The sequence below is a fragment of the Bradyrhizobium lablabi genome, from assembly GCF_001440475.1.
In the GTDB taxonomy this organism is placed as follows: domain Bacteria; phylum Pseudomonadota; class Alphaproteobacteria; order Rhizobiales; family Xanthobacteraceae; genus Bradyrhizobium; species Bradyrhizobium lablabi.
Genome location: NZ_LLYB01000101.1, coordinates 64,832 through 121,267, shown reverse-complemented (window position 1 = coordinate 121,267; position 56,436 = coordinate 64,832). Strand labels below are relative to the sequence as shown.

General features: G+C 63.0%; 53 protein-coding genes and 1 pseudogene (1 of these 54 running past the window's edge). 29 read left to right on the top strand and 25 right to left on the bottom strand.

What is annotated here, in order from left to right; translation table 11 throughout:
* The 4 genes in view from CQ14_RS29575 to CQ14_RS29560 are tightly spaced (at most 22 nt apart) and all read right to left on the bottom strand, a layout consistent with a single transcriptional unit that may run on beyond the window.
* Positions 1-7, bottom strand: the beginning of a protein-coding gene (locus CQ14_RS29575) for a DUF3305 domain-containing protein (RefSeq protein ID WP_057861334.1). It extends 506 nt beyond the left edge of the window; only the first 7 of its 513 coding nucleotides appear in the window; it begins with the start codon at positions 5-7; its stop codon lies beyond the left edge, outside the window.
* Positions 8-29: 22 nt separating this feature from the next.
* Positions 30-1,052: a DUF6352 family protein gene (locus CQ14_RS29570; protein WP_057861333.1), complete on the bottom strand. Its 1,023-nt coding sequence runs from the start codon at positions 1,050-1,052 to the stop codon at positions 30-32.
* Positions 1,049-1,624 carry a DUF6505 family protein gene (locus CQ14_RS29565; RefSeq protein ID WP_057861332.1) on the bottom strand — a complete coding sequence of 192 codons (576 nt, stop codon included), beginning with the start codon at positions 1,622-1,624 and terminating at the stop codon, positions 1,049-1,051. Before CQ14_RS29565 ends, CQ14_RS29570 begins: the two co-directional genes overlap by 4 nt.
* 7 nt (positions 1,625-1,631) lie before the next feature.
* Complete coding sequence (locus CQ14_RS29560) at positions 1,632-2,387, bottom strand: biotin/lipoate--protein ligase family protein (protein ID WP_057861331.1); 756 nt, start codon at positions 2,385-2,387, stop codon at positions 1,632-1,634.
* A 168-nt stretch (positions 2,388-2,555) separates the two neighbouring features.
* Between CQ14_RS29560 and CQ14_RS29555 the strand changes: the two genes are divergently transcribed.
* Positions 2,556-4,595 carry a 4Fe-4S binding protein gene (locus tag CQ14_RS29555; RefSeq protein WP_057861330.1) on the top strand — a complete coding sequence of 680 codons (2,040 nt, stop codon included), beginning with the start codon at positions 2,556-2,558 and terminating at the stop codon, positions 4,593-4,595.
* A gap of 7 nt (positions 4,596-4,602) precedes the next feature.
* Complete coding sequence (locus CQ14_RS29550) at positions 4,603-5,454, top strand: Mrp/NBP35 family ATP-binding protein (protein WP_057861329.1); 852 nt, start codon at positions 4,603-4,605, stop codon at positions 5,452-5,454.
* A 16-nt stretch (positions 5,455-5,470) separates the two neighbouring features.
* Here CQ14_RS29550 and CQ14_RS29545 read toward each other — a convergent pair whose 3' ends face one another.
* From CQ14_RS29545 to CQ14_RS29535, 3 genes are all read right to left on the bottom strand, one after another.
* Positions 5,471-5,695, bottom strand: a complete 225-nt coding sequence (locus CQ14_RS29545; protein WP_057861328.1) for a hypothetical protein — start codon at positions 5,693-5,695, stop codon at positions 5,471-5,473.
* A gap of 123 nt (positions 5,696-5,818) precedes the next feature.
* A complete protein-coding gene (locus CQ14_RS29540) occupies positions 5,819-6,844 on the bottom strand; it encodes a histone deacetylase family protein (RefSeq protein WP_057861327.1) in 1,026 nt (341 codons plus the stop codon).
* Positions 6,841-7,581 (bottom strand): GntR family transcriptional regulator, encoded by a 741-nt coding sequence (locus CQ14_RS29535; RefSeq protein WP_245320599.1) that lies wholly within the window; start codon positions 7,579-7,581, stop codon positions 6,841-6,843. The genes CQ14_RS29540 and CQ14_RS29535 overlap by 4 nt, the downstream gene beginning before the upstream one ends.
* Positions 7,582-7,709: 128 nt before the next feature.
* On the opposite strand from CQ14_RS29535, the gene CQ14_RS29530 reads away from it, so the two are divergent.
* From CQ14_RS29530 to CQ14_RS29495, 8 genes are all read left to right on the top strand, one after another.
* On the top strand, positions 7,710-8,498 hold the full coding sequence (locus tag CQ14_RS29530) for a class II aldolase/adducin family protein (protein ID WP_057861326.1): 789 nt from the start codon (positions 7,710-7,712) through the stop codon (positions 8,496-8,498).
* 78 nt (positions 8,499-8,576) lie between these two features.
* On the top strand, positions 8,577-10,109 hold the full coding sequence (locus CQ14_RS29525) for an ABC transporter substrate-binding protein (protein WP_430650224.1): 1,533 nt from the start codon (positions 8,577-8,579) through the stop codon (positions 10,107-10,109).
* 74 nt (positions 10,110-10,183) lie between these two features.
* Positions 10,184-11,155: an ABC transporter permease gene (locus tag CQ14_RS29520; RefSeq protein WP_057861324.1), complete on the top strand. Its 972-nt coding sequence runs from the start codon at positions 10,184-10,186 to the stop codon at positions 11,153-11,155.
* Positions 11,152-11,991, top strand: coding sequence for an ABC transporter permease (locus CQ14_RS29515; protein WP_057861323.1), 840 nt, complete (start codon positions 11,152-11,154; stop codon positions 11,989-11,991). The genes CQ14_RS29520 and CQ14_RS29515 overlap by 4 nt, the downstream gene beginning before the upstream one ends.
* A gap of 2 nt (positions 11,992-11,993) precedes the next feature.
* The gene (locus CQ14_RS29510) at positions 11,994-13,601 is read left to right on the top strand and encodes an ABC transporter ATP-binding protein (protein WP_057861322.1); all 1,608 of its coding nucleotides are present in this window, start codon (positions 11,994-11,996) and stop codon (positions 13,599-13,601) included.
* 17 nt (positions 13,602-13,618) lie between these two features.
* Positions 13,619-14,554 carry a 2-hydroxyacid dehydrogenase gene (locus CQ14_RS29505; RefSeq protein WP_057861321.1) on the top strand — a complete coding sequence of 312 codons (936 nt, stop codon included), beginning with the start codon at positions 13,619-13,621 and terminating at the stop codon, positions 14,552-14,554.
* 9 nt (positions 14,555-14,563) lie between these two features.
* Complete coding sequence (locus CQ14_RS29500; RefSeq protein WP_082650087.1) at positions 14,564-15,640, top strand: phosphotransferase; 1,077 nt, start codon at positions 14,564-14,566, stop codon at positions 15,638-15,640.
* Positions 15,641-15,644: 4 nt separating this feature from the next.
* Positions 15,645-16,934, top strand: coding sequence for an aspartate aminotransferase family protein (locus CQ14_RS29495; protein ID WP_057861320.1), 1,290 nt, complete (start codon positions 15,645-15,647; stop codon positions 16,932-16,934).
* A gap of 295 nt (positions 16,935-17,229) precedes the next feature.
* On the opposite strand, the gene CQ14_RS29490 is transcribed toward CQ14_RS29495, so the two are convergent.
* The 3 genes from CQ14_RS29490 to CQ14_RS29480 are packed head-to-tail and all read right to left on the bottom strand — an operon-like array spanning position 17,230 to position 20,019.
* Positions 17,230-18,066, bottom strand: a complete 837-nt coding sequence (locus tag CQ14_RS29490) for an SDR family NAD(P)-dependent oxidoreductase (RefSeq protein WP_057861319.1) — start codon at positions 18,064-18,066, stop codon at positions 17,230-17,232.
* A 6-nt stretch (positions 18,067-18,072) separates the two neighbouring features.
* Positions 18,073-18,945 carry an alpha/beta fold hydrolase gene (locus CQ14_RS29485; RefSeq protein ID WP_057861318.1) on the bottom strand — a complete coding sequence of 291 codons (873 nt, stop codon included), beginning with the start codon at positions 18,943-18,945 and terminating at the stop codon, positions 18,073-18,075.
* Positions 18,946-18,969: 24 nt separating this feature from the next.
* Positions 18,970-20,019 carry a hydroxyacid dehydrogenase gene (locus tag CQ14_RS29480; protein WP_057861317.1) on the bottom strand — a complete coding sequence of 350 codons (1,050 nt, stop codon included), beginning with the start codon at positions 20,017-20,019 and terminating at the stop codon, positions 18,970-18,972.
* 336 nt (positions 20,020-20,355) lie between these two features.
* Here CQ14_RS29480 and CQ14_RS29475 point away from each other — a divergent pair, with 336 nt between their 5' ends.
* The 3 genes from CQ14_RS29475 (at position 20,356) to CQ14_RS29465 (ending at position 21,957) form a co-directional block, all read left to right on the top strand.
* Entirely contained in the window at positions 20,356-20,910 is a 555-nt protein-coding gene (locus tag CQ14_RS29475) for a thiamine pyrophosphate-binding protein (RefSeq protein WP_057861316.1), read from the top strand.
* Between the two features lie 8 nt (positions 20,911-20,918).
* Positions 20,919-21,533 carry a thiamine pyrophosphate-dependent enzyme gene (locus tag CQ14_RS29470; protein ID WP_057861396.1) on the top strand — a complete coding sequence of 205 codons (615 nt, stop codon included), beginning with the start codon at positions 20,919-20,921 and terminating at the stop codon, positions 21,531-21,533.
* 70 nt (positions 21,534-21,603) lie between these two features.
* Complete coding sequence (locus CQ14_RS29465) at positions 21,604-21,957, top strand: VanZ family protein (RefSeq protein ID WP_057861315.1); 354 nt, start codon at positions 21,604-21,606, stop codon at positions 21,955-21,957.
* Between the two features lie 60 nt (positions 21,958-22,017).
* Here CQ14_RS29465 and CQ14_RS29460 read toward each other — a convergent pair whose 3' ends face one another.
* The 4 genes from CQ14_RS29460 to gcl form a co-directional block, all read right to left on the bottom strand.
* Positions 22,018-22,401 (bottom strand): DUF1236 domain-containing protein, encoded by a 384-nt coding sequence (locus CQ14_RS29460; RefSeq protein ID WP_057861395.1) that lies wholly within the window; start codon positions 22,399-22,401, stop codon positions 22,018-22,020.
* Between the two features lie 130 nt (positions 22,402-22,531).
* Complete coding sequence (locus CQ14_RS29455; RefSeq protein WP_283807284.1) at positions 22,532-23,449, bottom strand: 2-hydroxy-3-oxopropionate reductase; 918 nt, start codon at positions 23,447-23,449, stop codon at positions 22,532-22,534.
* Complete coding sequence (gene hyi / locus CQ14_RS29450; protein ID WP_057861313.1) at positions 23,446-24,231, bottom strand: hydroxypyruvate isomerase; 786 nt, start codon at positions 24,229-24,231, stop codon at positions 23,446-23,448. Before hyi ends, CQ14_RS29455 begins: the two co-directional genes overlap by 4 nt.
* Positions 24,232-24,246: 15 nt before the next feature.
* Complete coding sequence (gene gcl, locus CQ14_RS29445) at positions 24,247-26,046, bottom strand: glyoxylate carboligase (protein WP_057861312.1); 1,800 nt, start codon at positions 26,044-26,046, stop codon at positions 24,247-24,249.
* Between the two features lie 531 nt (positions 26,047-26,577).
* Here gcl and CQ14_RS29440 point away from each other — a divergent pair.
* The gene (locus tag CQ14_RS29440) at positions 26,578-27,810 is read left to right on the top strand and encodes a hypothetical protein (protein ID WP_057861311.1); all 1,233 of its coding nucleotides are present in this window, start codon (positions 26,578-26,580) and stop codon (positions 27,808-27,810) included.
* Between the two features lie 44 nt (positions 27,811-27,854).
* Positions 27,855-28,337 (top strand): hypothetical protein, encoded by a 483-nt coding sequence (locus tag CQ14_RS29435; RefSeq protein ID WP_057861310.1) that lies wholly within the window; start codon positions 27,855-27,857, stop codon positions 28,335-28,337.
* 152 nt (positions 28,338-28,489) lie between these two features.
* On the opposite strand, the gene CQ14_RS29430 is transcribed toward CQ14_RS29435, so the two are convergent.
* Positions 28,490-28,744: a PepSY domain-containing protein gene (locus CQ14_RS29430; protein WP_057861309.1), complete on the bottom strand. Its 255-nt coding sequence runs from the start codon at positions 28,742-28,744 to the stop codon at positions 28,490-28,492.
* A gap of 264 nt (positions 28,745-29,008) precedes the next feature.
* On the opposite strand from CQ14_RS29430, the gene tenA reads away from it, so the two are divergent.
* Positions 29,009-29,677, top strand: a complete 669-nt coding sequence (gene tenA / locus CQ14_RS29425; protein WP_057861308.1) for a thiaminase II — start codon at positions 29,009-29,011, stop codon at positions 29,675-29,677.
* A gap of 48 nt (positions 29,678-29,725) precedes the next feature.
* On the opposite strand, the gene CQ14_RS29420 is transcribed toward tenA, so the two are convergent.
* Both CQ14_RS29420 and CQ14_RS29415 read right to left on the bottom strand, forming a co-directional pair.
* A complete protein-coding gene (locus CQ14_RS29420; RefSeq protein WP_057861307.1) occupies positions 29,726-30,787 on the bottom strand; it encodes a ketopantoate reductase family protein in 1,062 nt (353 codons plus the stop codon).
* Positions 30,788-30,904: 117 nt separating this feature from the next.
* Positions 30,905-31,882 (bottom strand): Bug family tripartite tricarboxylate transporter substrate binding protein, encoded by a 978-nt coding sequence (locus CQ14_RS29415; RefSeq protein ID WP_057861306.1) that lies wholly within the window; start codon positions 31,880-31,882, stop codon positions 30,905-30,907.
* Positions 31,883-32,168: 286 nt separating this feature from the next.
* On the opposite strand from CQ14_RS29415, the gene CQ14_RS29410 reads away from it, so the two are divergent.
* On the top strand, positions 32,169-33,329 hold the full coding sequence (locus CQ14_RS29410) for an acyl-CoA dehydrogenase family protein (RefSeq protein ID WP_057861305.1): 1,161 nt from the start codon (positions 32,169-32,171) through the stop codon (positions 33,327-33,329).
* A gap of 58 nt (positions 33,330-33,387) precedes the next feature.
* On the opposite strand, the gene CQ14_RS29405 is transcribed toward CQ14_RS29410, so the two are convergent.
* The 8 genes and pseudogenes from CQ14_RS29405 to CQ14_RS29370 all read right to left on the bottom strand — a co-directional run bounded on the left by CQ14_RS29405 (position 33,388) and on the right by CQ14_RS29370 (position 42,134).
* Positions 33,388-34,155 carry an NYN domain-containing protein gene (locus tag CQ14_RS29405; RefSeq protein ID WP_057861304.1) on the bottom strand — a complete coding sequence of 256 codons (768 nt, stop codon included), beginning with the start codon at positions 34,153-34,155 and terminating at the stop codon, positions 33,388-33,390.
* A 154-nt stretch (positions 34,156-34,309) separates the two neighbouring features.
* Complete coding sequence (locus tag CQ14_RS29400) at positions 34,310-35,185, bottom strand: LysR family transcriptional regulator (RefSeq protein WP_057861303.1); 876 nt, start codon at positions 35,183-35,185, stop codon at positions 34,310-34,312.
* A gap of 153 nt (positions 35,186-35,338) precedes the next feature.
* Positions 35,339-36,313 carry a Bug family tripartite tricarboxylate transporter substrate binding protein gene (locus CQ14_RS29395; protein WP_082650085.1) on the bottom strand — a complete coding sequence of 325 codons (975 nt, stop codon included), beginning with the start codon at positions 36,311-36,313 and terminating at the stop codon, positions 35,339-35,341.
* An 83-nt stretch (positions 36,314-36,396) separates the two neighbouring features.
* Complete coding sequence (locus CQ14_RS29390; protein ID WP_057861301.1) at positions 36,397-37,839, bottom strand: sulfatase-like hydrolase/transferase; 1,443 nt, start codon at positions 37,837-37,839, stop codon at positions 36,397-36,399.
* A gap of 163 nt (positions 37,840-38,002) precedes the next feature.
* A pseudogene (locus tag CQ14_RS29385) lies at positions 38,003-38,203 on the bottom strand (IclR family transcriptional regulator domain-containing protein); the annotation flags it as partial.
* 130 nt (positions 38,204-38,333) lie between these two features.
* Positions 38,334-38,693, bottom strand: a complete 360-nt coding sequence (locus CQ14_RS29380; protein ID WP_057861299.1) for a hypothetical protein — start codon at positions 38,691-38,693, stop codon at positions 38,334-38,336.
* Between the two features lie 167 nt (positions 38,694-38,860).
* Positions 38,861-39,709 carry an IclR family transcriptional regulator gene (locus tag CQ14_RS29375; RefSeq protein ID WP_057861394.1) on the bottom strand — a complete coding sequence of 283 codons (849 nt, stop codon included), beginning with the start codon at positions 39,707-39,709 and terminating at the stop codon, positions 38,861-38,863.
* A gap of 259 nt (positions 39,710-39,968) precedes the next feature.
* A complete protein-coding gene (locus tag CQ14_RS29370) occupies positions 39,969-42,134 on the bottom strand; it encodes an acetate--CoA ligase family protein (protein WP_057861298.1) in 2,166 nt (721 codons plus the stop codon).
* Between the two features lie 219 nt (positions 42,135-42,353).
* On the opposite strand from CQ14_RS29370, the gene CQ14_RS29365 reads away from it, so the two are divergent.
* The 12 genes from CQ14_RS29365 to CQ14_RS29315 all read left to right on the top strand — a co-directional run bounded on the left by CQ14_RS29365 (position 42,354) and on the right by CQ14_RS29315 (position 56,306).
* A complete protein-coding gene (locus CQ14_RS29365; RefSeq protein WP_057837076.1) occupies positions 42,354-43,049 on the top strand; it encodes a GntR family transcriptional regulator in 696 nt (231 codons plus the stop codon).
* A gap of 67 nt (positions 43,050-43,116) precedes the next feature.
* Positions 43,117-44,847 carry an oxalyl-CoA decarboxylase gene (gene oxc / locus CQ14_RS29360; protein WP_057861393.1) on the top strand — a complete coding sequence of 577 codons (1,731 nt, stop codon included), beginning with the start codon at positions 43,117-43,119 and terminating at the stop codon, positions 44,845-44,847.
* A gap of 64 nt (positions 44,848-44,911) precedes the next feature.
* The gene (gene frc / locus CQ14_RS29355) at positions 44,912-46,189 is read left to right on the top strand and encodes a formyl-CoA transferase (RefSeq protein WP_057861297.1); all 1,278 of its coding nucleotides are present in this window, start codon (positions 44,912-44,914) and stop codon (positions 46,187-46,189) included.
* 202 nt (positions 46,190-46,391) lie between these two features.
* The gene (locus tag CQ14_RS44855; RefSeq protein WP_199805640.1) at positions 46,392-46,529 is read left to right on the top strand and encodes a hypothetical protein; all 138 of its coding nucleotides are present in this window, start codon (positions 46,392-46,394) and stop codon (positions 46,527-46,529) included.
* A 486-nt stretch (positions 46,530-47,015) separates the two neighbouring features.
* The gene (locus CQ14_RS29350; RefSeq protein WP_057861296.1) at positions 47,016-48,029 is read left to right on the top strand and encodes a Bug family tripartite tricarboxylate transporter substrate binding protein; all 1,014 of its coding nucleotides are present in this window, start codon (positions 47,016-47,018) and stop codon (positions 48,027-48,029) included.
* A gap of 199 nt (positions 48,030-48,228) precedes the next feature.
* Entirely contained in the window at positions 48,229-48,726 is a 498-nt protein-coding gene (locus tag CQ14_RS29345) for a tripartite tricarboxylate transporter TctB family protein (RefSeq protein ID WP_057861295.1), read from the top strand.
* Positions 48,727-48,753: 27 nt separating this feature from the next.
* Positions 48,754-50,253: a tripartite tricarboxylate transporter permease gene (locus CQ14_RS29340; RefSeq protein ID WP_057861294.1), complete on the top strand. Its 1,500-nt coding sequence runs from the start codon at positions 48,754-48,756 to the stop codon at positions 50,251-50,253.
* Between the two features lie 222 nt (positions 50,254-50,475).
* Positions 50,476-51,771 (top strand): oxalate/formate MFS antiporter, encoded by a 1,296-nt coding sequence (oxlT, locus tag CQ14_RS29335; protein WP_057861293.1) that lies wholly within the window; start codon positions 50,476-50,478, stop codon positions 51,769-51,771.
* 262 nt (positions 51,772-52,033) lie between these two features.
* Positions 52,034-52,465, top strand: a complete 432-nt coding sequence (locus tag CQ14_RS29330) for a CBS domain-containing protein (protein WP_057861292.1) — start codon at positions 52,034-52,036, stop codon at positions 52,463-52,465.
* Positions 52,466-52,620: 155 nt separating this feature from the next.
* Complete coding sequence (locus CQ14_RS29325; RefSeq protein ID WP_057861291.1) at positions 52,621-53,709, top strand: ketopantoate reductase family protein; 1,089 nt, start codon at positions 52,621-52,623, stop codon at positions 53,707-53,709.
* Positions 53,710-53,951: 242 nt separating this feature from the next.
* A complete protein-coding gene (locus CQ14_RS29320; protein WP_057861290.1) occupies positions 53,952-55,097 on the top strand; it encodes a fructose-1,6-bisphosphatase in 1,146 nt (381 codons plus the stop codon).
* 21 nt (positions 55,098-55,118) lie between these two features.
* Entirely contained in the window at positions 55,119-56,306 is a 1,188-nt protein-coding gene (locus CQ14_RS29315) for a 6-phosphofructokinase (protein WP_057861289.1), read from the top strand.
* Positions 56,307-56,436: the final 130 nt, after the last annotated feature.

Here is a 56,436-nt window from a genome sequence, read left to right as displayed (position 1 = left end):
CGGTCATGTCAGATCCTTCCTTCGGCGGATCATGTAGCGTTCGCGGTCGCCGCAAGCGGCAACCCCGCGATCAGATTTTGCGGCTTCAGCCGCACCACCTTGTCCGCACCCATGGCGAGGATAAGATAGACCGGCTTGTCGCCGACCCGCTCATCCACCAGCCGCGCATCGTCGAACGTCAGGCGCATCAAGGCCACGATGCGTTCGGCGACGCTGCCTTCCAGCCGCTCGCCGTGCCACAGCGCATTGCCGATCCGCGTCGCCTCGCTGTCGAGGCCGATGAACCACCGCCAGTCGCGATCCTCGATCGAGGCAATGGTTTCGACCTTGACGGTAATCCCAAGCAAATGAGCGATCCAGCGCTCGATGACCCGGCACAGGGCGGCGCGCGCTTTCTTGTTACCGCCGAGATTCATGACCATCGCATGCGCGTCCGACCGCGACCAATAGGTCCAGGCGTTTTCGTCGTCCATGACGTCCATCTCGCCAAAGGACTTCGGCTGCTGCAGCATGGCCGTCAGCGGCGATGAATGCAGGTCGTGCTGGGCATGCTGCTCGGCCTCGATCACTTCGGCATCGGCCAGCAGCAACGTGCCTTCGTGAATGGCCGCGAGCTGGCTGCGATAGAACAATTCGGCCGCCCGCAAGATATAGGGGTCGTCGCAGCCTTCGAGCGCGTTGCGCAGAATCAGGTGACACAATTGCGACAGGAAGATCGGCGGCAGATCGCCGGCCCCCTTGCGGGCCAGTGCGACGTAAACCGCCTCCAGCGACGGCGCCTCCATCAGCCGGTCGCGGAAATTCATCATGAAGGACCAGTTTTCGCGCGCATCCGCATCGGCGAGCGCGGCGATGTCCGCGCCCGACACCGGTCGCAGCGGATCGGCCATCAGGCTCTCATGCAGGCGGCGCTCGGCCTCGCAGGCATCGGCCGGCGGCAGCAATTCGGGCCGCGCCAGATAGGCCATGATGAGTTCGGGCGTCGCCACCAACCCGCCGTGATCGGCGCGGCGCGTAAGGTGATGGCCCGAAGCGACCCAGAATTCTCTCATGTACGATCCGTCGTCTTGCCGTCGGTTCTGATCAACCCGCAAAGATCGACCTCATCAGCGGGTTCATCATCGCCTTCGACTTCATGGAAGGTAAAGGCGCTGGCATGGGCGTGCAACCGGTCGGCATCTGCGGCACCTAAGCGCGGCTTCAGCGTCCGAAAGCGTTCGCGGATTTCGCCGTTCTCGACGTTGCGCTGAACGGCCAGCAGCGTCTGCGGCGGATGATCGCAGAGCGAGCCGGCGAACGCGACCTCCTCCTCGGCCGCAAGACGCGCGGCATTCGCATCCGGTGCACCGAATTTATCCATCAAATGCCCGGCAAGCCGCTCGATCATCGCCTGCCGTTCCGCTTCGGTTGCTTCGGTGACGACGGCAAGGGTCGACCATCCAAAACTGTCGATCCCGAGAAAGCCCGAACGCAGCGCCACGCGCTGCTTCTGACCAAGCGTCGCCGGATCCCGGTTCCAGAACACGAACGCGCCGGAAACCGCCCATTCGCCGGGTTCCGCCGCCCGTTCGAAAACAAAGGTATCGGACGGGTCCAGCCTGATGGTACGCGGAAACTTCAACATGTCCGCCTCATTCGAACTTCGGACCCCGCGCCTGCGGATCATACCAACTGGCCCTCGCCAGCGCATCCACGAGGCTGCTCCGCTCCGGTGCTACGTTGCCGGCAGGCAGCCGCACCAGAAGATCGCCGTTGACGTCGATGCCCCGCCGTTCACCGGCCTTGTTCTTGGGGAGCCGCTCCAGGTAGTCCCGCGCGATCGCCTCAAATCCGCGCTCCTTCCAGCGGTCGAACGCGGTCATCAAATGGCGGCTGAAGCTTTCGATGATCGCATCGGTCTCGACCATCTCGAAACCTTCGCTCAGCAGGGACACGCCCGAGGCCGCCTGCACCTCCGGGATATGCGCCATCGCCGCCGCGCGCAGGATCACGCCGAACACGAGCCACCCCGGCACTTCGTCTTCAGCACAATCTGCGGGCCAGGCCAGTCGTCCGCCGCCGAGCAGTCCGGCGTCGAACCTGATGGCGTCCGGCCAGTCGAACGCGACCTCCCGCTCCGGCGGACAATGGGCGGCAATCGCGTCCGCCAGCGCATTCATGCCGGCAAAGAACGCCCGGCGCGCCGAGGCGAGCGGCTCGTCCGGTTCAAGCACCACCGCGAATTCGACCAGGTCGTAGCGGCGTACCCATACCAGCGTCCCGGCGCCCGCCTCCGCCGCGATCTCGCGCGCATGGGCAAACGCGTCGCCGAGTTCGCGCAACGCGACCAAAGTATAACCGGGCGGCAGATCGAGCGTCTGTTCCGTATCTCCGACACGACCGATCACGAAGAACTATTCCCTCATGGCTTCAAAGGCCGCCTGTGTATGCTACCCCGCACTGGCTGGCAGCGCGAGCGGCCTTATATCTTGCAGATATCCGCCCGAGCGGTTACCGCAGAACGACGGGGTGAAGCAACCGCCCGGTACGGTGCATCGGGTTCAAGGTAGTTCAACATGAATGCGGCGAAGTCTCGCCTCCTGATTTGCAGTTGCGAGAAGACCATGCCGCTCGATGCGGAAGCGATCGGCCGTGGCTGCACGGGCAAGATCACGCAGGCCAACCAGCTTTGCGGGCTCGACCTCGACCGCTTCAAGGAGGCGCTCGCCGCAGGCGCGCCGATCACGGTTGCCTGCACCCAGGAAGCGCCATTGTTTCGGGAAGTCGCGGAAAATTCTCCGCAAGCGGAGCTCACCTTCGTCAACATCCGCGAGACCGGCGGCTGGTCGAAGGATGCCACCGCCGCCGGTCCGAAAGCCGCCGCACTGATTGCCGCTGCCGGCGAAGAGATGCCGCCGCTACAGCTGGTGACGCTGGAGAGCAGCGGCGTTGCGCTGATCTATGGCCGGGATGAAATCGCAATCGAGGCGGCGCAGCGTCTCGCCGACCGGCTCGACATCACCGTGCTTCTGACCAAGCCCGGCGACGTGACCCCGCGGCGCACCAACGAATTTCCCGTGCTCAAGGGTACGATCCGCAATGCCCGCGGACATCTCGGACAGTTCGAGCTTGCGATCGACGACTATGCGCTGCCATCCCCGTCCTCGCGCGCAAAGCTCGTGTTCGGGTCGTCGCGCGATGGCGCGACGTCGACCTGCGACCTGATCCTCGATCTCTCCGGCGGCACGCCGCTGTTTCCCGCGCATGACTTGCGCCCCGGCTATTTGCGCGCCGATCCGCGCGACAAGGCCGCCGTCGAGCGCGCGATTGCGGATGCCGGCGCGCTCGTCGGCACTTTCGACAAGCCGCGCTTTGTCAATTTCGAGCCGTCGCTCTGCGCGCATTCGCGCTCGTCCATCACCGGATGCACGCGCTGTCTCGATTTGTGTCCGACCGGCGCAATCACGCCGAACGGCAACGCGGTTGCGATCGACGCCAATGTCTGCGCCGGCTGCGGCTCCTGCGCATCCGTTTGTCCGACGGGTGCTGCGTCATATGCGTTGCCGAGCGCGGACGCCCTGATGCGGCGGCTGCGGACGCTGCTGCAGACCTACCGCAAGGCCGGCGGCGGCGATGCCGTGGTGTTGTTTCACGATGGCGAGCACGGCGAGGACATCATCGATGCGCTGGCGCGGTTCGGCGACGGCTTGCCGGCCAACGTATTGCCGCTGCGCGTCAACGAAGTGACCCAGATCGGACCTGAGATCATCGCGTCCGTCTTCGCCTATGGCGGCAGCGGCGCCGCGCTGCTGACGCGCGGAAAACCGCGCCACGACATCACGGCCCTTCGCCGCGCGGTCGAAACATCAGACACCATCATCTCGGCGCTCGGCTTCGGCACTGGTTTGGTCCGGATCATCGAGACCGACGATCCTGACCAACTGCGCGCCGCGCTGGATGCGGCCCCTCGCGGGATCGCAACGCAAAAGCCGGCCAGCTTCATGCCGCGCGGCGCGAAGCGCGGTGTGCTGGAGACGACGTTTCGCGAGCTTCATCTCGCCGCTCCCACACCGGTCGACGTCGTGCCGCTCGCCCCAGGCGCGCCGTTCGGCACCGTGAACCTGAATGTCGATGGCTGCACGCTGTGCCACGCCTGCGTCACCGCCTGCCCGACCGGCGCGCTATCTGACAATCCCGACCGCGCGATGCTGCGCTTCACCGAAAGCCTCTGCGTGCAGTGCGGACTGTGCCAGTCCACCTGCCCCGAGAAGGTCATCAGCATCGAGCCGCGTCTCGACTTCCAGGCCTGGAACACGCCGCAGCGCGTGCTGAAGGAGGAAGAGCCGTTCAACTGCATCGCCTGCGGCAAACCGTTCGGCACCAAGAGTTCGATCGATCGCGTGCTGGCCAAGCTCGGCAGCGAGAGGCACTGGATGTTCCAGGGCCCCAATGCGAAACGTCTCGACGTCATCAAGATGTGCGCGGATTGTCGCGTCGAAGCGGTGGTGAACGAAAGTTTCGACCCGCATGCGGTGCCGCAGCGCCCGCCTGTGATGTCGACCGAAGATTACTTGCGCGCGCGCGAAGCAAAGAAGGACGATCCGCTTGGATCGTGAGCCGCCAGTGTCCGCCACCCCGCCAGATCTCAAGGCCCGCGCGACGTCGAAAGCAGCAGGCATTCCCGGCGTCAAGCACGTCATCGCGGTTGCCTCCGGCAAGGGCGGCGTCGGCAAGTCCACCACCTCCTGCAACCTCGCGCTCGGCTTTGCCGCGCTCGGACTGAAGACCGGCATTCTCGATGCCGACATCTACGGTCCGTCGCAACAAAAACTGTTCGGACTGCGCGGCAAGCCACGCCAACTCGGGCCCCGCATGCTGGAGCCATTGGAGCGGTTCGGCGTCAAGGTGATGTCGATCGGCTTTCTGGTCGAGGAAGACAACGCCATGATCTGGCGCGGGCCGATGGTGATCTCCGCCATTACGCAGTTGCTGCGCGAGGTCGCATGGGATGATCTCGATATTCTCGTGGTCGACCTGCCGCCCGGCACCGGCGATGCGCAGCTCACCATGGCGCAACAGGCGCCACTCGCCGGCGCCGTCATCGTCTCGACGCCGCAGGACCTCGCGCTGATCGACGCGCGGCGCGGCATCGCGATGTTTCAGAAGGTGAGCATCCCGATCCTGGGTGTGATCGAAAACATGTCGAGCTTCTGCTGCCCGACCTGCAACCACGTCACGCCGATCTTCGGCCATGGCGGCGCGCGGACGGAAGCCGAAAGCCGCGGCATTCCCTATCTCGGCGAGATCCCGCTCGATATGCAGATCCGCCAGACCTCTGACGACGGCCGTCCCATCGTCGCGGTCGAGCCCGACGGCGTCCATGCGAAGCATTACGTCGCCATCGCACGTGAAATCTGGACCGCGATCGTAACGGGCGCGGCACACCGACCGCCGCCGCGCATCGTCATCGAGTAGATGCGCGCCAGCAATTCTAGGGACTCATAAGGGCCGGATTGATCCGCTCTGCTCCACCGAGTGCCTGCAATTCGTCGCGATGCAGATCGATCATGAGAATCGACAGCAGCAGGAAAAGCGCGGCGGCGACGTAGATCAGAAGTGGCGATGCCGAGCTATTGGCCGCATCGCGCTGCGCAGCTGCGCGCTCCCGGGAATGGCTCCAGAACGGAGCCAGCAGAGCCCGCAAAGCACTGAGCATTCGGAGCGTTCTTCGCTGCATCGCGCCCCGAGCCTAGATCGGGCCCTGGCCAATGTCGAGATTTGGACATCAGGACATCGTGCCACATCTGCTTAGCAGGCGTGGCAGGAGTCGATGGGGCAGCTAACGGGCTTCCTCGAAACCGCCGAGCACAGCCGTGAGATTGGCGCCGAGAATATCGGAGAGATAACCGCCCTCCTGAACGAAAACCGTCGGCAGGCCGAGCCGCGCGATCGCCGCGCCGATGCGGCGGAAGCCCGCCGTCGTCACTGCGAGCCCGGCAAGCGGATCGTGCTCGGAGGCATCGAGGCCGAGCGCCACCACCAGCGCGCCGGGCGCAAACGCGCGGATGGTTTTTTCCGCCTCCCCAATCGCCTTTATATAATCGTCATCCCCGGTGCCCTTCGGCAACGGGATGTTGAGATTCGCGCCGAGGCCCGGGCCGGCGCCGCGCTCATGCGCATATCCCCAGACGTAGGGATAAAAGAAGACGGGATCAGCGTGGATCGACACAGTGAGAACGTCCGGCCGTTCATAGAAGATACCCTGCGTACCGTTGCCATGATGCACGTCGACATCGAGAATCGCGACACGCTCATGCGTGAGCCGCAGGTGGGCGGCTGCCACCGCGCTATTGTTTAGGAAACAGAAACCGCCAGCCATGTCGGCATAGGCATGATGACCCGGCGGCCGGCACAGCGCATAAACCGCGTCTTCGCCGTCCATGACGAGTTGCGCCGCCGTCGTGGCGACATCGGTGGCGGCACAGGCGGCGGCGTAGGTGCCCTTGCCGATCGGAGCGCCCGTATCCGCCGCGTGCCAGCCGAGGCGGCCGACGATATGCGTTGGATACGTCGCGCCGTAGCGAACGGGGTGGACGTTGGGAATCATTTCCGCTCCGGAATCGCCGAGCGCGACCCAGGCATCCCAGGCTTCTTCCATGAAACGCAGGTAGTCCGCGCTGTGCACCCGCGCCCGCGGGCCCTGGCCGAACACCGCCGGCTCGACCAGGGTGTGCTTGCCGGCCTTCAGCCCGGCCAGCAGCCGGTCGGCGCGCTCGGGCTGCTCGGTGGTGCGCTTGATCACGCCGCGCACCAGGAAGAATTGTGGATCGTGGCTGCGATGCAGTTCGGTGTAGACGGCCTTCACACGGTTACTCCGTTGGTTGGAATGAGAATCCCGCCCGGCGCTTCAGCGGCATCGCCGGCCGGCAGCGCAAGCTCGCGCGCCAGTTTTCCGACTTCGCGCCAAGCGTGACCGATATGGTAGTCGACATGCGCAGTGATGCGCTCGGGATGACCGGCTTCAATAGCCGCGAGCAGCGGCTCATGCGTCCGCGCGATCTCATGCGGGTCGTCGTAGAGACGGCCGATCAGGCCGATGACCATGCGCAGTTCTGCCGCGAGATCATCGAACAGCCGCAGCAGGCGGCGGTTATCGGCGATTTCGAAGATCAGCCGGTGAAAACGATAGTCCTCTTCCACCTGCCGCGCCGGATCGTCGAGATCGGCGGTCTTGTGCAGAACGTCGATTTGCCGCCGCAACGCGTCGCGCGATTCCGTCGTCAGGTTGCGCGCCGCCAGCACGCTGGCGTGCCGTTCAATGCAAAGCCGTAGATCGTAGATCTCGTCGATGTTCCTGATTTCGAGCTTGCGCACGAAAAAGCCGCGGCGCGGCTTCGCGACCAGCAGGCCCTGTTTTTCCAGAAGCCGGGCCGCCTCACGTACCGGCGCGCGGCTAACGCCTAATTCCCGGGCAATCCCCGCTTCCACCACCTTGGAACCCGGCGGCAAGCGGCCCTGAACGATCGCTTGGGTCAGGATGCGCGCGACCTGGCCGACCAGATCGCTGTCCGCAACGGCCGGTAATCCAACAGGAAGAGACATAGGTCGCATTGGCTAAACCCGCGTCAGTCTGTGTATATTTTTTAATCGTCGATTGTCGACAGTTTAGTCTTGCCCTAATGTCATGCCCCACGCAAGCTGAAAACGTTGGAACGTGGACAAAGGCGGAAATGACAAGCGCAGCGCAAAACACCGCAAAGGCATGGCCTGCGGCTGATGACCAGACCCTCCAAATCCGGATCGACCTTGCGGCGGCCTACCGGCTCATTCATCGACTCGGTCTCGACGACAGCATCTACACCCACATCTCGGTGCGGCTGCCGGGCCGGAACGACCGCTTCCTGATCAATCCCTACGGCCTGCGTTTCGAGGAAGTCACGGCGTCCAACCTGGTGACGGTCGACCTCGACGGAAACGTCATCGACGATCCCATGGGGCTCGGCATCAACCCGGCCGGCTTCACCATTCACAGCGCCATCCATGCCGCGCGGCATGACGCGATCTGCGTCCTGCACACGCACACGGTGGCCGGCATCGCCGTTGCCTGCCAGAAGCAGGGGCTATTGCCGCTCAATCAATGGTCGCTGCAATTCACCGGCTGCCTCGCCTATCACGACTACGAGGGCATCGCGCTCGATCTGGATGAGCGCGAGCGCCTCGTTGCCGATCTCGGCGACAAGTTCGTCATGGTCTTGCGCAATCACGGCATGCTGACCTGCGGGCGGTCCGTCGCCGAGGCCTTCAAGCTGATGCACAATCTGGAGCGCTCCTGCCGCGCCCAGCTCGCCGTGCAGTCATCGGGCGCCGAGTTCATCCCGCTTTCCGATGCGGTCGCCCGCAAGACGGCCGGCCAATACGCAACCTTCTACGACGCGATCGAACTCAACGGCGTGCCCGACAGCGAGTGGGCCGCCTTCAAGCGAATGCTCGAGCGCACCGATCCCGATTTTGCGAACTGACGACGCGCTCGGCGATGTGAGAGCGCGAAGCCCCTTTTTCTTTAAACGAGGTATGCGATGTCCAAGCGTAAGATTTTGATGAGCCTCGCCACGATGTGCGTGCTGAGTTCGGCCGCAATGGCCGATGGGCCGAAAGCAGGCGGCGTCGTCAACGCCGTGATCCAGCCCGAGCCGCCGAGCCTGATGATCGGTCTGGTGCAGAACGGTCCGACGCAGATGGTGGCCGGCAATATCTATGAAGGCCTGCTGCGCTACAGCCCCAAGCTCGACCCCCTGCCCGGCCTCGCCGAAAGCTGGTCGGTCAGCGAGGACGGCAAGGTCTACACGTTCAAGCTCGTGAAGGGCGTGACCTGGCATGACGGCAAGCCGTTCACCTCAGCCGACGTGCTGTTCACGATCGAGTTCCTCAAGCAGACGCACGCGCGCGCCCGCGGCAATCTGGTTCAGCTCGACAAGGTGGAAGCGCCGGATGAATCGACCGTCGCCTTCACGCTGAAGCAGCCGTTCGGCCCCTTCATCGGCATCTTCGAAGTCGGCTCGCTGCCGATGATCCCGAAGCACATCTATGAAGGCACCGATTTCAAGACCAACCCTGCCAACAACACGCCGGTCGGCACCGGCCCCTTCATGTTCAAGGAATGGCAGAAGGGCTCGTTCATCCATCTCGTCAAGAATCCGAACTACCACGTCAAGGGCAAGCCGAATATCGACGAGATCTATTGGCACGTGATTCCGGACGCCGCCGCGCGCTCGGTCGCCTACGAGACCGGCAAGGTCGACGTGCTGCCGGGCGGCTCGGTGGAGAACTTCGACGTGCCGCGGCTGAGCAAGCTGAAAAACACCTGCGTCACCGGCGCGGGCTGGGAATTCTTCAGCCCGCATTCCTGGCTCTGGCTCAACAACCGCTCGGGTCCCACCGCCAACAAGAAATTCCGCCAGGCGCTGATGTTTGCGATCGATCGCAACATGGCCAAGGACGTGGTCTGGAACGGCCTCGGCAAGGTCGCGACCGGCCCGTCCGGCTCGGCGATCAAGTACTACACCGGCGCGGTCCCGAAATACGATTACGATCCCGCCAAGGCAAAGGCGTTGCTCAAGGAAGCCGGCTATAACGGCGAGAAGGTTCGCATGCTGCCGCTGCCCTATGGCGAGACGTGGCAGCGCTGGGCCGAGATGGTTCGCCAGAACCTGCAGGACGTCGGCGTCAACGTCGAGATGATCGCGACCGACGTGCCCGGCTGGAACCAGAAGGTCAGCGAGTGGGACTACGACATCGCGTTCACCTATCTCTATCAGTACGGCGATCCCGCGCTCGGCGTCGGCCGCAACTATGTCTCCAGCCAGATCGCCAAGGGCTCTCCTTTCAACAACGTCGAAGGCTACTCGAACCCCGAGATCGACAAGCTGTTCGCCGACGGCGCGGTCGCCTTCCCCGATGCGGCGCGTGAGGAGATCTACGCCAAGGCGCAGAAGATCCTGGTCGAAGACGTGCCTGTCGCGTGGATGCTCGAACTGCAATTCCCGACGATTACCCGCTGCAGCGTCAAGAACCTGATCACGACTGGCATCGGCGTGAACGACGGTTTCCGCGACGCCTGGATCGAGAAGTAATCCCCCGCTCATCGGGCGTCAGGCCTCAAGTCTGACGCCCCGGAACATCGCGCCTCCAACGCCATCGACAGCTCATGATTTCCTTCATCGCCCAGCGGATCGCGAAGGCCGTCATCGTCCTTCTCGCCCTTGTCGTGCTCAACTTCTTCCTGATCCGGATGGCGCCCGGCGATCCCGCGGTGGTGATGGCGGGCGAAGCCGGCGCGGGCGACCAGCTCTTCATCGCGCAACTGCGCGAGAAGTTCGGGCTAGACCAGCCGTTGCCGGTGCAACTGTTTCTGTACGTCAAAGGCATTCTCAGCCTCGATCTCGGATTCTCGTTTCGCCAGCAGATGCCGGTCTCGAAGCTGATCCTCGATCGACTTCCGGCCACGCTGTTGCTGACGGGGACCGCGTTTGCGATCTCGCTTTTGTTCGGCATCCTGTTCGGCGCATTGGCGGCGCGGTTTGCCGGCACCTGGGCCGACACCGCGATTACGATCGCCGCCCTGATCTTCTATGCCACGCCGCTGTTCTGGGTCGCGCTGATGGCGATCCTGCTGTTTTCGGTCACGATGGATTGGCTGCCGAGTTTTGGTTACGAGACGGTCGGCGCGGGCTACACCGGGCTCGCCCATGTGCTCGATGTCGCCGCGCATCTGATTCTGCCGGCCACCACCATCGGGCTGTTCTTCATGGCCACCTATGCCCGCATGACCCGCGCCTCGATGCTCGAAGTCAACCGGCTCGACTTCGTCAAGACCGCGCGCGCCAAGGGCCTGTCGGATGCCGTGATCCAGCGCCGCCACGTGCTGCGCAACGCGCTATTGCCGGTGGTCACCCTCGCTGGCCTGCAGGCCGGCACGCTGGTCGGCGGCGCGGTGCTGACCGAGACCGTGTTCGCATGGCCCGGCATCGGCCGGCTGATGTACGAGGCGCTGCTGCAGCGCGACTACAATCTCCTGCTCGGCGTCTTCGTCGTCTGCTCGGCGATGGTGCTGGCCTTCAACCTGATCACGGACCTGGTCTATCGCTCCGTCGATCCCCGCATCGAGTTCGCGTCATGAAACAGGCCTCGCGCATGCTGTTGCGCAACCCCGGCGGCATGATCGGCATCGCGATCCTCGTCATCGCGGTCGCCGTCGCCATGTTCGGTCCCTTGCTGTTTCCAACCTCCCCCTGGCGCATGGTGCAGCGGCCGTTCCTGCCGCCGTTCACGCTATCAGGCTTTCCGCTCGGCACCGACGCGCTCGGCCGCGACGTGATGGCCGGCATCATCTACGGCGCCCGCGTCTCGCTGCTGGTCGGCCTGATTTCGACACTGGCTTCGCTCGCCGTCGGCATTCCGCTCGGCGCGACAGCCGGCTATTTCGGCGGCAAGGTCGACGATGCCCTGATGCGCTTCACCGAGTTCTTCCAGACAGTGCCGAGCTTTGCGCTCGCCATCGTCCTCGTCGCCATCATGCAGCCGTCCATCGTCTCGATCGTCGCCGCCATTGCCATCGTGAGCTGGCCTCCGGTGGCGCGGCTGGTACGTGGCGAGGTGCTGTCGCTGCGCACGCGCGAATATGTCCAGGCGGCAGTCGTGACCGGCCAGACCAACTGGTGGATCATCTGGCGCGAGATCCTGCCGAACGCGCTGTCGCCCGTCATCGTGCTCGCCTCGCTGATGGTCGCGACCGCGATCCTCCTGGAATCCTCCCTCTCCTTCCTCGGCCTCGGCGATCCCAATTTGATGTCGTGGGGCTACATGGTCGGCGCCGGCCGCACCGTGATCCGCCAGGCCTGGTGGATCACCGTTTTTCCCGGCATCGCCATTCTCGTTTCGGTGCTGGCGCTGAACCTGATCGGCGAAGGCCTCAACGATGCGCTCAACCCTCGCCTCGCCAAGGGAGGCCGCTGAGCATGACCGTCATCGTCAAGAACCTGAAGCTCGCGCTGCCGCCCGGCGGCGACCGCACCTACGCCGTGGACGATGTTTCGTTCGAGCTGTCAGCCGGAAAAATCCTCTGCGTGGTCGGCGAATCCGGGTCCGGCAAGTCGATGTGCGCTCACGCGCTGATGGGGCTGCTGCCTGATGCGGTGACGGCCGAATCCGGAGAGATTCTGTTCGAAGGAAAGAACCTCCTGTCGCTGAGTCCCGCGGAATGGCTGGCACTGCGCGGCCGCGGCATTGCGATGGTGTTCCAGGAGCCGATGACCGCGCTCAATCCGTTGATGCGAATCGGCGAGCAGATCGCCGAGATGTTCGAGGCTCACGGCCTGCTGACGCCGAAGGAGCGGCAGCAGAAGGCCCTCGCTTTGATCCGCGAGGTCGGCCTGCCCGATCCCGAACGCGCGGTGCGCGCCTATCCCCATCAACTATCCGGCGGCCAGCGCCAGCGCGCCATGATCGCGATGGCGCTAGCGCTCGAACCCGCCGTGCTGGTGGCGGACGAACCGACCACGGCGCTCGATGTCACGACGCAGGCGCAAATCCTGAAACTGATCCGCGACCTGCAGCGTCGCCGCAACATGGCGGTGATGTTCATCACCCATGATTTCGGCGTCGTCGCCGAGATCGCCGATCGCGTGGTCGTGCTTCAGCATGGCAAGGTGGTCGAGCAAGGCACAGCCGACGAAGTGCTGCTGCGCGCGCAGCATCCCTATACCCGCGCCTTGCTGGCCGCCGTGCCCACCTTGCAGCCGCCGCAGCGCGCGTCCCTGCTCGACCGCAGCAAGGCGGTGGAAGTGGTCGGCCTCGGCAAGACCTATGTCAGCGGCGGCGGCTGGTTTCGCAGCGAGCGCCGCGTGCAGGCGGCAAAGGACGTCAGCTTCGACATTTTTCGCGGCGAGACACTCGGTCTCGTCGGCGAATCCGGTTCCGGAAAATCTTCCGTCGCACGGCTAGTCATGCGTTTGATCGAACCCGACGCCGGCACCGTCCGCATCGGCGATATCGATCTCACCCGGATCGGCGGCAAGGCTTTGCGCGAGCAGCGCCGCCGCATCCAGATGGTGTTTCAGGATCCGTTTGCTTCCCTCAACCCGCGCCGGAAGGTCGGCAACATCATCACCGACGGGCCGATTGCGCATGGCGTCGATCCGGCGGCGGCGCGAAAGCGCGCCGGCGAATTGCTCAGCCTCGTCGGCCTCAGCGCGAGTGCGATGGAACGGTTTCCGCATGAGTTTTCCGGCGGACAGCGGCAGCGCATCGGCATTGCGCGGGCGCTGGCGCTCGATCCGGAAATCCTGGTGGCCGACGAGGCCGTCTCCGCGCTCGACGTATCCGTTCAGGCGCAGGTGCTGGAACTACTGGAAGATTTGAAGGCGCGACTGGGCCTGTCGATGCTGTTCATCACCCACGATTTGCGCGTGGCCGCGCAGATCTGCGACCGGATCGCGGTGATGCAGCACGGCGCGATCGTCGAGCTCAAGTCCGCCGCCCTGCTGTTTGCGGCTCCCGAGCACGCCTACACGCGCGAGCTGCTGTCCGCCGTGCCCGGACAAACGTCGTCATCCAAGGCCGCATGAACGGGGCCGCCTGAACGATGCGCTGTGTTCTCGTCAGTAAGAGCCTCGATCTCCGCGGATATCTCGGCGCGCAATTCCTCCGTGCCGCCGGTCGCATCGAAATCGTCAATCATCCGCACCATGGGCCCGCCACGGACATCCGCCTTGCCGTGGCCTGGCACCCGCCGGACGATGCATTCGATCACTACCCCAATCTGCAGGCGGTCTGTTCGATCGGCGCCGGCGTCGACAACATCCTGACCTGCCCCAGCCTGCGTCCCGATGTCGAAGTGATCCGCGTCGTCGATCCCGCGCAGGCGCAGATGATGTCGGGTTTTGTGGCCTGGCACGTCATCGGCCATCAACGAAGATTTGCGGCCTATCAGGCACAGCAGCGCGAGGAACGCTGGCAGCGTCTGGCCCTTCGCCGAGCGCAGGATGTGCCGGTCGGCATTTTGGGATTTGGCGAGATTGGCCGCACGGTAGCCACCGATCTCGCGCAACTCGGTTTCCCGGTCATGGCGTGGAGCCGGACTGCAAAGGAGACGCCGCCGGGCATAAGCGGCTTCGCCGGCGCCGCCGGTCTCGATGCCATGCTCGGCCAGACCGAGGTTTTGGTGAACCTGCTGCCGCTGACGCCAGAGACCCGGGGCATCCTCAACCGCACGACATTCGCCCGGATGTATCGCGGCGGCTACCTGATCCAGGTCGGCCGCGGCGAGCACCTGGTCGAAGCCGACCTGCTCGCCGCGCTGGAGAGCGGCCAGTTGGCCGGTGCTGCGCTCGACGTGTTCGCAACCGAGCCGCTGGCGCCGCGCCATCCGTTCTGGCGGCATCCCCGCATTGTCGTCACCCCGCACGACGCCTGCGAGGTGAGCGTGGAGGCGATCGGCGCGACGTTTCGCGCCACCGCGGAAGCGATACGGGCCGGCCGCCGGCCGCCGCACTCCATCGACCGCGCACGCGGCTATTGAGCAAGACCAATGAATATTCAAGTGCCGGACTCGTCTGCCACGACCGCTACCGCTCACCCCATCGACACGCTACGCGCCGCGTCCGCCATCCCGGAAGTGCAGGCGCAACGGCTGGCGGCCGAGCATTACGGCCTGATCGCCGCCGTGCACCGGCTCGACAGCGAGCGCGACCAGAATTTTCGGCTGCGCTCGCTGAGCGGACGCGAATATGTCCTGAAGATTGCCAATCCCGCGGAAGACCGCGCGGTGACCAACCTGCAGACGGAAGCCCTGCTTCACCTCGCGGCCACAGATCCCGACTTGCCGGTGCCGCGGATCTTTCCGGCGCGGAACGGCATGACCGAACTGGATATTGCGTTCGACGACGGCTCGACGCGGGTCGTGCGCCTGTTGTCATTCCTTTCGGGAACGCCGATGCATGCGGTGACAGGATCGGCTGCCCTGCGGCGCGATCTCGGGCGCTGCGCCGCGCGGCTGGCGCGAGGCCTTTCCGACTTCAGTCATCACGGCGCCAATCACAAACTGCTGTGGGACCTGCAGCACGCCGCCGAAGTGCATCACCTGGTCGACGCCGTTCCAGCTGAGCGGCGCGGCCTGATCGAGGACGTTCTCGGCGGTTTCAAGGCCTACGCGCTGCCAGTGCTTGCGCAGTTGCCCAGCCAGCCCGTGCACAATGACCTCAACCCGCACAATGTCGTCGTCGATCCCGAAACCTGCGCTGGCGTTGCCGGTATCATCGATTTCGGCGACCTCACCTGCACGGCGCGAGTAAACGACCTCGCGATCACGGCTGCCTATCAGGTTGCCGACAACGACGATCCGCTGGCTCCGGCCTGCGAGATGATCGCGGCCTATCATGCCGTGCTGTCGCTCGAGCGGGCCGAACTCGACGTGCTGTTCGACCTGATCGCCACGCGTATGGCCATGACGGTCGTCATCAGCACTTGGCGCGCCGCCCGTTATCCTGCTAACCGGAACTACATTCTGCGCAACAATGCCGCGGCCTGGGCGCGGCTACAGCGCATGGTGAAACTCTCGCGGGACCAGGCGAGATTTCAGATCCAGCGCGCCTGCCATCTGGAGTAACGAGATGTCCGCCGCCGACGAGGCCACACAAGACCTGATCGCGCGCCGCAATCGCCTGCTCGGTCCGGCATACCGGCTGTTCTACGAACAGCCGGTGCAATTCGTCCGCGGCGAAGGCGTCTGGCTGTACGACGCTTCAGGACATCGTTATCTCGACGCCTACAACAACGTAGCCTCCGTCGGGCACTGCCACCCGCACGTCGTGCAGGCGATTGCGCGGCAGGCCGGCGTGCTCAACACCCATACACGCTATTTGCATGAGACCGTGCTCGACTTCGCAGAACGGCTGCTGGCGACATTTCCGCACCAGATCGGCCACGTCATGTTCACCTGCACCGGCAGCGAGGCCAATGACCTCGCGCTTCGGGTAGCGCGAACCTGCACCGGCGGCACCGGCTTCATCGTCACCGCAAACGCCTATCACGGCGTCACCAGCGCGCTGACGGAACTGTCGCCTTCGCTCGGGCTGCCACTTCCGCAAGGAAGTCACGCGCGACTGATACCGGCGCCGGGTTCGGGCGAGAACGCCACTGAAATCTTTGCCGGGCACGTCAGCGCCGCCCTGGAGGACATGAAGAGGAGCGGCATCCGCCCGGCAGCGCTGCTGGTCGATACGATCTTTTCAAGCGACGGCGTATTCGCCGATCCGCCCGGCTTCCTGCGGCCGGCGGTCGAGGCCACACGTGCCGCCGGCGCGCTGTTCATTGCCGACGAAGTGCAGCCCGGCTTCGGCCGCTGCGGCGAAGGGATGTGGGGTTTTGCGCGCCACGGCCTCGTGCCTGATCTGGTCACCATGGGCAAGCCGATGGGCAACGGCCATCCCGTCGCCGGCATGGCCGCGCGCCCGGAACTTCTGGCGGAGTTCGGCCGAAGGTCGCGCTACTTCAACACTTTCGGCGGCAACCCGGTTTCGGCATCGGCCGGCATTGCGGTTCTCGACGTGATCGCTGCAGAGGGATTGGTGGAGAATGCGCGGGACACCGGCGCTTATCTAATCAAGCTCATCAAGGGCTTGCAGGCGCGACACCCATTGATCGCCGGGGTACGTGGCTCCGGCCTGTTCGTCGGCGTCGAGTTGCGAAGCGGTGGGCCGAACGGCACACCTGCCACGGCGGAGGCCACGCGCATCGTAAACCTGTTACGCGAGCGACGCGTGCTGATCAGTTCGGCCGGCCCGCATGGCAACGTGCTCAAGATCCGGCCGCCGCTGGTGTTCGGCACGGAACACGCAGACATGCTCATCCAGCGCCTCGATCAGGCGCTGGCCGAACTGGAGGTGATGTCAGAGCAATAAGGAGCGACTTAAGCGCCGGCGGACGGCAGGCTGGCGGCCGCGATAGCCACGATCTGGGACAACCGGCGGCCGATCCGGGAGGACGCGCTGCTCAGCAATGAACGAACCTGTCGCATCTCTTCGTCTTCCATATGCGCCGGGGGGCAAGGCGCACACGGAAAATGGTCTCTCGTGGCTAAGTAGTCGAGATGTCAGGGAAAATAGCAATGCGTGCTTCGTTGGAGCGCCATTTGGCAGTGGAATTATTGCCGTGAACGCTCCGCTGGCGGAGGAAATTTTCTCGTCCGTTTCGGACCTATAATCCGGTGATGCCGCTGTCGACCGCCAGCGTCTGGGCATTAACGTAGACACTCTCGTCGGAAATGAAGAACAGCGCCGCATAGGCGATTTCCCAGCCCGTCGCCATCCGCCCGAACGGTACGCCCGCCGCACTTCGCGACGGCCGGCCGGCGCTGGTGTGGCGGCCGAGCGGCGTGTCGACCAGGCCGGGGCAGATGGTGTTGGCGCGGATGCCGCGCCGGGCACCTTCCTTGGCGACATTGCGCATCAGGCCGCCGAGCGCCGCCTTCGACGTGTCATAGGCTATCAATTGCGAGCCGGAACGAAGCGCTGCGATCGACGAGATGAACACGATCGAGGAACCATCGGCGATATGCTTGAGCGCCTTGCGGCAGCAGAGCATCGGCCCGGTCAGGTTGACCGCAAACGTGTCGTTCCATTCCTTGAGATCGACCCCTTCGAGACCGAGCGCGCCAACGCCGATGCCGACATTGAGCACCATGCCGTCGAACCCGCCGAGTCCCTCCCGCGCCTCGTCGATCATCCGGTTCACGGAGTCTTCGCGCGAAATGTCGGCTTCGATCGAAAAGGCCTTGCCACCCTCGGCAACGATGCGCTGGACGGTATCGTCGGCGCTGGCCCGGTTCACGTCGGCGACCGCAACCTGCGCCCCTTCCCGCGCAAACAGCAGCGACATCGCCCGGCCGTTTCCGACAGGATCGGTGGCGGCATCGAACGTCCGCTGCCCGCCGCCGACGACCAGAATCTTGCGGCCCTGAAGCCGTCCGCGGCCCGGCGCCTCGCCCGTAGATTCCGCGCTGAGCTGGCGCACATAGCGAATTTTGTCTGACATGATCTCTTATCCCAAATTTTGCGCGGCCTGCTGCGCGCCAAGAAGTTTGCGCAGCGAACCCAAAACTTCTTTGGGCCTGTCGTGGTGAAGCCAGTGCCCGGCGCCTGCGATCTTCACCAGTTCGGCCTGTTTGAAATGCGCGAGCAGGCCTTCGGGGTCCGGCAGAAAGCTTTCGTCGCCCCACATCAACAGCGTCGGACAGGCGATGCGCGACCACAGGGCGACATATTCGTCCGACGACAGCCGGTACGGCGCCCTCGCCCGCTGATAATGGTCGAACTTCCAGCGGTAGAGGCCATCAGTACCTTTCCGGACGCCATGGCTGGCAAGATGAAGCGCCAATGCCGGCGTCAGCCGCTTGTTGCGTGTTGAAAGCCGCTGCGCGGCCTCCTCGATATTGCGGAACGTACTCTCCTGACGCTCCGCAATGCGGTCGAGCTGGTTGATCCAGCGCGTCATCTGTTCGTGAATCGGCGCCGGCTGCGAGCCTGAAAGGAATGCGCCGTCGAGCACGCCGAGACGCGACACCTGCTCCGGATAGGTCCCGGCGTAGGCCAGCGCGACCATGCCGCCCATCGAATGGCCGACAATCGCTGCATCCCGCAATTCCGCGAAACGCATCAGCCGGGTAAGGTCATAGACATGGTCGGTCAGGCTGTAGCTGCTGCCCTTCGCCCATTCGGAATCGCCGTGCCCGCGCAGATCGGGCGCCACGATATGAAAATGCGGCTGCAATTCTCGCGCAATCGCATCCCAGTTGCGGCAGTGGTCGAGGCCGCCATGGACCAGGATCAATGGCGGCGCGGTTTCATTGCCCCAGTCGACATAGTGCAGCCGCAGCCCCTGCGACTCGTAAAAGCGATCTGCCGGTTCGGCCATCGTGTCTCTCGCAGCGGTGACGGCCTATTTCGGCGCAAATCCGAACGTCCGCTCGAAGCGCTTGGCGTAATCGGGCCACACCTCGGGGTTGACGATGCGCGGCGGCCGCTTGCCGTCGAGCGCATCGAGAATCTGCTCGGCGGCGATCTTGCCCATGTTGATGCGCGCTTCCCTGGTCACACCCGCCGTGTGCGGGCTCGCCAGCACGTTGTCGAACTGCAGCAGCGGATGCTGCGGCGGCGGCGGCTCCTTGTCCCAGACATCGAGGCCGGCGCCGGCGATGCGCTTGTCGCGCAGCGCATCATACAGCGCCTCCTCGTCGTGAATGAAGCCGCGCGCCGTGGTGACGAAGAATGCGTGCGGCTGCATCAGCGCAAACTCGCGCGCGCCGATCATGCGGCGGTTGTCCTTGGTGAGCGGGCAGGAAATTGAAACGAAATCCGAGCGCTGCATCAGGTCGCGCAGCTCGACCTTTTCGCCGCCGCGGGCGGCGATTTCTTCCGCGCTCAGATAGGGATCGTAAGCGATCACCTTCATATGCAAGAGGCCCTTGCAGAGCTCGGCGATGCGGCGGCCGACATTGCCGATGCCGACGATGCCGACCGTCTTGCCCTGCACCTCGTTGCCGATCAGTGAGTTCCGATTAACATTGGCCTCGCGTCGCAGCGCGCGGTCGGATTCGAGGATGCGCTTGGACAGCGTCAGCATCATGCCGAGCGCATGCTCGGCGACCGAATTGGCATTGCCGCCGGTTTGATTGACGACGAGCACACCGGCCGCCGTGCAGGCATCGACATCCACGGGATCGAAGCCCGCACCATTCGAGGAGACGATCAGAAGGTTCGGCGCCCGCCGCAACAGGTCCTGGTCGACGTGGAAATGCTTCGCGATCTCGTCGCGCGCAGCCCCGACCTGATAGGCATGCGCCGCCGACAGGATCGGCGCCGCGACCGTGTCGGGGCTGTCGTTTTCCAGCCGGTCGAGCCGCACATCGGCGCGCGCCTTCAAGATATCGACATAGATCTCGTGGGCGAGATATTTGACATAAAACACGCGCTTGTTGTTGACGGTCATTTTCCTTGGCAACTTTCAGGTCGGAAGAACGTGGAGCTTGTGGTTCGACGGGTGGCCGCTCGCGAGCAGATCAGGGTGCAAGTCTCGGTGGAAGTATGGGCAGAGTGGATACGGCCGCCAGCGCCGCCGTACTGGCAGCAGTCCGGACACATCCAGCCATGGCACCCCTCCCGATTTCTTTCTTGTTTATCTCATATGGTCGCATGCTGGCTGAAGCGGCGCGGGGCGCAGAGCAGGATACGATCAGGACATGTTGACAATCCCGCCGATGGCGTCAAGTTTTGCCGTTCCAGGGATGAGCGCGAACGAAAGATGTCGCGGGTAAGGAGACCAAAAATGGCGGTTGCGGAGGAAAAAACCTCGCCCGAAACCTCTGAGAAGAGCTGGCACGGCATCGTGCTGCAGACCCTCAAGCGCAACGATGTCCGCCTCGTCCCCTACGTGCCCGACCGCGTCCTGACGCCGCTGATCAAGAACCTGCACGCCGACCCGTTTTTTACGACCTTCGCCACCGCGCGCGAGGAGGAAGCAGTCGGCATCGTCTCCGGCGCCTGGATGGGCGGCATGCGGAGCGCAGTGCTGATGCAGACATCGGGTTTTGCGACGCTCGCGAACGTGCTGGCCTCGCTGGCGATCCCCTATCAGATCCCGCTGATCATGTTCGTCTCCGAGCGCGGCACGCTCGGCGAATTCAATTACGGTCAGTCGCTGGTGTGCCGCACCATGCGCCCGGTGCTGGATTCGCTGGCGATGGAGCACCACACCATCACCCGACTGGATGAACTCGAATTCATCGCCGACCGCTCCATCAAGCAGGCCGTCACCACGCAGGCGCCGGTGGCGCTGATCCTCTCGCCGCTTTTGACCGGCGGCAAGGCCTTCGACAAGTGAGCGATCTCATGAGCACCACCAACGACACCCCTGCCCGCAACACCCAGGTGATGAACCGCTTCGACCTCACCTCGCGGCTGATCGCGAAACTGAAGAACGAGGAAGCCGTGATCGGCGGCATCGGCAACACCAATTTCGACCTGTGGGCCGCCGGCCACCGGCCGCAGAATTTCTACATGCTCGGCAGCATGGGCCTCGCCTTCCCGATCGCGCTCGGCGTCGCGCTGGCGCAACCGGACCGTCGCGTGTTCGCGCTCGAAGGCGACGGCTCGCTGCTGATGCAGTTGGGATCGCTCTCGACGATCGCGACGCTTGCTCCGAAAAACCTCACCATGGTGGTGATGGACAACGGCATCTACCAGATCACCGGCGCGCAACCGACGCCAGGCGCCGCCGTCGCCGACCTCGTTGCCATCGCGGTCGCGAGCGGACTCACCAATAGCACCTGGGCGGCGGACGAGGACGATTTCGAGCGCCTGATCGAGCAATCCCTGTCGGCCGCAGGCCCGACGCTGATCGGCGTGCGCATCGACGACAAGCCGGGCACAGGGACCACCCGCCGCGATCCCGTGCAGATCCGGGAGCGCTTCATGCACGGTATGGGCGTACGGGAGCCGCTCTGAGGGATTAACCACACATTGCCTCGATCGTGCGTATGGACTTACCGCACGGAATGTGTGCTATGCCGTCCCGATGACGATCATCCCTCGACTTATCGCCTGGGGCCTTGCCGCGGCCATTGCCTTCGCAACCCTCGGACCGGCCGAACGGCGACCGCACTTGAATCTCGGACAGACCGGCGAACATGCGCTTGCCTTCCTGCTGCTGGGGATCGCCTTCGGGCTGGCCTACACGCGCAACCGTTCGCTGACGGCGATCCTCGTCATCGCCTTCACCGGTCTGATCGAAATCCTGCAGTTCTGGGCGCCAGGCCGGCACGCCCGGATGTCGGATTTCGTGGTCGACGCATTGGCTGCATCGCTCGGCCTCGTGGTTGCCGCGGCGCTCGACTGGAAGCTCAGGCGAACGCAGCGATCGCTGCCGTGACCCAAAAAATTCCTCGCAGGCGCCGCCCGCGAGGAATGTCAGCCAACTGCCTGGGCCGCGTCAGTCGAGGATTCTCACGACCCTTCGCGTGCGCGGCTCCACGATCACCCGGCGATCGTTGACCACGGCATAACGGTATTCGGTGTGCTGCGGCACGGTGCGCAGTTCAACCGTCGGCGGCAGCGGCTCACCCACCACTACGTGTTCACGAACGACGACAGAACGATCGCGCGGAACCGAGTTGATCACCGCGTTCGGAATTTCCACGGCCGCGCCGACCGCAGCACCGACGGTACCGCCGACGATGGCGCCGACCGGACCTGCGGCTTCACCACCCCTCGCGGCGCCTTCCGCCGCGCCTTGCGCGGTGGTCGACTGGGCAAACGCCGCGCCCGGCATCAGCAGCGAAGCGGCAACCAGTGAAACAGCCAAACGACTATTCATTGCATCCTCCAGTAAATCGATGATGCATTTCAACCACTGGAAGCGCCGGAAGTTCCGGTTCCAATACGCCAGCAAAAAGGGCCGCGCCGAAATCTCGACGCGGTTCCAAGTCACAGGGAGAAACAAGAAATCAGGCCTTGGCGACCTCGTGGCTTGCCATCATTTCGAGCGCGCGCACCATTCCCGAATGATCCCAGGCCTTGCCGCCATGCGCCGCGCAGGATGAGAACAATTGCTGCGCGACCGCCGTGCTCGGCAGCGCAATGCCGAGCGCCCGCGCGCCCTCCAGCGCCAGGTTGAGATCCTTCTGGTGCAGCTCGATACGGAAGCCCGGCTCGAAGTTGCGCTTCACCATGCGCTCGCCATGCACTTCGAGAATGCGCGACGAGGCAAAGCCGCCCATCAGCGCCTGCCGCACCAGCGCCGGATCCGCGCCGGCTTTCGATGCGAACAACAGCGCCTCGCCGACCGCCTCGATCGTCAGCGCGACGATGATCTGGTTGGCGACCTTGGTCGTCTGTCCGTCGCCATTGGCGCCGACGAGGGTGACGTTCTTGCCCATCTTGTCGAATATAGGCTTCACGGTGTTGAACGCCCGCTCCGGTCCGCCGACCATGATGGTGAGGCTCGCCGCCTTGGCGCCGACTTCGCCGCCGGAAACCGGCGCATCGAGATAGTCGGCGCCGAGCGCCTCCACCTTCTTGGCAAATTCCTTGGTGGCCAGCGGCGAGATCGAACTCATGTCGACGACGATCTTCCCCTTCAAGGATCCCTTCGCAACGCCATCAGGCCCGAACAGCACGGCTTCCACATGCGGCGTATCCGGCACCATGATGATGACGATTTCAGCCTGTTCGGCGACGTCCTTGGCCGACTTGCAGACCACGCCGCCGGCGGCAACCAGCTCCGGTGCGACAGGAACGACATCATGCAGGAACAGGCGGTGGCCGGCAGCCTGGAGATGGCCCGCCATCGGGCGCCCCATGGTGCCAAGGCCGATAAAGCCGATATTGGTCATTTCAACTCCCCTTTGTCGTTTCTTGTTCAGGTGTCGGCCGTCAACGCGGCGTGCCAACCGAGGCCTTCGACCGTCGTCGTCCTCGGTTTGTATTCGCAGCCGATCCAGCCACGATAACCAATAGCGTCGAGATGGCGGAACAGGAAGGGATAGTTGATCTCGCCCGTACCCGGCTCGTTGCGGCCGGGATTGTCGGCAAGCTGGACATGGGCAATGCGCGGCAGATGTTTTTGCAGGGTTCGCGCAAGGTCACCCTCCATCACCTGCATGTGGTAGATGTCGTACTGCACGAACAGATTGCTCGAGCGCACGTCGGCAATGAGCTGAAGCGCCTGCGCCGTCCTGTTCAGGAAGAAGCCGGGAATATCGATCGTGTTGATCGGCTCGATCAGGAGCTTGATCTGCTCTTTCGCAAGCGCGTCCGCCGCGAAGCGCAGATTGCCGATCAATGTCTCGTTGAGATCGGTCGTATCAGCGCCGTCAGGCGCGATGCCGACGAGGCAGTTGAGCTGGCGGCAATCGAGCGCCCTGGCGTAATCGATGGCGCGCGCGACGCCGTCGCGAAACTCGTCGACCCGGTCACGCAGAATGGCGATGCCGCGCTCGCCGGCGCCCCAATTGCCCGCCGGGAGATTGTGCAGCACCTGGGTCAGCCCGTGCTGGTGCAACTGCTCGCGCAGATCGGCCTTGTCGAAATCGTAGGGGAATAGATATTCGACCCCGTTGAAGCCCGCAGCCTTGGCGGCGGCGAAACGATCGAGGAACGGCTGTTCGCCGAACAGCATGGTGAGATTGGCGGCAAATTTCGGCACGGTTGGATTCTCCCCTTATGCCGGCAGCAGCTTGCCGGTTTGCGGCGCGCTCGATTTGGCCGGCGTGTCGTCCAGCGGCAGGTCGAGCACCTCCTCGAATTCGATGATGTTGTCGATCTCGGTGCCCATCGAGATGTTGGTGACGCGCTCGAGAATGAACTCGACGACAACAGGCACCTGGAATTCGGCCATCCATTCACGCGCGGTCGCAAATGCCGCCTGCGCGTGGTTCGGATCGGTGACGCGGATCGCCTTGCAGCCGAGCCCTTTGGCGACCGCGACGTGATCGACGCCATAGACCCCGATCTCGGGCGCGTTGATGTTCTCGAAGGAAAGCTGGACATGGTAGTCCATGTCAAAACCGCGCTGCGCCTGCCGGATCAGCCCGAGATAGGAATTGTTCACGACGACGTGGATGTAGGGCAGCTTGAACTGGGCGCCGACCGCGAGCTCCTCGATCAGGAACTGGAAATCATAGTCGCCCGAGAGTGCCACGATCTGGCGCGAAGGATCGGCGGCGCGCACGCCAAGCGCTGCGGGAAGCGTCCAGCCGAGCGGACCGGCCTGCCCGGCATTGATCCAGTTGCGCGGCCCGTAGACGCCGAGGAACTGCGCGCCGGCGATCTGCGACAGCCCGATCACGCTGACATAGCAGGTGTCGCGGCCGAATGCCTTGCTCATCTCCTCATAGACGCGCTGCGGCTTGATCGGCATGTCGTCGAAATGGCTCTTGCGCAGCATCGTGCGCTTGCGGTCCTGGCACGCCGCCGGCCAGGCCTGCCGCTCCTTCAGCTTGCCGGCCTTGCGCCACTCTTTTGCGACTGCCACGAACAGTTCCAGCGCCGCCCTGGCGTCGGACACGATGCCGAAATCGGGATTGAACACGCGCCCGATCTGCGTCGGCTCGATGTCGACATGCACGAATTTGCGACCCTTGGTGTAGGTCTCGATCGAACCGGTGTGACGGTTGGCCCAGCGATTGCCGATGCCGAGCACGAAGTCGGATTGCAGCATGGTCGCGTTGCCGTAGCGGTGGCTGGTCTGCAAGCCCACCATGCCCGCCATCAGCACGTGATCGTCGGGGATGGCGCCCCACCCCATCAGCGTCGGCACCACGGGTACGTTGACGGCCTCGGCGAACTGCACCAGCAGGTCGGACGCATCGGCGTTGATGACGCCGCCGCCGGCCACGATCAGCGGCCGCTCCGCAGCGTTGAGCATCTCCAGCGCTTTTTCGATCTGCTTGCGCGTTGCCGCGGGCTTGTAGACCGGCAGCGGCTCATAGGTCTCATCGTCGAACTCGATTTCCGCAAGCTGCACGTCGAGCGGCAGGTCGATCAGCACCGGACCCGGACGGCCCGAACGCATGATGTGGAACGCCTGGCTGAACACGCGCGGCACCAGCGCCGGTTCGCGTACGGTGACCGCCCATTTCGTCACCGGCTTGGCGATGGATTCGATATCGATCGCCTGAAAGTCTTCCTTGTAGAGCCGCGCGCGCGGCGCCTGCCCGGTGATGCACAGGATCGGGATCGAATCCGCGATTGCCGAATAGAGCCCGGTGATCATGTCGGTGCCGGCCGGCCCCGAGGTGCCGATGCAGACGCCGATATTGCCTGCCTTGGCGCGGGTATAGCCCTCCGCCATGTGCGAAGCGCCCTCGACATGGCGCGCCAGGATGTGCCCGATCGAACCGCGCTTCTTCAGCGCCGAGTAAAGCGGATTGATCGCAGCACCCGGCACGCCGAAGGCGATCGTCACCCCCTCCTTTTCCAGGATCCGCACAGCCGCATCGATCGCCCGCATCTTCGCCATGTCGCGCCTCGCTCACCAGTGTTGGCTCTGGCTGCGATCTTCGCGATGGCGAGAGGCGATCTCAACGCGGGCGATTTTATTTCCCGCGGAGTGGAAGGGATGGACGAAAGACGCTAGAGATCAACGGGTTATCGCCATCACCGAGATGGAAATATCACACATCGGAGATATTTCCGCCAAGACAATCCAACTGGTTTGCTTGGCAACAATACATGCTAACGTTGCATCAGGTCAGCTGAAGAAATTGCGAATGTTTCGATTTGGAAGTCGTGGAATCGTCCGTTCATGCGCGGACAAAAGATTGTGTCGTTCGCATCGCTGGCGTTCCCTCCATACAGCTCTCTTTAGGCAACTGGCCTTCGTCGCGACAGCGGTAGCCATCCGCCCGGCCATGGCCGGCTACATGGGCGCAACGGCATCAAGTGACGGCTTTGATCCATAAGCTGCTTCCGCACGCAAGCCAGCACCTTGATTTCGCGTCCCAGCCCTTGCGGCGACTGCGTGCCCATTACCCGCATCACAAGGCCTCACATGCTCGGACTGCTGACACTGCCAATCGAGTTACTGCGCCTTGCCTTCTATACGTTTCACGGTCTGGTCGATGCACTGAGGGGGCGGAACCGGTTGCGGTCCGAGTTCACCGTCCTGATCAACGCATCACGCGAGGCCGTGTGGCGGCTGGGTGCTGCCGACCGCGTCGTGCTGGACGGGCCGCCGGTCATGGAGATTTCGTCCGAACCCTTGCCTGGCAGCGATGGTCTCTGGTTGACACGTATCACTGTCAGTGGCCAACCGCAGGTGCAGGCCGTCTCGTGCAGGCTTGAGCACGATGAGACCAAGGGGATCGCGCGTGTGCGGCTGGTGGCGCATCCACTATCCAAGCCGCCCGAGGGCGGGCGGGATGTCGAATCGGGACTTATCGTCGAAGCTACGCCGGAGGGAACAACGGCGCTTACGCTGTTCAACGAATTGACCGTTCGCTCCTTTCGCGACCGCATCAACTATCCGGTGGCGCCGCGCCGAATGGCGAACCTGATCAAGCAGCGATGCGAAAAGGATGCTGGTACCCACAGCCGCCTTGCCGCCCTGGGCAACCATGGCCTGCTTCTGTCAGCCGTGGCGCTCCTGAGCTTTTGCTACCTGTTCGGCTGGAAATTGGGGCTGCTTCTTGCGATCGTCATCGTCGTGCACGAGGCCGGACACGTCGCGGCGATGCTCGTGACCGGCGTCGGCGTACGCGGCATCTACCTCATTCCCTTCTTCGGCGGTGCTGCCGTCCCCAAGAAAGCCTATCGGACCGAGGGCCGGCTCGGCTTCATCGCGCTGATGGGACCGGGCCTGAGCCTCATTCCGACGCTTGGCCTCTTCGCGCTCTATCGGTCAACCGGCGACATTCAACTCAGGCACGCGGTGGAAATGTTCGCCGTCGTCAATGCATCCAACCTGCTGCCGATCTATCCGCTCGATGGCGGAATGATTCTCAACGCGCTGATTGGCGCGGTGAGCCGGAAGTCCGCACTGATCGTCGGCTGGATCGGGGTACTGATTGGCCTCGGCCTTGCGATATATCTGCAATCCTTTCTGATCGGAATCCCGTTTCTACTGTTTGCGCTGCAGCGCTATCTTATGGGCAGCCAAACCGTAGAACTTGAACGGCTGTCGATCGGAAACGGAATAGCCCTGGCCCTGGCTTCGGTCGCAGCCTTCGTCCTGTATGTTCTCATCATCACCGCTTTGATGGCTAAACACGTCCGCATCCCCTGAGAAGTAGATAGGTTGCCGAACTGCAAACCGGGATTCGAATAGCGATGGACCGCGAGACATTCTTGAATCGCCTTCTCCAGGCAAGCGATCAATGCAGAAACTTCACCGCAGGGTTTGTTGTTGATTTATTGCCGAACACCCATCTGTTTTGGGTTCACCTGAATTGCTCCTATGACGGCAATCCCTTGGAGCCGGATGAAATTGTTTTCCCGGACGATGTGCAGAGATATGGCAGCCGCGTGGGCCCGCTTGAAGCAGAGGATGTGACTTCACTGCTGTGGCGTGACCGGATGGTGCCTGAGTGGATTGACATCTCAGTATGGCGGTCCGACGAACAAGCGACGCACTTCAGACTGGAGTGTTGCGGTCGATTCACCAGCCGAGGTGAGCTCCACTATTACAACTGGACCGATGTCGCTCCTTTCGGCGTCAAGGGTCCGGCATACCCCAGACGATTGGCACGAGCGGCCATCGACGGTGAGGCCGTCGAAAAGTTCAGCTTGGCGGAAATAAACGTCCGAAACTAGCGACTACCGAGAACGCGCTTGGCAGGACCTCGGCATCACGCCTCCACCGTCTCTCCGCGGCGCGATGGATTGCGTCGCGGAGCCTGTCATCCGGCGCGCTTCCGCGCGATCCGTTGGCTCGCAATAACGCACGCCCTGCGCGCGTCAGAACCTCAATCCAGATTCTTCCGCTTCAACTTCATCTGCGCATCGAACTTGAGGTCATACTTCTTGCCGTCCGCGCAGACCGCATCATCGACCTCGAACTGCTGGTCGTCTTCGTCGAATTCGAACTTGCCGCCCGTGCATCCTTCCGCCTGAACCGCAGCGACCAGTTTTGCTCGCTCGTCTTCCGTGACTGGACGATCCGCAAGCGCAGGAAGTACCGACAGGACGAGTATCGCAATTGATGATGTGATCAAGCGCATGATCTGATTCTCCCGTGAGAGGCGTGTCGACAGCAAGCCTCGCCGGAAGGAGGCCTGGGATGTCGACCGTTGTTGCGCGAGCCCGAACGGCACGGGAATCGAAATGCCCGCGAGCGGCAATGGTTCCGCACTTCAGCCTCACCGATGCACGGCCCCGATTACCTGGGCTTATTGCGCGAGGCGTTCAACTGCCGATAGACTGCTCCGGCGTCACCGGATTGAAGGAGGACGTGCGATGACCTATATCCCGGCGAACGAGAGATCATGAGTTTCTTCGACAGACTGAAGCATGCGGCGTCCACCGAATGGCGGGCCTATACCGAACACCCCTTCACGGAAGGGTTGGCGGATGCTTCGCTCGCCGAGGCGGCATTCCGGCATTACCTCGTTCAGGATTACCTGTTTCTCATCGAGTTTGCGCGCGCCTACGCGCTCGCCGTTTACAAGTCGCCCACGCTTGCCGACATGCGCGAAGCGGCCGGCGGCCTCTCGGCCATTCTCGATGTCGAGATGAACCTGCATGTAAAACTCTGCGCCGGCTGGGGCCTGTCGGCCACCGATCTCGAACAAGCCCCTCCGGCGGTCGAGATGCTGGCCTATACGCGCTACGTGCTCGACGCCGGAATGCGCGGCGACCTGCTTTCGCTCAAGGTGGCGCTTGCCCCTTGCGTGATCGGCTACGCCGAGATCGCGACGAGGCTCGCCGCGCGACCCGATGCGCTCGCTGCGACGAACCCGTATCGCGTTTGGATCGCCGAGTATGCCGGGGCTCCCTATCAGGAGGTGGCGGCGAATGCGCGGGAGCACCTGGAGCGCCTCGCCGAGCGCTACGCGACACCGGCCCGCGAGGCCGAATTGATCGCGATCTTCAAGGAAGCCACCCGGCTCGAAGCCGACTTCTGGGAAATGGGGTGGCGGGCCGGCAAGCGTTGAGCAGCGACTGGCCGCATACCGGTCTCGCCGGTCGAGGCGCGAGGCCGCTCAGTTCAGCCGCAGCTCCGTTATGTGCCGCGGATCGGGGCTCAGCTCTCCCCGCTCCACGCGCTTGACGATATCCGTCAGCGCGGCGTTTGCGGTGCAGGAAAGCCCAAGCTTCTCGCCCTCGCGCACCACAAAGCCGTTGAGGAATTCGATCTCGGTGCGCCGACCTTTCTGCATGTCCTGGCCCATCGAGGGACGCTGCGCGGCGGAAGTGCGCTTAGAGTCCTTGAAGCGCTGCTCGTCGCAGGCGCGCATTGCCGCCTCGTCGCCCTCGCCGGCGCGCGCGATCGTGTCGGGCGCTAGATGCAATATCTCTTCCAGTTGATAGCCGTGCGCCTGTCCGACGCGGATCGCCTCGCTACCGAGCCGGGTTGAGAACCGTCGCAGCGGCTCGCTCTGCAGGATTTCGCCGCCCGGCAGGCCGGTGCAGGCCGAGAGCCCGTTGCCCATGACGTTGGCGACCAGTTTCGACCAGCGCTCGCCCCAGAGATTCTCCGTCACCTTGGCGCTATCGGAATAGCCGACCAGGCGGCAGACCTCTTCCGCCCGCGGCGTGATGCGGCCGTGCACCTCGCCGGCGCGAAACACCGTGTGCGCGGCCCCGCCCTTGCCGGCGCCGCGATGGATGTGGCCGGGATCCGGCAGGTTCACCGTGATGCTGCTGGCGATGCAGCCCAAAGTCTTGCCCCAGCCGACGACACCCGCAATCGTCTCCTCGTTCATGCAGTTCTGCAGCGAAACGACGTAGCCGTCCGCAGCCAGATATTGCTGGATCAGCATGGTGGCCCAGGCCCTGTCATAGGATTTCATGCAGACAAAGGCGATGTCGACCGGCTTCTCCTTGGAAAGCTGCTGCGCGTCCGTCACATGCAGCGCCCGCACCGGCACCGAGAATTCCGCGACATCCATCGCATGGGTGACGCGCAGCCCGTGCTTTCGCATGTGCTCGACGTGTTCGGGCCAGGGATCGATGAAGGTGACGTCCTCGCCCGCCTGCACCATATGCGCCCCGGCATACCCGCCGACGGCCCCCGCTCCGACGATAGCGATCTTCCGTCCCATGGCTCTCCCCTGCATTTTTCTTGTAGCGGCGAATACAAGCGCGTCCGCTCATTCGTTGAGAGGTTACTTTAGCGGATCGGGAGGCCCCGCCAAGCGTCCGAACCAGTGGCTATCCCCCTATTCAGCCTTGATGCCTGCGAACTTGATCACCTTCGCCCACTTTTCGGTGGCCTCCGAGATAATCGTCGCGAATTCCGCAGGCGTGCCCCCCAGCACAGTGCCGCCCAGTTCGACGATCCGGGCTCTGACCTTGCTGTCGGCGAGGCCGGCATTGATCTCCTTGTTCAACATATCGATGATTTCGGCCGGGGTGTTCCTGGGTGCGCCAATGCCCGCAAAGCCACTGGCCTCATAACCAGGCACGAATTCCGCCACCGTTGGAACGTCCGGCAACACGTCCAAACGCGCCGCGGTCGTTACCGCCAGGGCACGCAGTTTGCCGGCCTGGATATGCTGGATCGACTCCGACACCGGACTGAAAATCACCTGCAAATGGCCGGCGACCAGATCGGTAGCCGCAGGTGCGCCGCCGCGATACGGGACGTGGACCAGATCCACGTCCGCCATCATCTTAAAGAGTTCGCACGCAATGTTTTGCGGGGTGCCGGGGCCGGCCGACCCATAGTTGATCTTGCCCGGGTTGGCCTTGGCGTATGCGATAAATTCAGGGATCGTCCTGGCAGGCACCGACGGATGCACCACGACGACGTAGGCCAGCCGCGCGGCGCAGATGACCGGCGCGATGTCCCGGATGAAGTCGAAATTGAGATTGCTGTAGAGCGCGGCGTTGATCGCATGCGGGGTCACGATTTGCAGCAGCGTGTAGCCATCCGCCGGCGCCTTGGCGACAGCTTCGGTTCCGATGTTGCCGCTGGCGCCAGAACGGTTCTCAATGATGAATTGTTGACCGAGGCGATCCGACAGCCATTGCCCCATCAAGCGTGCCTGGATGTCGGTAGCCCCGCCTGCGGCAAAGCCTACAATGATGCGCACCGGCCGAGACGGATAGGCTTGCGCCCGCGAAAGGCGGGGCACGGCAGGCAACACGGCGGCGCCCACGGCCAGATGCAAGAATGTGCGGCGGGGAAATTTCATGATCCTCCCTCCACAGTCTGCGCTGTGTTGCGGACATGCAATCCAACCGGACGCGCCCCGCGGGAACAGACTATACCCGCCATGTGAGGAGGTGGAAGGGGTCGATGCCCCTGCCCTGAGCGCTACCGGCGACGGTGGCTGTTGCCCGCGCGCGATCCATCCGCCTATATGACCAACGCCGTCATCGCAATCGATGACGGCAATCCCTCAGCGCGCCGCGACCGGGCACGCTCGAGCGAAACACCAAAGCCCGCCCAGGCGGAGATCGACCGGAGTATCCGCATCCATGACTGATCGAGCCGATACCATTGCTGCGAAGATCGAGGCTTTCATCCGCACCGAGGTGATCCCCTATGAGAAGGATCCGCGGACGGGTCCGCACGGCCCGAGCGACGAACTCGTGCAGGAACTGCGCGCCAAGGCACGCAAGGCTGGCGTCCTGACGCCGCACATTCTCTCCGATGGATCACATCTCACGCAGCGCGAGACCGCAAAAGCCCTGATCAAATCCGGTCTCTCCCCATTGGGGCCGCTGGCCTGCAACACCATGGCGCCCGACGAGGGCAATATGTATCTGCTCGGCAAGGTCGGAAGCGCCGAGCAGAAGGCGCGCTTTCTGGAGCCGCTGGTGTCGGGAAGAGCGCGTTCGGCGTTTTTCATGACCGAGCCGGCCGACGCGGGCGGCGCTGGCTCCGATCCGTCGATGATGCAGACCACGTGCAGGCTCGACGGCAATCACTGGGTCATCAACGGACGCAAGAAATTCATCACCGGAGCCGAAGGCGCCCGGGTCGGCATCGTCATGGCGAAGTCGGACGACGGCGCGTGCATGTTCCTGGTCGATCTGCCGGATCCCGCGATTCGCACGCTGCGCGTGCTGGATACGATCGATAGTTCGATGCCGGGCGGGCATGCCGAGATCGAGATCGAGAACCTTCGCGTCTCCGCCGACCAGATGCTCGGCGCCGCCGGCGATGGCTTCAAATACGCGCAAATCCGCCTCAGCCCGGCGCGTTTGTCGCACTGCATGCGCTGGCTGGGCCTCGCGATCCGCGCCAATGAGATCGCCACCGACTACGCCTGCCGACGCCACGCGTTCGGAAAACCGCTGGTCGATCACGAAGGCGTCGGCTTCATGCTGGCGGAGAACCTGATCGATCTCAAACAGTCGGAACTGATGATCGACTGGTGCGCAAGCGTGCTCGACACCGGCTCGCTCGGTACGGCCGAGAGTTCGATGGCCAAGGTGGCGGTGTCGGAAGCGCTGATGCGGGTCGCCGATCGCTGCGTGCAGGTGATGGGAGGTACCGGCGTCTCGACCGAGACGATCGTGGAGCAGGCTTTCCGCGAGATCCGCGCGTTCCGAATCTATGACGGGCCGACCGAAGTCCACAAATGGTCGCTGGCCAAGAAGATCAAGCGCGACTGGAAAGCCGAACACCATTGAACGGCGGCCGAGCACTGGCTGGCGTGCTACAGTCGAGGTTCAGACAGTCTTTGATCCTTTACCCCGCAGGTTTTCGGCCGGCTCGCTTTCTTGGAGGCGGTCCGGCCGCAGGCTTGACGCGAATTCGCATGGACCCGCCCTTGGGCTGATCGATGTCGAAAGCGTTCGTCTTCCGCACCAAGTCGCTTAGGTTGCGGAAGCCGTAGGTCCGTTGATCGAAATCGGATGCCAAATTGGCAAGCCGTCGCCCGACTTCGCCAAGGGTCACCCAGCCATCCTCGCTTTCCATCTGGGTGATGATCTTCTGGATGATGGGGACGGCCGCCTCGGGAGGCTGAAGCGGCTGCGCACGTGAAGCCGCGTCCTGGCTGTTGGTCGTGCCGCCGCGCAGGTTCTCGGTATAGACGAACTTTCGGCAGGCCTGCCGGAAGCTTTCCGGCGTCTTCTGCTCGCCGAACCCGAATACATCCACGCCGTGTTCCCGGATGCGGGCGGCAAGCCGGGTAAAATCGCTGTCTGACGACACCAGGCAGAATCCGTCGAACCGGCCGCTGTGCAGCAGGTCCATGGCGTCGATGACCAGGGTTATGTCGGAGGCATTCTTTCCAGTCGTATAGGCGAACTGCTGCTGGGGTATGATGGCGTGCTTCGACAGAATATCGGCCCAGCCCTTGGACCTTGCATTGGAGAAGTCGCCATAGATGCGGCGGACGCTCGCCTCGCCGATCTTGGCAATCTCCTCGAATAATCCGTCCGCGATCTTTGCCGAAGCATTGTCGGCATCGATCAGAACAGCGAGACGGGGCGAGCGGGTTTCAGAAGGCATAACTTACCCCAATCGTTGATGCGGAGGACATCGTCCCTCGAGACCGCGCCATGGATAGCGATGGATGGATATACCGATGTCGGGGCTCTCGCCAAGCCGCGTTTTCCGCCACTACGGAGATCGGATGTCGTTCGGGGCACAAATGCTCGCGGCTCTACTCCTTGGCAAATCTGGCGATCGCCTTGACGATCGGTGAGCGCCATCGCGCACCCGACGTCAACATCCAGCACTCGTATTGAAAATCCGTGTCCAGCCCCAGTTCGACCAGATCGCCGCGCTCAAGTTCCTTTGCAAACACGAAACGCGGGCCGCGGGCGACATGGTTGCTCTCAACGGCCATTTGCTTGATGAGGTCATAATCGTCAGACAGGAAGGCCTCGAGATTCCGCGTTTGCGTCTCACCGGTGATGCCGAGCCAGGCCCGGAAGTCCGGCGTCAGGCCGGCGCTCGCCAGCGGCAAGCGCGCGAATTCGGCGGCTGACAGCGGCGCGGCCTTCAACGCCGAATGGTCCGGACGCGCCACGACGATGTACCGGTCCTCGAACACCTTCACGCGGATCAAGCCATCCTGGGGTGTCGCAAGCTGGTGATTGCAGAATACGAGATCGAAAGTGCCCGCCCGCAGCGCCCGCATCATCAGATTCGGCCCGGCATAGCGGGTGACGAACTGTAGCCGGGGAAACGCCTGTGCGGCCTTCTGCATGACTTTCGGCAGCGGGTGCAGCCGGGTCGCGGGTCCGACGCCGATCTTCAGCATACCCGCTTCGCCCTTGGCCATCTGCTCCAGCTCGTGGCCCAGCGTCGCTACGTTCTGCAACAGTGTCGAGGCATGATCAGCGACGAACTGGCCATAGGCCGTCGGGCGGGCGCTGGCGTTGGTTCGCTCGAACAGCTGAATTCCAAGCTTCGCTTCGAGGCGACTGATGCTCTTGCTCAGCGTCGGCTGGGCGATACCGAGCGACTTTGCAGCCCCGCTGAAGCTGCCCGCACGACAAATCGCGGCGATCTGTTCGATATGACGTAAATCCATGGCGCGATCATAGCAGATACGCCCGGCCGCAACGAGGCAGCGTTATTTGCGGTCGGCGGGAGCCCGATCGGCATGGCGATCGCCGCGCTCAGCAGCAGTGAGACGCCCCACGGCCAGAGGCAGCGAGAAGCCCGCCGGCCTGGATTTTCGCAGCTATTGCAGGTCGACGATTCCTGCGGCTCGCATCATTTGCTCAGTCTTGTCGATTTCGCCTTGCAGCAGCTCGGCATAAGCCTCCGGCGTACCGGTTTTGATCTTGCTCATGCCCATGGTTTCCAGGCGCTGCACGATCGCCGGATCATCCAACGCGGCTAACAATACTTCATGTATCCGAGACACGATCGCAGTTGGTGTTCCGGCTGGGACAGATAGCCCGCCGAAGGATTCGAGCGCGACGTCCCGCACGCCCGCTTCTTCCAATGTCGGAACATCGGGCAAAGAAGGGTTTCTCTGCCTGGCGGCCACGGCGAGCGCCACAAGGTCTCCGGCTTGCACCTGCGAGAGTGCGACGCTGAGGATCGGAAGGCCGAAGTCGATCTCCTTTCCCAGGACGGCCGTCACAATCGCATGCGCGCCGCGGTAAGGAACGTGCTCTGCCTTGAAGTGGGCAGAACTCATCATCATGGTGACGCCGAGGTGTGAAGGAGTCCCAAGTCCACTCGAGCCAAAGTTCAGCTTTCCTGGGCTTGCCTTGGCTCGCTCGATGAGTGCGGCTACGGATTTGATGCCTGAAGCTGGATTGACGACCAGCAGTGAGTCCGAAGCACCGAACGTCGAGATATGCGTGAAATCCTTCAGAACATCGTAGCCGGGCGACTTGTACAGCTTCATGTTTCCGGCCATCACGGAAGATGAGTAGACCCACGTGTAGCCGTCAGCCGGCGAACGGGCGGCGTATTGCGCACCCAGGTTTCCTGAAGCCCCAGCGCGATTTTCGATGACGATCGGTTGGCCCAGTCGCGAGGACATTGCCTCCGCCACGACGCGGCTCACGCTGTCCGGCGCTGATCCTGCCTGATAGGGGACGATCCATCTGATGGCCTTTGTCGGCCACTGTTCGGCGTGTGCCGGCGTCATGGATTTAGCCGCTGCGACCAACAGGCATACGATGATTGCACGGATTCTCATGGAAATCCTCTCAGGAGCCGGAAGGAAAGCCTGCCTCTCGAATTGCGCCAAAACGCTTCAGGAAACGCCACTTGCGCGAAAGGCTAGGAAAGCAGGCCTGGCGGCACAGGCGTGAAGAGCTTCTTTGTCGGGAGATTTGCCATCACGGCCTCTGGACCACCCCGCCCTTCGATCAGCTTCTTCTGCGCCTCGTTCGCGCGGCGGTCTTCTTCCTCGGGGTTCACGATCGCGCGCAACTGCGCGTCCAGTTCCTTGACCGTTTCGGTATATTCCGACCGCGCGGCGAGATTGGTACTTTCCTCCGGATCATTTTCCAGGTCGAACAGTTCAGGCTCGAACCGAACATAGTAGATGTATTTGAAGCGGCCCTTGCGCAGCATGTAGGACGCTGACGGCGAACCCGCGGCATGATATTCGCTGAACGCGATGCGGTCGCGATCATTGCTTCCATTGGCGAGATCGAACAGCGAGCGGCCGGGAACGTCATCCGCTTCAGCGGAAAGCCCGACGCCATCGAGCACCGTCGGATAGGCATCGACGAGCGAGGTCGGTGTCGACGAGAGCTTGCCCGCCGGCACGCCTTCGCCGGCGACGATCATGGGGATGGCGACCGCTTCCTGGTAGTGGTTCGACTTTCCCCAGAAGCCACGCCTGCCTGCATTTTCGCCGTGGTCGGAGGTGTAGAGGATGCGCGTGGTATCGCGCAGACCCGCCGCATCGAGCGCGCCCAGCACGCGGCCGACCTGTGCGTCCATGAAGCTGACGAGGCCGAGATACGCAGCAAGCGCCCTGCGCTGGTCCTGCGGATGGGGCGCGCCCCCAGACAAAAGGTCCGCGAGCCAGGGATGCGGCTGATAGCCCGAGCCGGGACCGAATGTCGGATCGGGCATCTGGTCGATCGGATAGAGGTCGAAGAATTCCTTAGGCGCGACCAAGGGATAGTGCGGCGTCACGAAGGAGACGAACAGCACCCAGGGTGTTCGCGAGGAAGCCGCGTCGCGAAGCCACTTCGTCGCGATATCGGCGACGCGGCGGTCATACTGGGTGTACTCGCTCTCGCCGACGCTTGCCGCTTCGGCGATCGCCGAGCGCCTGCGCGGCGGCGGCACAAAATCGGGGAATTGCTTGCGGATCGAGAGCTGGATCATGCCGACGCCGCCGGTGATGTGCATCGGGATGTGCTGCTTGTCGAAGCCGGTCGGATCTTCCTCGAGCCTGTAGTGCAGCTTGCCGATGGACTCGACGCGCACGCCGGCCGCCTGCAACCTGTGGCCCCAGCTCGGCACCCTGCCGTCATAGGCGATGGAGTTGTCCCAATATTCGATGTCGTGGATGTAGCGGCCGGTGGCGAAGCTGGCGCGCGCCGGCACGCAGATCGGGCAATTCGTGTAGGCGTCCACGAAGCGCGTGCCGCGGGCCGCCAGCGCATCAAGGTTCGGCGTCTTGGCGAGCGGATGGCCGGCACAGCCCATCATGCTGGCGTTGTGCTCGTCGGACATCAGAACGAGCAAGTTTTGGGCTTTCACAGCCGACCTCCCTGTACTGCTGCCGCGCGTTTTTTCGGTCTTGAACGCAGCTATTATCGCGACAGTGCCAGAGCAGGCAGAGGTGAGGTACCGACAAATCTTCACGATGGTCATAGCCGCCGGCTATGGCGAACCTGCGCTAACTGGCTATGCCAGTTGAGGGCTAACCCGTTTTTGCCGCCGGCATCACGCCGAGTGCCACCGTAAGTTTCGCGGCAACCTCCCACACGGTCTGCCCGAGCATGGGCAGGCGTTCGTCGGTCAGATGGCTGGTCATGCCGGAGACGGAAATCGCAGCGAGCGGCTCGGCGCAGTCGTTATAGACGACGGCGGCGATGCAGCGCAGGCCCATGGTTTCTTCCTTGCGCTTCTTGCCAGCAGGCAAGGGCCCCGCTTCTTCGTTGGAGGATACTCTAGCGGATCGGCTTTGCGCTATGAGCCGCCGTTGCCGGTAAACGGATGCGCTCGCGCGCGGTCTCTAAGCGATAGCTTGATCAGCCGCAATTCCAGATCGGACCGATCGGCGTCCGCGTCCAGCAAGGGCCGAAGCTGCCGCCATTGTAGCGACCGCCGTAAAAGCCGGGCCGGCCGAAATAGTGCCAGTCGCCATCGTACCCGTAATAGCTTGGGACTGGATCGATATACCAGGGACGCCGGTTGTTCCGCGCCATGCGCGAAACCGCAGCTCTCTGCTTGTAGGCTGGAAGGCTGTTATTCGGTGGCTGCTGATAGCCCGGCAAAAAGCCGTAGCCGTGCCAGCGTGGCGCTGGCCGCTTGTGAACTGGCTCAGCCGGCGCGACGACCGGCAGCAGCGACAGGACGATAGCAATCGATAGAAATACAAGGCGCGACATAGACGCACCGTAAACGGTCGGCTGTTGGAAGACGATTCAAATCTGAGTGCACAGTCAGCGCAACGGCTTCCAATTCGCCGCTTTCCACGAAAATCCGCCACCCTGCCATACGGCAGTCATGGATTACTTGTGGGATTACTGTGGTCGCACTCCCTGCGGTGAAAGGCTCAACTGGCCTTCGCCGCCGGCATCACCCCACCCAACGCCACCGTCAGTTCTTCCGCCACTTCCCGCACGGTCTGGCCGAGCTGCGGCAACCGCTCGTCGGTCAGTCGGCCAGTCATGCCGGAGACGGAAATGGCAGCCAGCGGCTCGGCGCAATCATTGTAGACCACGGCGGCGATGCAGCGCAGGCCCATGCAGGCCTCCTCGTCGTCGATGGCAAACCCCTGGCGACGGATCTTTTCGAGCTCCTTGAACAGATCGCTCGGCCGCACGATCGACTTTTCGGTCAGCCGCGGCATGCCGTGATGGTGGATGATCGCACTGACATCCTCGTTGGAATAAGTCGCGAGCACCGCCTTGCCGACCCCGGACGCGACCATGGCGACGCGGCCGCCGAGCTTGGTCAGCGAACGCATGATCTCGCGACTTTCCATCCGCGTCAGCACGACGATGAATTCGTCGTCGACAACCGCGAGATTGGCGGTCTCCCGCGTCAGGTCGCGCAATTTGCGCAAATAAGGAATCGCCTGCGCCGCAAAATTGCGGCGGCGGGCAAACGTCGCGCCCACCGTGAAGCAGCGCGCGCCGACATGCCATTTCGATTCAGTGCGGTCGAACTGCACGAAGCGGCGGTTTTCCAGCGTCGCCAGCAGCCGATGCACGGTCGAGGTCGAGAGCCCGGTGCGGATCGCGAGATCGCTCAGGCGATAGCCTTCGTCGTCCTCCGCCAGCGTCTCGATGATCGAGAGCGCGCGATCGACGGACTGCACGCCGCCGTCGCGCGCATTCTCGTCCTGGTCTGCAGGGGATTTCGGCTCGATGGCCTTGCGCCGGATCACGTCTCTCTTCATCGCGACCTGCATCCATCCGTAGGTTGGATCAATAGCGCGTATCCGTTGCCTCGTGGTTCGAGACGCGCGGCTTCGCCGCGCTCCTCACCATGAGGGTCTCAGACCTCATCCTGAGGAGCCACGCCCAAGCGTGGCGTCTCGAAGGATGAAGCCACGGATGATGCTCCAGTGCGTAGATCGGCATGCTCCGTATTTCGTTCGTCAGACAAAAACGCCGCTTCGGATGGTTCTTCCGAAGCGGCATTTGTTGTTGATAAGCTTACAACAGGCCCGCGCCGCGCGCCCACTTGTACTTCGCGCCCAGCACCTCGACCGGCAGTTCGGTCGAATAGGCATAGGCCGGGATGCCGTTCTCGTAGAGATATTCGGCCGCTTCCTCGACCTCGACGTCACCGGCGAGCGAGGCGACGATCGGCTTGACGAAGCCTTTCGCCTCCATCTCCTTCTTCACCTCGACCATGTTGCGGGCAAATACCATCGGCGGCGTGACGATCGTATGCCAGTAGCCGAGGATCAGCGAATGGATGCGCTCATCCGACAGGCCGAGCTTCACCGTGTTGATGTAGGTGATCGGCGGCTCGCCACCGGTGATATCCACAGGATTTCCGGCCGCACCGAACGGCGGAATGAACTTGCGGAAAGCGGCGTCGAGATCCGGCGGCATCGACATCAGCGACAGGCCGTTATCGACGCAGGAGTCCGACAGCAGCACCCCCGAACCGCCGGCGCCGGTGATGATCAGCACGTTCTCGCCCTTCGGCGTCGGCAGCACCGGCACGCCGCGCGCGAATTCGAGCAATTGCCGCAAGCTGCGAGCGCGGATCACGCCCGACTGCCTGAACACGTCCTCATAGATCTTGTCGTTGCCGGCGAGCGCGCCGGTATGCGACGAGGCCGCTTTCGCACCGGCCGAGGTGCGGCCTGCCTTCAGCACCACCACCGGCTTCTTCTTGGAGACGCGCTTGGCGGCTTCCGCAAACGCACGGCCGTCCTTGAGGTCTTCGCAATGCTGCGCGATCAGGTTGGTGTTCGGATCCTGCTCGAAGAAGGCGAGCAGATCGTCTTCGTCGATGTCGGACTTGTTGCCGAGGCCGACGATCGCCGAGACGCCCATCTTCGCCGAGCGAGAGAAGCCGATGATCGCCATGCCGATGCCGCCGGACTGCGACGACAGCGCCGCATGGCCCTTGACGTCGTAGGCGGTGCAGAACGTGGCACAGAGGTTCGACCACGTATAGTAGAAGCCGTAGATGTTCGGCCCCATCAGGCGGACGTTGTACTTCTTGCCGACCTCGACGATCTCGGCCTGCAATTCAGGGGCGCCCGCTTCGGCAAAGCCCGAGGGAATCAGCACGGCGCCGGGAATTTTCTTCTCGCCGCATTCGGCCAGTGCGCCGGCCACGAACTTGGCGGGGATTGCGAACACCGCAGTATCGATCACGCCGGGAACATCCTTGACGCTCTTGTAGGCCTTGTAGCCCAGGATGTCGGGCGCCTTCGGGTGGATCGGATAGATCTCGCCCTTGTAGCCGCCGTTGATGAGATTCTTCATCACGGAGTTGCCGATCTTGCCGTCCTCGGCGGAGGCGCCGATCACGGCAACCGCCTTCGGCTGCATGATGCGGTTCATGGCCGCGACGATCTCTTCGGTCGGGCGCGGCGCCGGACGCGGCTTGTAGTCGAAGTCGACGACAATGCGCACGTCGGCGGCAATCGCGTCCTTTTTGGTGGCGAACACCGGGTTGAGATCGAGTTCGACGATTTCGGGGAAGTCGCTGACGAGCTGCGACACTTTGACAATGACGTCGGCCAGCGCATCACGGCTGACCGGATCGCCGCCGCGCACGCCCTTCAGCATGTCGTGGGCCTGGATGCCGTCGAGCATCGACAGGGCATCGTCCTTGGTGGCGGGCGCGAGACGGAAGGTAATGTCCTTCAGCACTTCGACCAGCACGCCGCCGAGGCCGAACGCCACCAGCTTGCCGAACGAACCGTCGGTGATCGAACCGACGATGACCTCGGTGCCCCCGGCCAGCATCTGCTGGACCTGGACGCCCTCGATCTTGGCGTCGGCCTTATATTTCTTGGCGTTAGCGAGAATGGTGTCATAGGCCTTCTCGGCATCGGCTGCGGTCTTGAGGCCGACCACGACGCCGCCGGCTTCGGTCTTGTGGAGAATGTCCGGCGAGACGATCTTCATCACGACCGGGAAACCCATGCCCGTCGCGAGCTTGGATGCTTCGGCGGCGGATTTCGCCACGCCCTCTTTCGGAACCGGGATGCCATAGGCATCGCACACCAGCTTGCCTTCCGGCGCGGTAAGGCTGGTGCGCTTCTCGGCCTTCACCGTGTCGAGCACCCGGCGGACAGCCTGGTGGGCGCTGGGCTCGGCGATCTTGCGGGCCGCATCTGCAGAATTTGACATTGGCTTCCTCCTGGGGCTAGTTTTATGGCATTTGGTATGCCAGAGATAAGATTGTCAAGACAAACTATCGCGCAGAAACAGCGAAAAAACGGGTGTCTTGACATTCTGGTATTTGGTATGCCAAAAATATTGGGCTATTTCTTCTGCTAAGAAGACGTCTCCAAGAAACGGAGGAGACGAGTCGTGCCCGCACCTAAACAAACCAAGGCGCCGCCTGTCATGGCTGATGCTGACATCGCAATCGTCCGGATCGCGCCGGAGACGAGCTTCAAGAACAAGGCCTATGAGGCCTTGAAGGAAGCCATTCTCAAGATGGACATCTACGCGACACCCGAGCAGGTGATGCTCGACGAGCGTGCACTGTCCGAGCGGCTGGGCGTCAGCCGCACCCCTATCCGCGAAGCCATCGCGATGCTGGAGCAGGATGGCTTCGTCAAAACCGTGCCGCGCCGCGGCATCGTCGTGGTTCGCCGCACCAAGACCGAAATCGTCGACATGATCCGCGCCTGGGCCGCGCTCGAGAGCATGGCCGCTCGCCTGATCACGACCACCGCGCGCAAGAAAGACATCACGGCGCTGCGCGATTTCTTCAAGGATTTCGGCAAGGACCGGCTGCCGCAGGATCATGTCGAGGAATACTCCAAGGCTAACATCGCGTTCCATCAGGCGCTGATCTCGCTGTCGGAATCGCCGGTGCTGGTCGACATGACCAACGACATCCTCTTGCACGTGCGCGGCTACCGCCAACTGACCATCGGGCGGAAGGATCGTACCGCGACTTCACTGCCTGAGCACCTCGCCATTATCGAAGCGCTCGAAGCGCGCGACACGGAACTCGCCGAGAAGCGTGCGCGCGATCACACGCTGGGCCTTGCCGCTTACGTCGAAGCGCACGGCCAGGAACTTTTTAGCTAGACGCAACCTTCGCACCAGAAGACGACCAAAAATCGTCCGAACCAAAACGATCAGGGAGATGAAGCCCATGCTGAATACCGCTACCAAGTCCGAGGCACCGGGCACCGAGCAAGAGCTGACGGATGGCTTTCATCTCGTCATCGATGCGCTCAAGCTCAACGGCATCAATACCATTTACAATGTGCCGGGCATCCCGATCACGGATTTGGGCCGCATGTCGCAGGCCGCCGGTATTCGCGTTATCTCCTTCCGTCACGAACAGAACGCCGGTTATGCCGCTGGCATCGCCGGCTTCCTCACCAAGAAGCCCGGCGTCTGCCTCACCGTGTCGGCGCCCGGCTTTTTGAACGGCCTCACCGCGCTCGCCCACGCCACCACCAACTGCTACCCGATGATCCTGATTTCGGGCTCGTCCGAACGCGAGATCGTCGACCTCCAGCAGGGCGACTATGAAGAGATGGATCAGCTCGCGATCGCCAAGCCACTGTGCAAGGCGGCCTATCGCGTGCTGCACGCCCAGGACATCGGCATCGGTCTTGCCCGCGCGATCCGCGCCGCCGTCTCGGGCCGTCCCGGCGGCGTCTATCTCGACCTGCCGGCAAAACTGTTCGGCCAGGTGATGAATGCCGACGCCGGCCAGCGGTCGCTGGTGAAGGTGATCGACGCCGCTCCCGCGCAGATCCCCTCGCCCGCCTCGGTCAAGCGCGCGCTCGACGTGCTGAAGAGCGCCAAGCGTCCCCTCATCATCCTCGGCAAGGGCGCGGCCTACGCGCAGGCCGACGAGGAAATCAAGAATTTCGTCGAGAAGAGCGGCGTTCCCTTCCTGCCGATGAGCATGGCCAAGGGCCTCCTGCCCGATACCCATCCGCAATGCGCCGGTGCGGCCCGCTCCACCGTGCTGAAGGAATCCGATGTCGTGATGCTGATCGGCGCGCGGCTCAACTGGCTGCTCTCGCACGGCAAGGGCAAGACCTGGGGCGAAGCGCCCAAGAAGTTCATCCAGGTCGACATCGAGCCGAGGGAGATGGACTCCAACGTCGAGATCGTGGCCCCCGTCGTCGGCGACATCGGCTCGGCCGTCTCCGCGTTCATTCAGGCGATGGGTTCGGGGTGGACCGCACCGCCGGCCGACTGGACCAGGGCCGTGCAGTCCAAGCGTGAAGACAACGTCGCCAAGATGGCGCCGAAGCTGATGAACAACAAGTCGCCGATGGATTATCACGGCGCGCTCGGCGTGCTGAAGAACGTCATCAAGGAGCGTCCCGACGCCATCCTTGTCAACGAGGGCGCCAACACGCTCGACCTCGCCCGCGGCGTCATCGACATGTACAAGCCGCGCAAGCGCCTCGACGTCGGCACCTGGGGCGTGATGGGCATCGGCATGGGCCAGGCGATCGCGGCTGCGCTCGAGACCGGCCACCCCGTGCTCGCGGTGGAAGGCGACTCGGCCTTCGGCTTCTCCGGCATGGAGGTCGAGACCATCTGCCGCTACAACCTGCCGATCTGCGTCGTCATCTTCAACAATGACGGCATCTATCGCGGCACCGACGTCAACAACGCCAACTCCGATCCCGCGACCACCGTGTTCGTCAAGGGCGCGCGCTACGACAAGATGATGGAAGCCTTCGGCGGCGTCGGCATCAACGCCACTTCGCCCGACGAATTGAAGCGCGCCGTCAACGAAGCCATGGATTCCGGCAAGCCGACGCTGATCAACGCGGTGATCGATCCGGCGGCCGGCTCCGAGAGCGGCCGCATCGGCAACCTCAACCCGCAGAGCGTTCTGAAAAAGAAATAGCCCCCTTCAACCCATTTCACCCTGCTAGGCGCAGGGCCAACAGACACAGTACGGAGCAAAGACGATGACAAAGGCGCTCACGGGCGTTCGTATTCTCGATTTCACCCACGTTCAGTCGGGTCCGACCTGCACGCAATTGCTGGCCTGGTTCGGCGCCGACGTGATCAAGGTCGAGCGCCCCGGCGTCGGCGACATCACGCGCGGTCAGTTGCAGGACATCCCCAATGTGGACAGCCTGTATTTCACCATGCTGAACCACAACAAGCGCTCGATCACGCTCGACACCAAGAACCCGAAGGGCAAGGAAGTTCTCACCGCGCTGATCAAGAGCTGCGACGTGCTGGTGGAGAATTTCGGCCCCGGCGTGCTCGACCGCATGGGTTTCCCCTGGGAGAAGATCCACGCCATCAACCCGAAGATGATCGTGGCCTCGATCAAGGGCTTTGGCCCGGGACCTTACGAAGACTGCAAGGTCTATGAGAACGTCGCGCAGTGCACCGGCGGCGCGGCATCGACCACCGGCTTCCGCGACGGCCTGCCGCTCGTCACCGGCGCGCAGATCGGCGACTCTGGCACCGGCCTGCATCTGGCGCTCGGCATCGTCACCGCGCTCTACCAGCGCACCCACTCCGGCAAGGGCCAGCGCGTCACCGCCGCGATGCAGGACGGCGTGCTCAACCTCGCCCGCGTCAAGCTGCGCGACCAGCAGCGCCTCGCCCATGGTCCCCTGAAGGAATACAGCCAGTTCGGCGAGGGCATTCCGTTCGGCGATGCCGTGCCGCGCGCCGGCAACGATTCCGGCGGCGGCCAGCCCGGCCGCATCCTCAAGTGCAAGGGCTGGGAGACCGATCCCAACGCCTACATCTATTTCATCACCCAGGCCCCGGTCTGGGAGAAGATCTGCGACGTGATCGGCGAGCCGACCTGGAAGACCGATCCGAACTACGCCAAGCCGCCGGCCCGGCTGCCCCGACTGAACGAAATCTTCGCCCGCATCGAACAGTGGACGATGACCAAGACCAAATTCGAGGCGATGGAAATCCTCAACAAGGACGACATCCCCTGCGGCCCGATCCTGTCGATGAAGGAGATCGCCGAGGACCAGTCGCTGCGCGCCACCGGCACCGTGGTCGAGGTCGATCACCCGACCCGCGGCAAGTACGTCTCGGTCGGCAACCCGATCAAGCTGTCGGACTCGCCGAGCGAGGTCACCCGCTCGCCGCTGCTCGGCGAGCACACCGACGAGATCCTGCGCCAGGTGCTCGGCTTCACCGACCACCAGGTCGCCGAAATCCACGATTCCGGCGCCCTCGACCCGCCGCGCAAGCAGGCGGCGGAATAGGCTCTGTTGTACCCGGAATGCAAAGGCCGCCGGTTTCCGGCGGCCTTTTTCGTTGTGGAATGCCACTTTCGTTAATTTTGCTGCAATGCAACGGGACAATTGCTGCTATGCAAACAAGTCTGTTGTAGCTGGCATCTGGTATACATAATCTATCCCCAGATCACGAAGCGGAATGGTTCCGCGACCAAGAAAAGGGGACATCATGTCCAAGACTGCACCGATCAGCCTCCTGCCCTCCTCCACCCTGCTCGCGCGCGTGATGGCTTCGATCGACCGTCTGCTGACCGCCAGCAGCCACATCGCCGTCCGCAACGGCGACCTGCCCCGATTCGGTCTCTAAGCCTAGAAAACAAGCTATTTTCGAATCGAAGGTCTTTCTTCGGCAAACGGCCTTCGACCTGCCTCCAGCACCAATGGCTCCGGTTTCCGGAGCCATTTTCGTTTGCAGGCCCATCCGGCTTTTTACCATCGTCTGCGACAAATCAGCCCGAACGGCCATCTGCCGCAATAATGGAATTGCATACTGGCATATCGCATACAAAGATGTCCCTGGAGCGCCGCATTGAGAAATAAAAGGGCGCGTGGGGGGACGGCCTTGCGTCATGGGACAGGCAGCCCGATCGGCTACGGAACATGGGTGCGTCCTGTGACTTCCCTTCGCTGCGTATCGCAAATTTGCAATTGGCCGAAAGGAGCGGGTGCCGCGCCGACGGGCCCCTTTTACAATTCCAATCAATGATCGTTGGGAGCAGACAGCCGCCGCGGCATTAAATATACAACAGCGGGAAGCCGGCAAAGACCGGCGCAACCACAGGGAGTGAAACAGATGAAGCACACAGCACAAACCGCGTTGGGCGCAATTGCTGCTTTATGCGCGGTCGGGATCTCCGTCCCTGCAACCGCCGCATGGGAGCCGGTGCGGCCCGTGGAATTTATCGTTCCGGCCGGCACCGGCGGCGGCGCCGATCAGATGGCGCGGACGATCCAGGGAATCGTCACCAAGCACAGCCTGATGAAGCAGCCCATGGTCGTCATCAACAAGTCGGGCGGCGCTGGCGGCGAAGGCTTCCTCGACCTCAAGACCTCGGGCGGAAATCCGCACAAGATCATCATCACACTCTCCAACCTCTTCACCACGCCCCTCGCCACCGGCATCCCGTTCTCCTGGAAGGATCTCACGCCGGTAGCGATGCTAGCGCTCGACGAGTTCGTGCTCTGGGTGAACGCGGAGAAGCCCTACAAGACGGCGAAAGAGTATGTCGATGCGGTGAAGGCGGCGCCCGCGGGCTCCATGAAGATGGGCGGCACCGGCTCGAAGCAGGAAGACCAGATCATCACGGTCGCGGTCGAGAAGGCCACCGGCAGCAAGTTCACCTACATTCCCTACAAGGGCGGCGGTGAAGTCGCCGTGCAGCTCGTCGGCAACCACGTCGATTCGACCGTCAACAACCCGATCGAGGCGGTCGCGCAATGGCGCGGTGGCAAGCTGCGGCCGCTCTGCGTGTTCGACGATCATCCAATGAACTATGACGAGCAGGTCGCGGACGGCAAGAGCTGGAAGGATATTCCCACCTGCAAGTCGCAGGGCCTCGACATCGAATACCTGATGCTGCGCGGCATCTTCATGTCGCCACGGGCCACCAAGGACCAGGTCGAATACTATGTCGAGCTGTTCAAGAAGGTCCGCGCCACGCCCGAATGGCAGGACTTCATGAAGAGCGGCGCGTTCAACACGACCTTCCTCACCGGCGCCGACTACGCCAAGTGGGTCGAGGTCGAGGAAAAGCGTCACGAAACCCTGATGAAGGACGCCGGTTTCCTCGCCGCGCCGGGCAACTGATCGTCGCGGCGGCAGCCGGGATAGCAACTGAAGATACCGGGCCGATCGGGCATGATCGGGAAAAGTGGACACCGGTTTTCCCCCGCAACAAACGCGGAAATGCGTTTGCGTGGAGATCATGCTCAAATCCAAGGACAGAACGGGATGACGATTCGAAGAAGCGTCATCCCGCTCCAGACCGGCCCCGCATGGAGATTTGATGACAACAGGCAGCTCGAGCAAGTCCGGCCCCGCCCATAAACTGGTGGAGGCAGGGATCACGTTGCTGATCGCCCTTTTCGGCGTGATCGTTATCGTCGGCAGCTTGAAAGCCGGCATCAACTGGGGCGCGGAAGGCCCGCGCGCCGGGTTCTTCCCCTTCTATATCGGCATATTCATCGTCGCCTCCAGCGCGATAAACCTGTGGAACGGATTGCGCGAAGACAATGACGGGCTGTTCGCCGAATGGGGACAGCTTCGCCAGGTCATGAGCGTCGTCATCCCGACGGGGATTTATGTCGGCGCCATACCGTTCACCGGATTGTACCTCGCATCGATCATTTTCATCGGATGGTTCATGCGATGGCTCGGCAAGTACCCCTGGGTCACCGTGCTGGCCGTCTCGCTTGGCATGCCCATTGTCACCTATTTCATTTTCGAGCGCTGGTTTCTGGTTCCGCTTCCCAAGGGGCCGGTCGAAGAGTGGCTCGGTCTGTAACTTCATCGCAAGGTCAGGATCACGGGGATGGAAGAGCTCGTTAATCTGTTTCACGGCTTTGCGGTCGCGCTGCAGCCCTTCAACATCATGGTGATGATCGTCGGCATCGTGCTCGGCGTCTTGATCGGCGTGCTGCCGGGATTGGGCGGCGCCAACGGCGTGGCCATCCTGCTGCCGCTGACGTTCAGCATGTCGCCGACATCAGCCATCATCATGCTCTCATGCATCTACTGGGGCGCGCTGTTCGGCGGAGCCATCACTTCAATTCTCTTCAACATACCCGGCGAGCCATGGTCGGTCGCAACCACATTTGACGGCTATCCGATGGCGCAGAAGGGCAAGGCCGGCGAAGCGTTGACGGCCGCCTTCACCTCCTCGTTCGTCGGCGCCCTGTTCGCCGTGGTCATGATCACGCTGGTTGCGCCGCTGGTCGCGAGCTTTGCGCTGCAGTTCGGGCCGGCCGAGAAATTCGCGGTCTATTTTCTGGCGTTCTGCAGTTTCGTAGGCCTCAGCAAGGAGCCGCCGTTCAAGACCATCGCAGCCATGATGATCGGCTTTGCACTTGCCGCCGTCGGTCTCGATTCCATCACCGGACAGTTGCGGCTGACGTTCGGCATCACCCATCTGCTCAACGGGTTCGACTTCCTGATCGCCGTCATCGGCCTGTTCGGCATCGGCGAGATCCTGCTGACGATGGAGGAAGGCCTCGCCTTCCGCGGCGGCACCGCCAAGATCAATCTGCGCGTGGTGCTGCAGACCTGGAAGGAATTGCCCACCTACTGGATCACCTCGCTGCGCTCCTGCCTGATCGGCTGCTGGATGGGCATTACGCCCGCCGGCGCGACCCCCGCCTCCTTCATGAGCTACGGCATCGCCAAGCGGGTAGCGAAGAACGGCAGCAATTTCGGCAAAGGAGAGATCGAAGGCGTGGTCGCGCCGGAGACCGCGGCGCATGCCGCCGGCACCGCAGCGCTGTTGCCGATGCTTTCGCTCGGCGTGCCGGGTTCGCCGACGGCGGCCGTGCTGCTCGGCGGCCTCCTGATCTGGGGCCTGCAGCCCGGACCGATGCTGTTCGTCGAACAGAAGGAATTCGTCTGGGGCCTGATCGCCTCGATGTATCTCGGCAACCTCGTCGGCCTGCTCGTCGTGCTGACCTGCGTGCCGATCTTCGCCGCCATCCTGCGCGTGCCCTTCAGCATCATTGCGCCGCTCATCCTGGTGCTGTGCGCGATCGGCGCCTACTCGGTCCACAGCTCCACGTTCGACGTGATCCTGATGCTGGTGTTCGGCGTGATCGGGTATCTCTTGAAGAAGTGCAATTATCCGCTCGCGCCGTTGGTGCTCGCGATCGTGCTCGGTGACAAGGCGGAAGAAGCCTTCCGGCAGTCGCTACTGGGATCCCAGGGCTCGCTCAGCGTGTTCTTCTCCAACACGCTGGTCAGCTCAATCATGATCCTCGGATTGATCGCGCTGTTCTGGTCGGTCATTCAGCAGGGCTATACCCGCTTGCGCGGCGCGCCCGCCTGAAAGCGAAAACAGGCGCTATCGCCATAAAATCAAACATATTTTTGTCTTGACTTAGGGGCCGTGCGATCTAACGCACGGCCCTTTTCCTTTCGCGGGCGCAGCATTTCCGCGCGCAATGAATTGTGGTAACCCGCCAATATTTCTCTTGTCTACTGGCATAACATATACCAAACTCCGCACTTGAGCTGTCGGCTACAGATTAGAACAGCCTATGGAGGGAAGATGACGGACACAGTGCACGGAGCGGCAGCCCCTGTGGCAGCCCGCGTCAGCGACACCTACCGCTGGACGCAACTAGCTATCGGCGTCCTCGCGATGGTGATGATCGCCAATTACCAATATGGTTGGACTTTCTTCGTCCCGGACATTCAGAAGAAGTTCGGATGGGATCGCGCTTCGATCCAGTGGGCGTTCACGCTGTTCGTGCTGTTCGAGACCTGGCTGGTGCCGGTCGAAGGATGGTTCGTCGATAAATACGGCCCGCGCATCGTCGTCTTCGTCGGTGGCCTCCTCTGCGCCATCGGCTGGGCGATCAACGCGCAGGCGACCTCGCTCAACGGCTACTATCTCGGCATGATCATCGCGGGCATCGGCGCCGGTGGCGTCTATGGCACCTGCGTCGGCAACGCGCTGAAATGGTTTCCCGACAAGCGCGGCCTCGCGGCCGGCATCACGGCGGCCGGATTCGGCGCAGGCTCGGCGCTGACGGTCGCGCCGATCCAGGCGATGATCAAGGACTCCGGCTTCCAGACCACCTTCCTCTATTTCGGTCTCGGCCAGGGCATCATCATCGTGATCCTCGCCTTCCTGATGTTCGCGCCGAAGACGGGACAGGTGCCTGCGGTGACGCAGAACGCCAACATCATCCAGAGCCGGCGCAACTATCAGCCGACCGAGGTGATCCGTCAGCCGATCTTCTGGCTGATGTACTTCATGTTCGTGATCGTCGGCGCCGGCGGATTGATGGTTACCGCCAACCTCAAGCCGATCGCCGTCGACTGGAAGGTCGACAGCGTGCCGGTCACGCTGATGGCGGTGACGATGACGGCGGTGACGTTCGCGGCCACCATCGATCGCGTGCTCAACGGCCTCACCCGTCCCTTCTTCGGCTGGATCTCCGACATGATCGGCCGCGAGAACACCATGTTCATCGCGTTCGGCATGGAAGGCATTGGCATCTGGGGCCTCTACATGCTGGGCCACGATCCGGTGTGGTTCGTGCTGCTGTCGGGTTTCGTGTTCTTCGCCTGGGGCGAGATCTACTCCCTCTTCCCCTCGACCTGCACCGACACGTTCGGCGCGAAGTTCGCGACCACCAATGCCGGCCTGCTCTACACGGCAAAGGGCACTGCGGCGCTCCTGGTGCCGGTAGCGAACTACATGCAGCAGTCCTCGGGCACGTGGGACACCGTGTTCATCGTCGCGGCCGGCGCAAATATCCTGGCCTCGCTGCTGGCGATCGCGGTGCTCAAGCCCTGGCGCAAGGTGGTGGTCGCTAAATCGCAGATGGCCGCCTGACCTGATCGGTCCACGGCAAAACGCGCTCACCCTCCGGGGTGGGCGCGTTTTCTTTTGTCCGGCGGCAACTGGTATACCAGACGACATTTTCGGCTGATCGATACGGCTCCCTGCCCTTTGCTGGCGATCGCGCCTCTCCAGAAATGTCAGTAATACTGCCTATTTATCTCCATCCCATGTGCGAGATTTCCACATTACGCGTGTTGACAATTGGCATTATGTATACCAGACTTGACGCAATAGTTCAGCCAAGGAGGGTGCCATGCTCGTCGGAGATATTCTGCGGAAGAAGACCGCCCGTGTCGCAACGGTTCGCATGAACGAGACCGTCGCCGTTGCCGCGCAATTGATGCGCGCCAGCAATATCAGCGCGCTGGTCGTCAAGGATGTCGTCCGCACCGAAGGCAACACGGCTGTCGGCATGTTCACCGAACGCGACGTCGTTCGCGCCGTTGCCGCACACGGCGCCGCCGGCGTGAACATGCGCGTTTCGCAATTCATTTCGGTGCAGCAGCTCGTCTCCTGCACCTCGACCGAGACGCTCGAGCATGTCCGTCACCTCATGAGCAAGCATCACATCCGCCACGTGCCGGTGATCGACAATTACAGCCTGATCGGCGTCATCAGCATTCGTGACATCACGACTGCGTTTGACGACGAAGCAACGCCCTTCACGCTGGCCGCGTCGGCCTGACCGGTCACTTCGAACTCCGCCGGCATTCCCTGCGGCTGCACGCCCGGGGAAGCCGGCATCGCACCGCAAATTCGGCTTACCCCCTGTCGCAAAGCAGGCGCTCGCAAATCTGCGCCGGAGTACTGGCGCGCCGGAAATCATCTGTGGGAGGGCGCATGGCGCGCAACATTCTGATCCTTGGAGCCTCGTACGGCTCATTGCTGGCGACCAAGCTTTTGATGGCGGGTCACAACGTGACCCTGGTTTGCCGGAAGCAGACGGCCGAAATCATCAATCGCGACGGCACCGAAGTGCGCATCAAACTGCGGGACGAAGCGACCCACCGTCCGATCTTCTCGCGCGACCTGCCCGGGATCCTCGACGCGGCCGAGCCCGCTGGCGTCGATCTTGCCCGCTATGATCTGGTTGGTCTTGCGATGCAGGAGCCGCAATACGTCGACCATGCGATCCGCCTTCTGATGATTGAGATCGCCGAGGCGAAGCTGCCTTGTCTTTCGATCATGAACATGCCGCCCCTGCCCTATCTCCGGCGGATTCCGGCGCTGGCGAACATGGAGCTGGACGAGGCCTATACCAATGCCGCGGTATGGGAACGGTTCGAGCCGGGCCTGGTGTCGCTCTGCTCACCTGATCCGCAGGCCTTCCGTCCACCGGAAGAGGCGGCGAACGTTCTTCATGTCGGCCTGCCGACAAACTTCAAGGCAGCGTCATTTGCGGATGAGAAACATAATCTGCTGCTTCGGGAGCTGGAAGCCGACATCGATGCGGTGAAGCTGGATGGCCAGGACGTTCCGGTGAAGCTCAAAGTATTCGATTCGATGTTCGTCCCTCTGGCCAAATGGTCGATGCTGTTGACGGGGAATTATCGCTGCATCACCCAGCAGGAGCCGCAATCGATCCGCGACGCCGTGCACGGCGATATCGGTCTCTCGCAGTCGATCTATGACCATGTCGATGCCATCGCCCAGCGTCTGGGCGCCGATCCCACCGATCAGGTACCTTTCGAGAAATACGCCAAGGCGGCAGAAAGCCTTCTCAAGCCCTCCTCGGCGGCCCGCGCGGTGGCTGGCGGCGCGCCTTGCATCGAGCGCGTCGACCTCCTGGTGAAGTTGATCTCGCATCAGCTCGGCGTGCCCAATGCCGAAATCGACCGGACGGTCCAGATCGTCAATCAGAAACTGAACGAGAGCGTCGTCGCGAACGGATCCGACGCGTCGCGAGGTGCTCCAGTCCCGGCGAAGTAGAACCTTACCGTGCCGGCGCCGACCACGCAGCCGGCGAGGATCGCCGGCCTCCATGATGGAACGGTGTTTCCGGCGCCGGATGCAGGAACTCCGGCGGTTGCGTGATGCTGCGGCCCAGCGGGACCAACCGGCATTCGTGGAACCTAACGGAACATCAGGCGTTCTTTCGCGAATGAGCAGCGCCGTCGCCCCGGCGCAGCAAGCGCCGAGGCGCTGTGCTGTGCTGGTCGGAGGGAATGCTCATGAAACTCACTCTTTCGGTCATCAAGGCTGACGTCGGCTCTGTCGGGGGCCATACCAAACCGTCCTCACGGATGATGGCGACTGTCGATCGCGAGGTCGGCAAGGCGATCGCCAATGGTCTCTTGATCGACGGCTTCGTCTGCCACACCGGCGACGACATTGCGATCATCATGACGCACACATGGGGCGAAGGGGACCCCGAGGTACATCAATTCGCCTGGAAAACGTTTCTCGCGGCGACGTCGATCGCGAAGACCTCCGGCCTCTACGGCGCGGGCCAGGATCTTCTGGTCGACGCGCCTTCCGGAAACGTTCGCGGCGCCGGACCGGCCGTCGCGGAGCTCAGCTTCGACCACAGCCTCTCGGGGTCGAGGCCCGCCGAGTCCTTCATGGTGTTCGCCGCCGACAAATGCGGCCCCGGCGCCTACAATTTGCCGCTCTACCTCGCCTTCGCCGATCCCATGTATTGTGCCGGGCTGATGCTGCCGCCGATGATCAAGGGTTTCCGTTTCCATGTCATCGACATGGACCACACGGCTGGCGACAGCGTGATCGAACTCGACGCGCCCGCGGACAGCTACCACATTGCAGCACTGCTCCGCGACAATGAGCGCTTTGGGATCGATCGCATTGTTTCTCGAACCCATAACGAGGTTGTCACCGCTGTTTCGGCGCAGCGTCTCCACTCGATCGCAGGCAAGTACACCGGCAAGGACGATCCGGTCGCGATCGTCAGGAACCAGGGGATTTTCCCGGCGCCTGAAGAAATCGTCTCGCCGTTCGCGAAGGCGCACTTCGTAGGCGGCGATGCGCGGGGCTCGCACGTGATGCCGCTGATGCCTGTGCCGCTGAACACAGCGGTGACAGGCATGTACTGCCTGCCGATCGTCTCCTGCGCCGGCTTCTCCATCGACAAGGACGGCCGATTTTCGGAGTCCTTTACCGATTTCTTCGACAACCCGGCGTGGGACGAGGTCCGCCGGCTCGCCCAGCGCAAGGCAATCGAGATGCGCAGCCAGGGCTGGTCTGGTGCCGCGATGCTGCCCTATTCCGAGCTGGAGTATGGTGGCTTCCGCGACACCGTGTCCTCGCTGCTGAAGCGCTTTCAGGTGCGCGAGGAGCGCAAGCCGGAAGCGGCCGAATAAGGGATCGCCCGCGAGGTGAGTATGGCAAAAAGGCGCATCGGCATTCTCACGGGCGGCGGCGACGTTCCCGGCCTCAACGCTGTGATCAAGAGCGTGACCTATCGCGGCAGCGAGAACGACATCGAGGTCGTCGGCCTCCGCCGTGGTTGGGAGGCCCTCACGCACGTGAACCTCGAGGACCCGGCCTCCAGGTCCCACTACATCATCCCGCTGAACCGTGACAACACGCGCACGATAGACCGGAGCGGCGGCACGGTGCTGCACTCGAGTCGCACCAATCCATCCAAGATGAAGAAGTTGCCGGATCATCTCGCAGGCAGGGACTTTCCAGCCTCGTCCAGCACCAAGGGCGGCATCGCAACCAGGACGTGGGACGTTTCTGGCCAGGTGCTGGCCAACCTCTCGGGGCTCGGCATCGAGCACCTGATCGCCATCGGCGGCGACGACACGCTCAGTTACGCAGCCAGGCTCAACGAACTCGGCGTCAAGATCATCGCCATTCCGAAGACCATGGACAATGACGTCCGCAATACCGAGTACTGCATCGGCTTCTCGACCGCGATCACCCGCGCCAGCGATGCCATCCAACGGCAGCGCACCACTGTCGGTTCGCACGAGCGAATCGGCATCTTCCGCGTCTTTGGCCGCGATGCCGGATTTACGGCGCTCTACACCGCATACGCCACCTCGATACGGTGCGTCATACCCGAGTACAGGGTCGATCTCGACAAGCTGATCCGGTTGCTCCTCGAGGAGAAGCGCGCCAACCCGAGCAACTACGCGCTGGTCGTGCTGAGCGAGGGCGCCGCTTGGGAGGGCTACGAGGTGCAGGAATATGGCGAGCCCGATGCCTACGGCCATCGCAAGAAGGCGAGCGTGGCGGAATCGTTCGCCGACGAGATCAAGCGGCGCGTCGGCGAGGAGACGATCACGTCCGACCTCACCTACGACCTGCGATCCGGCAATCCGGACTTCATGGACAAGCTCGTGGCCCTGACGTTCGGTAACATGGCCTACGATGCCATCCTCGAGGGCAAGACCGGCCTCATGTCGGCGCTGGTGGAGGGACGCTACGACCTCGTGCCCATCCCTGACGCCAAGCTCGGGCCACGCAAACTGGACGTCGCCAGCACCTACAACACGGAGCGCTACCGCCCGATCTACGGCAACAAGCGAGGGCTGCCGATCTTTCTCAACCGCGCGTCATAGGGGTGGCTGTGCTAACTCAGGACCTCGTGCCGAGAATGAAGGGGTCAGGCCATGGAGATCGAACGCACTACATTCGGCACCATCACGATTGACGGAATGACCTATGAACACGACGTGATCATTCGTCTCT

What these genes read in the sequence shown, in the direction of transcription:
- CQ14_RS44855 (WP_199805640.1), top strand. Translation starts at nt 46,392, where the DNA reads ATGTCCAAGACTGCACCGATCAGCCTCCTGCCCTCCTCCACCCTGCTC.
- tenA (WP_057861308.1), top strand. Translation starts at nt 29,009, where the DNA reads ATGAGTTTCTTCGACAGACTGAAGCATGCGGCGTCCACCGAATGGCGG.
- oxlT (WP_057861293.1), top strand. Translation starts at nt 50,476, where the DNA reads ATGACGGACACAGTGCACGGAGCGGCAGCCCCTGTGGCAGCCCGCGTC.
- CQ14_RS29350 (WP_057861296.1), top strand. Translation starts at nt 47,016, where the DNA reads ATGAAGCACACAGCACAAACCGCGTTGGGCGCAATTGCTGCTTTATGC.
- CQ14_RS29535 (WP_245320599.1), bottom strand. Translation starts at nt 7,581, where the DNA reads ATGTCTCTTCCTGTTGGATTACCGGCCGTTGCGGACAGCGATCTGGTC.
- CQ14_RS29500 (WP_082650087.1), top strand. Translation starts at nt 14,564, where the DNA reads ATGAATATTCAAGTGCCGGACTCGTCTGCCACGACCGCTACCGCTCAC.
- CQ14_RS29330 (WP_057861292.1), top strand. Translation starts at nt 52,034, where the DNA reads ATGCTCGTCGGAGATATTCTGCGGAAGAAGACCGCCCGTGTCGCAACG.
- CQ14_RS29380 (WP_057861299.1), bottom strand. Translation starts at nt 38,693, where the DNA reads ATGTCGCGCCTTGTATTTCTATCGATTGCTATCGTCCTGTCGCTGCTG.
- CQ14_RS29440 (WP_057861311.1), top strand. Translation starts at nt 26,578, where the DNA reads ATGCTCGGACTGCTGACACTGCCAATCGAGTTACTGCGCCTTGCCTTC.
- CQ14_RS29570 (WP_057861333.1), bottom strand. Translation starts at nt 1,052, where the DNA reads ATGAGAGAATTCTGGGTCGCTTCGGGCCATCACCTTACGCGCCGCGCC.
- CQ14_RS29460 (WP_057861395.1), bottom strand. Translation starts at nt 22,401, where the DNA reads ATGAATAGTCGTTTGGCTGTTTCACTGGTTGCCGCTTCGCTGCTGATG.
- CQ14_RS29395 (WP_082650085.1), bottom strand. Translation starts at nt 36,313, where the DNA reads ATGAGAATCCGTGCAATCATCGTATGCCTGTTGGTCGCAGCGGCTAAA.
- CQ14_RS29370 (WP_057861298.1), bottom strand. Translation starts at nt 42,134, where the DNA reads ATGTCAAATTCTGCAGATGCGGCCCGCAAGATCGCCGAGCCCAGCGCC.
- CQ14_RS29420 (WP_057861307.1), bottom strand. Translation starts at nt 30,787, where the DNA reads ATGGGACGGAAGATCGCTATCGTCGGAGCGGGGGCCGTCGGCGGGTAT.
- CQ14_RS29530 (WP_057861326.1), top strand. Translation starts at nt 7,710, where the DNA reads ATGACAAGCGCAGCGCAAAACACCGCAAAGGCATGGCCTGCGGCTGAT.
- CQ14_RS29545 (WP_057861328.1), bottom strand. Translation starts at nt 5,695, where the DNA reads ATGCTCAGTGCTTTGCGGGCTCTGCTGGCTCCGTTCTGGAGCCATTCC.
- CQ14_RS29340 (WP_057861294.1), top strand. Translation starts at nt 48,754, where the DNA reads ATGGAAGAGCTCGTTAATCTGTTTCACGGCTTTGCGGTCGCGCTGCAG.
- CQ14_RS29435 (WP_057861310.1), top strand. Translation starts at nt 27,855, where the DNA reads ATGGACCGCGAGACATTCTTGAATCGCCTTCTCCAGGCAAGCGATCAA.
- frc (WP_057861297.1), top strand. Translation starts at nt 44,912, where the DNA reads ATGACAAAGGCGCTCACGGGCGTTCGTATTCTCGATTTCACCCACGTT.
- CQ14_RS29525 (WP_430650224.1), top strand. Translation starts at nt 8,577, where the DNA reads ATGAGCCTCGCCACGATGTGCGTGCTGAGTTCGGCCGCAATGGCCGAT.
- CQ14_RS29495 (WP_057861320.1), top strand. Translation starts at nt 15,645, where the DNA reads ATGTCCGCCGCCGACGAGGCCACACAAGACCTGATCGCGCGCCGCAAT.
- CQ14_RS29485 (WP_057861318.1), bottom strand. Translation starts at nt 18,945, where the DNA reads ATGGCCGAACCGGCAGATCGCTTTTACGAGTCGCAGGGGCTGCGGCTG.
- CQ14_RS29325 (WP_057861291.1), top strand. Translation starts at nt 52,621, where the DNA reads ATGGCGCGCAACATTCTGATCCTTGGAGCCTCGTACGGCTCATTGCTG.
- CQ14_RS29430 (WP_057861309.1), bottom strand. Translation starts at nt 28,744, where the DNA reads ATGCGCTTGATCACATCATCAATTGCGATACTCGTCCTGTCGGTACTT.
- CQ14_RS29480 (WP_057861317.1), bottom strand. Translation starts at nt 20,019, where the DNA reads ATGACCGTCAACAACAAGCGCGTGTTTTATGTCAAATATCTCGCCCAC.
- CQ14_RS29400 (WP_057861303.1), bottom strand. Translation starts at nt 35,185, where the DNA reads ATGGATTTACGTCATATCGAACAGATCGCCGCGATTTGTCGTGCGGGC.
- CQ14_RS29565 (WP_057861332.1), bottom strand. Translation starts at nt 1,624, where the DNA reads ATGTTGAAGTTTCCGCGTACCATCAGGCTGGACCCGTCCGATACCTTT.
- CQ14_RS29470 (WP_057861396.1), top strand. Translation starts at nt 20,919, where the DNA reads ATGAGCACCACCAACGACACCCCTGCCCGCAACACCCAGGTGATGAAC.
- CQ14_RS29555 (WP_057861330.1), top strand. Translation starts at nt 2,556, where the DNA reads ATGAATGCGGCGAAGTCTCGCCTCCTGATTTGCAGTTGCGAGAAGACC.
- CQ14_RS29490 (WP_057861319.1), bottom strand. Translation starts at nt 18,066, where the DNA reads ATGTCAGACAAAATTCGCTATGTGCGCCAGCTCAGCGCGGAATCTACG.
- CQ14_RS29315 (WP_057861289.1), top strand. Translation starts at nt 55,119, where the DNA reads ATGGCAAAAAGGCGCATCGGCATTCTCACGGGCGGCGGCGACGTTCCC.
- CQ14_RS29320 (WP_057861290.1), top strand. Translation starts at nt 53,952, where the DNA reads ATGAAACTCACTCTTTCGGTCATCAAGGCTGACGTCGGCTCTGTCGGG.
- CQ14_RS29510 (WP_057861322.1), top strand. Translation starts at nt 11,994, where the DNA reads ATGACCGTCATCGTCAAGAACCTGAAGCTCGCGCTGCCGCCCGGCGGC.
- CQ14_RS29515 (WP_057861323.1), top strand. Translation starts at nt 11,152, where the DNA reads ATGAAACAGGCCTCGCGCATGCTGTTGCGCAACCCCGGCGGCATGATC.
- CQ14_RS29365 (WP_057837076.1), top strand. Translation starts at nt 42,354, where the DNA reads ATGGCTGATGCTGACATCGCAATCGTCCGGATCGCGCCGGAGACGAGC.
- CQ14_RS29415 (WP_057861306.1), bottom strand. Translation starts at nt 31,882, where the DNA reads ATGAAATTTCCCCGCCGCACATTCTTGCATCTGGCCGTGGGCGCCGCC.
- CQ14_RS29405 (WP_057861304.1), bottom strand. Translation starts at nt 34,155, where the DNA reads ATGCCTTCTGAAACCCGCTCGCCCCGTCTCGCTGTTCTGATCGATGCC.
- CQ14_RS29465 (WP_057861315.1), top strand. Translation starts at nt 21,604, where the DNA reads ATGACGATCATCCCTCGACTTATCGCCTGGGGCCTTGCCGCGGCCATT.
- oxc (WP_057861393.1), top strand. Translation starts at nt 43,117, where the DNA reads ATGCTGAATACCGCTACCAAGTCCGAGGCACCGGGCACCGAGCAAGAG.
- gcl (WP_057861312.1), bottom strand. Translation starts at nt 26,046, where the DNA reads ATGGCGAAGATGCGGGCGATCGATGCGGCTGTGCGGATCCTGGAAAAG.
- CQ14_RS29520 (WP_057861324.1), top strand. Translation starts at nt 10,184, where the DNA reads ATGATTTCCTTCATCGCCCAGCGGATCGCGAAGGCCGTCATCGTCCTT.
- CQ14_RS29375 (WP_057861394.1), bottom strand. Translation starts at nt 39,709, where the DNA reads ATGAAGAGAGACGTGATCCGGCGCAAGGCCATCGAGCCGAAATCCCCT.
- CQ14_RS29345 (WP_057861295.1), top strand. Translation starts at nt 48,229, where the DNA reads ATGACAACAGGCAGCTCGAGCAAGTCCGGCCCCGCCCATAAACTGGTG.
- CQ14_RS29505 (WP_057861321.1), top strand. Translation starts at nt 13,619, where the DNA reads ATGCGCTGTGTTCTCGTCAGTAAGAGCCTCGATCTCCGCGGATATCTC.
- CQ14_RS29410 (WP_057861305.1), top strand. Translation starts at nt 32,169, where the DNA reads ATGACTGATCGAGCCGATACCATTGCTGCGAAGATCGAGGCTTTCATC.
- CQ14_RS29475 (WP_057861316.1), top strand. Translation starts at nt 20,356, where the DNA reads ATGGCGGTTGCGGAGGAAAAAACCTCGCCCGAAACCTCTGAGAAGAGC.